This is a genomic window from Kiloniellales bacterium, from assembly GCA_030066685.1.
GTDB lineage: Bacteria > Pseudomonadota > Alphaproteobacteria > Kiloniellales > JAKSBE01 > JAKSBE01.
This window is the reverse complement of sequence record JASJBF010000028.1, coordinates 54538-101447: the sequence shown is the minus strand read 5'-3', so window position 1 is coordinate 101447 and position 46910 is coordinate 54538. Positions and strand designations below refer to the sequence as shown.

48 protein-coding genes (1 of these 48 running past the window's edge) are annotated in these 46910 nt (G+C 68.2%); 19 read left to right on the top strand and 29 right to left on the bottom strand.

Annotated features, from left to right (window positions below):
• From QNJ30_16520 to QNJ30_16435, 18 genes are all read right to left on the bottom strand, one after another.
• Positions 1 to 377 (bottom strand): transporter substrate-binding domain-containing protein (locus tag QNJ30_16520; protein MDJ0945074.1); only part of this gene is annotated, 377 nt, incomplete at its 3' end.
• A gap of 79 nt (positions 378 to 456) precedes the next feature.
• Positions 457 to 1236: an ATP-binding cassette domain-containing protein gene (locus QNJ30_16515; GenBank protein ID MDJ0945073.1), complete on the bottom strand. Its 780-nt coding sequence runs from the start codon at positions 1234 to 1236 to the stop codon at positions 457 to 459.
• Positions 1237 to 1384: 148 nt separating this feature from the next.
• Positions 1385 to 1891 (bottom strand): cytochrome c-type biogenesis protein CcmH, encoded by a 507-nt coding sequence (locus QNJ30_16510; GenBank protein ID MDJ0945072.1) that lies wholly within the window; start codon positions 1889 to 1891, stop codon positions 1385 to 1387.
• Positions 1888 to 2430 carry a DsbE family thiol:disulfide interchange protein gene (locus tag QNJ30_16505; protein ID MDJ0945071.1) on the bottom strand — a complete coding sequence of 181 codons (543 nt, stop codon included), beginning with the start codon at positions 2428 to 2430 and terminating at the stop codon, positions 1888 to 1890. Before QNJ30_16505 ends, QNJ30_16510 begins: the two co-directional genes overlap by 4 nt.
• A gap of 11 nt (positions 2431 to 2441) precedes the next feature.
• On the bottom strand, positions 2442 to 4424 hold the full coding sequence (locus QNJ30_16500; protein MDJ0945070.1) for a heme lyase CcmF/NrfE family subunit: 1983 nt from the start codon (positions 4422 to 4424) through the stop codon (positions 2442 to 2444).
• Positions 4421 to 4879, bottom strand: a complete 459-nt coding sequence (gene ccmE, locus QNJ30_16495) for a cytochrome c maturation protein CcmE (protein MDJ0945069.1) — start codon at positions 4877 to 4879, stop codon at positions 4421 to 4423. The genes QNJ30_16500 and ccmE overlap by 4 nt, the downstream gene beginning before the upstream one ends.
• Positions 4876 to 5136, bottom strand: coding sequence for a heme exporter protein CcmD (ccmD, locus tag QNJ30_16490; protein ID MDJ0945068.1), 261 nt, complete (start codon positions 5134 to 5136; stop codon positions 4876 to 4878). The genes ccmE and ccmD overlap by 4 nt, the downstream gene beginning before the upstream one ends.
• 140 nt (positions 5137 to 5276) lie before the next feature.
• Positions 5277 to 5999 (bottom strand): heme ABC transporter permease, encoded by a 723-nt coding sequence (locus QNJ30_16485; protein ID MDJ0945067.1) that lies wholly within the window; start codon positions 5997 to 5999, stop codon positions 5277 to 5279.
• Between the two features lie 80 nt (positions 6000 to 6079).
• Positions 6080 to 6745, bottom strand: coding sequence for a heme exporter protein CcmB (ccmB, locus tag QNJ30_16480; GenBank protein MDJ0945066.1), 666 nt, complete (start codon positions 6743 to 6745; stop codon positions 6080 to 6082).
• Positions 6742 to 7389 carry a heme ABC exporter ATP-binding protein CcmA gene (gene ccmA, locus QNJ30_16475; GenBank protein ID MDJ0945065.1) on the bottom strand — a complete coding sequence of 216 codons (648 nt, stop codon included), beginning with the start codon at positions 7387 to 7389 and terminating at the stop codon, positions 6742 to 6744. Before ccmA ends, ccmB begins: the two co-directional genes overlap by 4 nt.
• 440 nt (positions 7390 to 7829) lie before the next feature.
• Positions 7830 to 9074: an AMP-binding protein gene (locus QNJ30_16470; GenBank protein ID MDJ0945064.1), complete on the bottom strand. Its 1245-nt coding sequence runs from the start codon at positions 9072 to 9074 to the stop codon at positions 7830 to 7832.
• A 61-nt stretch (positions 9075 to 9135) separates the two neighbouring features.
• Positions 9136 to 10329 carry an ABC transporter substrate-binding protein gene (locus QNJ30_16465; protein MDJ0945063.1) on the bottom strand — a complete coding sequence of 398 codons (1194 nt, stop codon included), beginning with the start codon at positions 10327 to 10329 and terminating at the stop codon, positions 9136 to 9138.
• A 179-nt stretch (positions 10330 to 10508) separates the two neighbouring features.
• On the bottom strand, positions 10509 to 11363 hold the full coding sequence (locus QNJ30_16460) for an ABC transporter ATP-binding protein (GenBank protein ID MDJ0945062.1): 855 nt from the start codon (positions 11361 to 11363) through the stop codon (positions 10509 to 10511).
• 80 nt (positions 11364 to 11443) lie between these two features.
• Positions 11444 to 12754: an ABC transporter substrate-binding protein gene (locus tag QNJ30_16455; protein MDJ0945061.1), complete on the bottom strand. Its 1311-nt coding sequence runs from the start codon at positions 12752 to 12754 to the stop codon at positions 11444 to 11446.
• A 113-nt stretch (positions 12755 to 12867) separates the two neighbouring features.
• Positions 12868 to 13947, bottom strand: coding sequence for a branched-chain amino acid ABC transporter permease (locus QNJ30_16450; protein ID MDJ0945060.1), 1080 nt, complete (start codon positions 13945 to 13947; stop codon positions 12868 to 12870).
• Between the two features lie 268 nt (positions 13948 to 14215).
• On the bottom strand, positions 14216 to 15235 hold the full coding sequence (locus tag QNJ30_16445; GenBank protein MDJ0945059.1) for a branched-chain amino acid ABC transporter permease: 1020 nt from the start codon (positions 15233 to 15235) through the stop codon (positions 14216 to 14218).
• A gap of 23 nt (positions 15236 to 15258) precedes the next feature.
• A complete protein-coding gene (locus QNJ30_16440; protein ID MDJ0945058.1) occupies positions 15259 to 16089 on the bottom strand; it encodes an ABC transporter ATP-binding protein in 831 nt (276 codons plus the stop codon).
• Positions 16090 to 16111: 22 nt separating this feature from the next.
• Positions 16112 to 18088: an AMP-binding protein gene (locus tag QNJ30_16435; GenBank protein MDJ0945057.1), complete on the bottom strand. Its 1977-nt coding sequence runs from the start codon at positions 18086 to 18088 to the stop codon at positions 16112 to 16114.
• Positions 18089 to 18469: 381 nt separating this feature from the next.
• Between QNJ30_16435 and QNJ30_16430 the strand changes: the two genes are divergently transcribed.
• Positions 18470 to 19498, top strand: coding sequence for a hypothetical protein (locus tag QNJ30_16430; GenBank protein ID MDJ0945056.1), 1029 nt, complete (start codon positions 18470 to 18472; stop codon positions 19496 to 19498).
• A 241-nt stretch (positions 19499 to 19739) separates the two neighbouring features.
• A complete protein-coding gene (acnA, locus tag QNJ30_16425; GenBank protein ID MDJ0945055.1) occupies positions 19740 to 22433 on the top strand; it encodes an aconitate hydratase AcnA in 2694 nt (897 codons plus the stop codon).
• A 110-nt stretch (positions 22434 to 22543) separates the two neighbouring features.
• Here the strand turns inward: acnA and QNJ30_16420 are convergent, their stop codons facing one another.
• Positions 22544 to 23137 carry a histidine phosphatase family protein gene (locus QNJ30_16420; GenBank protein ID MDJ0945054.1) on the bottom strand — a complete coding sequence of 198 codons (594 nt, stop codon included), beginning with the start codon at positions 23135 to 23137 and terminating at the stop codon, positions 22544 to 22546.
• Between the two features lie 99 nt (positions 23138 to 23236).
• On the opposite strand from QNJ30_16420, the gene QNJ30_16415 reads away from it, so the two are divergent.
• The gene (locus tag QNJ30_16415) at positions 23237 to 24034 is read left to right on the top strand and encodes a DUF1223 domain-containing protein (GenBank protein MDJ0945053.1); all 798 of its coding nucleotides are present in this window, start codon (positions 23237 to 23239) and stop codon (positions 24032 to 24034) included.
• Between the two features lie 28 nt (positions 24035 to 24062).
• Here QNJ30_16415 and htpG read toward each other — a convergent pair whose 3' ends face one another.
• On the bottom strand, positions 24063 to 25979 hold the full coding sequence (gene htpG, locus QNJ30_16410; protein ID MDJ0945052.1) for a molecular chaperone HtpG: 1917 nt from the start codon (positions 25977 to 25979) through the stop codon (positions 24063 to 24065).
• 151 nt (positions 25980 to 26130) lie between these two features.
• Here htpG and QNJ30_16405 point away from each other — a divergent pair, with 151 nt between their 5' ends.
• Positions 26131 to 26913, top strand: coding sequence for a protein-L-isoaspartate(D-aspartate) O-methyltransferase (locus tag QNJ30_16405; protein ID MDJ0945051.1), 783 nt, complete (start codon positions 26131 to 26133; stop codon positions 26911 to 26913).
• A 210-nt stretch (positions 26914 to 27123) separates the two neighbouring features.
• Here QNJ30_16405 and QNJ30_16400 read toward each other — a convergent pair whose 3' ends face one another.
• Positions 27124 to 27291, bottom strand: coding sequence for a metallothionein (locus tag QNJ30_16400; GenBank protein MDJ0945050.1), 168 nt, complete (start codon positions 27289 to 27291; stop codon positions 27124 to 27126).
• Positions 27291 to 27614, bottom strand: coding sequence for a metalloregulator ArsR/SmtB family transcription factor (locus tag QNJ30_16395; protein MDJ0945049.1), 324 nt, complete (start codon positions 27612 to 27614; stop codon positions 27291 to 27293). Before QNJ30_16395 ends, QNJ30_16400 begins: the two co-directional genes overlap by 1 nt.
• Positions 27615 to 28026: 412 nt before the next feature.
• Between QNJ30_16395 and QNJ30_16390 the strand changes: the two genes are divergently transcribed.
• Together QNJ30_16390 and QNJ30_16385 are read left to right on the top strand one after the other, a co-directional pair.
• Complete coding sequence (locus tag QNJ30_16390; protein MDJ0945048.1) at positions 28027 to 28320, top strand: hypothetical protein; 294 nt, start codon at positions 28027 to 28029, stop codon at positions 28318 to 28320.
• A gap of 109 nt (positions 28321 to 28429) precedes the next feature.
• A complete protein-coding gene (locus QNJ30_16385) occupies positions 28430 to 29074 on the top strand; it encodes a DUF1826 domain-containing protein (GenBank protein ID MDJ0945047.1) in 645 nt (214 codons plus the stop codon).
• A gap of 32 nt (positions 29075 to 29106) precedes the next feature.
• Here QNJ30_16385 and QNJ30_16380 read toward each other — a convergent pair whose 3' ends face one another.
• From QNJ30_16380 to folE, 3 genes are all read right to left on the bottom strand, one after another.
• Complete coding sequence (locus tag QNJ30_16380; GenBank protein ID MDJ0945046.1) at positions 29107 to 29865, bottom strand: DUF1826 domain-containing protein; 759 nt, start codon at positions 29863 to 29865, stop codon at positions 29107 to 29109.
• A 116-nt stretch (positions 29866 to 29981) separates the two neighbouring features.
• Positions 29982 to 30485, bottom strand: a complete 504-nt coding sequence (hisI, locus tag QNJ30_16375) for a phosphoribosyl-AMP cyclohydrolase (GenBank protein ID MDJ0945045.1) — start codon at positions 30483 to 30485, stop codon at positions 29982 to 29984.
• Positions 30475 to 31128, bottom strand: coding sequence for a GTP cyclohydrolase I FolE (folE, locus tag QNJ30_16370; GenBank protein ID MDJ0945044.1), 654 nt, complete (start codon positions 31126 to 31128; stop codon positions 30475 to 30477). Before folE ends, hisI begins: the two co-directional genes overlap by 11 nt.
• Positions 31129 to 31353: 225 nt before the next feature.
• On the opposite strand from folE, the gene QNJ30_16365 reads away from it, so the two are divergent.
• The 6 genes from QNJ30_16365 to QNJ30_16340 all read left to right on the top strand — a co-directional run bounded on the left by QNJ30_16365 (position 31354) and on the right by QNJ30_16340 (position 35991).
• Positions 31354 to 31743 carry a Fur family transcriptional regulator gene (locus QNJ30_16365; GenBank protein ID MDJ0945043.1) on the top strand — a complete coding sequence of 130 codons (390 nt, stop codon included), beginning with the start codon at positions 31354 to 31356 and terminating at the stop codon, positions 31741 to 31743.
• Positions 31744 to 31929: 186 nt separating this feature from the next.
• A complete protein-coding gene (locus tag QNJ30_16360; GenBank protein MDJ0945042.1) occupies positions 31930 to 32067 on the top strand; it encodes a hypothetical protein in 138 nt (45 codons plus the stop codon).
• Entirely contained in the window at positions 32064 to 32807 is a 744-nt protein-coding gene (locus QNJ30_16355; GenBank protein MDJ0945041.1) for an ABC transporter ATP-binding protein, read from the top strand. Before QNJ30_16360 ends, QNJ30_16355 begins: the two co-directional genes overlap by 4 nt.
• Positions 32807 to 33673, top strand: a complete 867-nt coding sequence (locus QNJ30_16350) for a metal ABC transporter permease (protein ID MDJ0945040.1) — start codon at positions 32807 to 32809, stop codon at positions 33671 to 33673. Before QNJ30_16355 ends, QNJ30_16350 begins: the two co-directional genes overlap by 1 nt.
• A gap of 12 nt (positions 33674 to 33685) precedes the next feature.
• A complete protein-coding gene (locus QNJ30_16345) occupies positions 33686 to 34756 on the top strand; it encodes a zinc ABC transporter substrate-binding protein (protein ID MDJ0945039.1) in 1071 nt (356 codons plus the stop codon).
• A 17-nt stretch (positions 34757 to 34773) separates the two neighbouring features.
• A complete protein-coding gene (locus QNJ30_16340; protein ID MDJ0945038.1) occupies positions 34774 to 35991 on the top strand; it encodes a GTP-binding protein in 1218 nt (405 codons plus the stop codon).
• A 397-nt stretch (positions 35992 to 36388) separates the two neighbouring features.
• Here QNJ30_16340 and QNJ30_16335 read toward each other — a convergent pair whose 3' ends face one another.
• The 3 genes from QNJ30_16335 to QNJ30_16325 form a co-directional block, all read right to left on the bottom strand.
• Positions 36389 to 36820, bottom strand: coding sequence for a tetratricopeptide repeat protein (locus QNJ30_16335; protein ID MDJ0945037.1), 432 nt, complete (start codon positions 36818 to 36820; stop codon positions 36389 to 36391).
• A 103-nt stretch (positions 36821 to 36923) separates the two neighbouring features.
• Positions 36924 to 38564, bottom strand: a complete 1641-nt coding sequence (locus QNJ30_16330; GenBank protein ID MDJ0945036.1) for a tetratricopeptide repeat protein — start codon at positions 38562 to 38564, stop codon at positions 36924 to 36926.
• A 278-nt stretch (positions 38565 to 38842) separates the two neighbouring features.
• Positions 38843 to 39787 carry a DUF2336 domain-containing protein gene (locus QNJ30_16325; protein MDJ0945035.1) on the bottom strand — a complete coding sequence of 315 codons (945 nt, stop codon included), beginning with the start codon at positions 39785 to 39787 and terminating at the stop codon, positions 38843 to 38845.
• 198 nt (positions 39788 to 39985) lie between these two features.
• Here QNJ30_16325 and QNJ30_16320 point away from each other — a divergent pair, with 198 nt between their 5' ends.
• A complete protein-coding gene (locus tag QNJ30_16320; protein ID MDJ0945034.1) occupies positions 39986 to 42496 on the top strand; it encodes a helicase-related protein in 2511 nt (836 codons plus the stop codon).
• On the top strand, positions 42493 to 42894 hold the full coding sequence (locus QNJ30_16315) for an RNA-binding S4 domain-containing protein (GenBank protein MDJ0945033.1): 402 nt from the start codon (positions 42493 to 42495) through the stop codon (positions 42892 to 42894). The genes QNJ30_16320 and QNJ30_16315 overlap by 4 nt, the downstream gene beginning before the upstream one ends.
• 10 nt (positions 42895 to 42904) lie before the next feature.
• On the opposite strand, the gene QNJ30_16310 is transcribed toward QNJ30_16315, so the two are convergent.
• Complete coding sequence (locus QNJ30_16310) at positions 42905 to 43573, bottom strand: DUF938 domain-containing protein (protein ID MDJ0945032.1); 669 nt, start codon at positions 43571 to 43573, stop codon at positions 42905 to 42907.
• 63 nt (positions 43574 to 43636) lie between these two features.
• Between QNJ30_16310 and QNJ30_16305 the strand changes: the two genes are divergently transcribed.
• The 5 genes from QNJ30_16305 to QNJ30_16285 form a co-directional block, all read left to right on the top strand.
• Positions 43637 to 44125, top strand: a complete 489-nt coding sequence (locus QNJ30_16305; protein ID MDJ0945031.1) for a TerB family tellurite resistance protein — start codon at positions 43637 to 43639, stop codon at positions 44123 to 44125.
• 16 nt (positions 44126 to 44141) lie between these two features.
• Positions 44142 to 44480, top strand: coding sequence for a ferredoxin family protein (locus QNJ30_16300; protein ID MDJ0945030.1), 339 nt, complete (start codon positions 44142 to 44144; stop codon positions 44478 to 44480).
• A gap of 325 nt (positions 44481 to 44805) precedes the next feature.
• On the top strand, positions 44806 to 45318 hold the full coding sequence (locus tag QNJ30_16295) for a CarD family transcriptional regulator (GenBank protein MDJ0945029.1): 513 nt from the start codon (positions 44806 to 44808) through the stop codon (positions 45316 to 45318).
• A 278-nt stretch (positions 45319 to 45596) separates the two neighbouring features.
• Positions 45597 to 46202 carry a hypothetical protein gene (locus tag QNJ30_16290; protein MDJ0945028.1) on the top strand — a complete coding sequence of 202 codons (606 nt, stop codon included), beginning with the start codon at positions 45597 to 45599 and terminating at the stop codon, positions 46200 to 46202.
• Positions 46203 to 46414: 212 nt separating this feature from the next.
• Positions 46415 to 46910: the 5' portion of a hypothetical protein gene (locus QNJ30_16285; GenBank protein ID MDJ0945027.1), read on the top strand. The gene runs 311 nt beyond the window's last position; 496 of the gene's 807 nt are visible here — the first part of the coding sequence; its start codon is at positions 46415 to 46417; its stop codon lies beyond the right edge, outside the window.

Here is a 46910-nt window from a genome sequence, read left to right as displayed (position 1 = left end):
TCGAAGCCGGCGTCCTTGGCGGCGACGAACTTGGCCGGGGTATTGTAGTACTTGCCGGTGAAGTCGACCCGCTTCTTGCGCTCTTCGTTGATCGACATGGAGGCGACGATGGCGTCGTACTTCTTCGCTAGAAGCGCCGGGATGATGCCGTCCCAATCCTGCTCGACCAGCTCGCACTCGCGGCCCATCTTCTCGCAGAGGGCATTGGCGATGTCGATGTCGAAGCCCTTCAGCGTGCCGTCAGCTTCCTTCCAGGAGAAGGGCGGGTAGGCACCTTCCACGCCGATCCGCAAGGCATCTTCGGCCTGCGCGACGCTCGCCAGTCCCAGCGCCAGGACGCCAGCCGCGATCGCTGCCTTGAACTTGTTGAAACGCATAGATTTTCTCCCTCTAAAGCTCTTCAAACGAAAACTGCCTCTTGCAGTCTGGTTTCGTATTCGGTGCCCTCGGCACCGGTCAGTCCCGGGTCCGCGCCAGGAACTGACGAAATCGCTCCGACCGTTGCTGGCCGAAGACTTCGGCCGGCGGGCCCTGCTCCTCGACCCGGCCTTCGTGCAGAAAAACCACGTTGTTGGAGACGTCGCGCGCAAAGCCCATCTCGTGGGTGACGACCATCATGGTCCGGCCCTCCTCGGCCAGCTGGCGCATGACCAGCAGGACCTCGCCGACCAGCTCGGGATCGAGGGCCGAGGTCGGCTCGTCGAAGAGCAAGACGTCGGGCTCCATCGCCAGGGCCCGGGCGATGGCGACGCGCTGCTGCTGGCCGCCGGAAAGGTGGGCCGGATAGTAGTCCTTGCGCTCCTGGATGCCGACCTTTTGCAGCAAGGCCTCGGCGCGCTCCCGGGCCTCGGCCCTGGGCACCTTGAGCACGTGGATCGGGGCCTCGACGACGTTCTCCAGGACCGTCATGTGGCTCCAGAGGTTGAAGCTCTGGAAAACCATGGCCAAGCGGGTGCGGATCCGCTCGACCTGCTTGCGGTCGGCGGGCTTCGTCTTGCCGTGGCGGTCGGTGACCATCTCGATGGTCTCGCCGCCCACCGTCACCCGCCCGGAGTCGGGCGTCTCCAGCAGGTTGATGCAGCGCAGGAACGTGCTCTTGCCCGAGCCGCTGGCCCCGATCATGGCGATGACATCGCCGACGTGGGCGGTGACCGAAACGCCTTTCAGGACCTCGACGGGGCCGAAGCTCTTATGGATATCTTCTGCGACGAGCGCCGCCTGTCCGTTGCGCCCCACGCACGATCACTCCCTGCCGTTATGTTCTTGCTTGGTCTTTTGCGGCAAACGGTAGTCGGCTTTTCGTCTTTGTGCAAAAGGAAATGGCGGGCCCGGAAGCTCGTCGCTTTAACCAAGACAAATCGCCGGAAAACTGTAGGTTGCGCTCTCAGGTGCGGCCGTCGTCCTTGAGGATCTCGCTGAGCCGCTTCTGCTCTTCGGCGCTGAGGGCCGACGCCGGAGCGGGCGCGGGCCCGTCGTCGCGCCGACGCTGGCGGAAATAGGCGGCGACCGCCAGGCCGCCGAGCAGCAGGATCGCGGCCGGCCCGAACCAGAGCAAGTAGGTCTGCGGCTTGAAGGGCGGGTTGAGCAGGACGAAGTCGCCGTAGCGCTCGACCAGATAGTCCAGGACCTCCCGGTCGCTGTCGCCGGCGACCAGGCGCTCACGCACCAGGACCCGGAGGTCCTTGGCCAGCTCGGCGTTGGAGGAATCGATCGACTCGTTCTGGCAGACCAGGCAGCGGATGCCCTTGGAAAGCTCGCGGGCCCGGCTCTCCAGCGCCGGATCGTCGAGGATCTCGTCCGGCTCCACCGCCGCGGCGGCCAGGGCGAAGGCCAGGATCGCCAGGGCCGCCAGCAGACCGGGCAAGAGCGGTGGAACGACGAGGCGGGTCATGGCTTGAGATCCTCGATCAGGGGCCGGATGGTTTCCTCGTAGTCTTGGAGCTGCATCGGCCCGATGTGCTGATAGCGGATCCGCCCCTCGCGATCGATCACGTAGGTCTCGGGCACCCCCGAGACGCCCCAGTCGATGCCGGTCCGGGCGTTGAGGTCGGCGCCGATCCGGCTGTAGGGGTTGCCGAGTTCGGCCAGCCAGGCGACCGCGTCGGCCGGCTTGTCCCGGTAGTTGATGGCGACCAGGTTGAGCTCGCCCTGGGCAGCCAGGTCCATCCACAACGGATGCTCGACCCGGCAAGGGATGCACCAGGAGGCGAAGAAGTTGACCAGGGTGACCTGGCCGTTCAGGTCGCCGGTCTTCAGGCCCGGAATCTCCAGGCCAGTGACCGAGGGCAGGTCGAAGTCCGGCGCCGGCTTGTCGACCATCGCCGAGGGCACCCGGCGCGGATCGCGGTCGGGTGCCAGGCCCCAGACGAAGGCACCGACCAGGACCGCGAAAACCGCGATCGGTAGCAGCAGGAGGACCCGCTTGCGCATTCCGGCGGCCCTCAGGACGCCGTGGCGGCGGCCGCGGCGGGGGCGGTCCGCCGGCGCGGCGCGCCGACCCGGAGGCGGCGGTCGCTGAGCGAGATGCAGCCGCCGAGCACCATCAGCAGGGCGCCGGCCCAGAGCCAGGGCACCAGCGGTTCGTGGTAGATCCGCACCGTCCAGCCGCCCTGGCCGTCGGAATCGCCGATCACTGCGTAGAGGTCGGAGACACCGGTGGTGTGGATCGCCGCCTCGGTGGTCGGCATCTGCTGAACCGGATAGAAGCGCTTCTCCGGGGTCAGCTCGGCGACAGACTCGCCGTCGCGGGTGACCGTGAAGCGGCCGACCTCGCTGAAGTAGTTGGGGCCGCGCAGTTCGCGCACCTCCTCGAAGCGATAGCTGTAGCCGGCGACCTCGACGGTCTCGCCCGGGCGCATGACCCGCACTTCCTCCGCCTTCCAGGCCGAGGAGGCAGTCATGCCGGCGACCGCGATCGCCATGCCGAGATGGGCGAAGGTCATGCCGTAGGCCGCCCGCGGCAGGCGCAGGGCCCGCGACAGGCTGGCCGCCGGCGAGGTGCGGAAGAGCTGCACCCGTTCGGCCCATTCGGCCAGGGTCGCGAAGAACAGCCAGGCGGCGAGGACCATGCCCAGGATCGCCAGGACCGGCCCGCCCTGCTGCAGGTACCAAGTCACCAGCCCGGCGACGAAAGTGAGGCCGGCCGCGATCTTGAGCCGGCCCAGGGCGCCGGCCAGGTCGGCCCGCTTCCAGGGCAGCAGCGGCCCGACGCCCATGGCCGCGATCAGCGGCAGGCCGAAGATCGCCGCGAAGAGGTTGAAGTAGGGCGCGCCGACCGAGATCTTGTAGTCGAAGGCCTCGGCGAAGAGCGGCGCCAGGGTGCCCAGGAAGACCGTGCCGGTGGACACCGCCAGCAGCAGGTTGTTGAGGACCAGGCCGCCCTCGCGGCTGATCGGCGCGAAGAGTCCGCCGGCCTTGAGCGCCGGCGCCCGCAGGGCAAAGAGCACCAGCGAGCCGCCGATGGCGATGCAGAGCAGCATCAGGATGAAGAGCCCGCGCTCGGGATCGGTGGCGAAGGCGTGGACCGAGGTCAACAGGCCCGAGCGGACGATGAAGGTGCCGATCAGCGACAGGGAGAAGGTCAGGATCGCCAGCAGGATGGTCCAGATCTTCAGGGCGTCGCGCTTCTCGACCACGACCGCCGAGTGCAGCAGGGCGGTGCCCATCAGCCAGGGCATGAAGGAGACGTTCTCGACCGGATCCCAGAACCACCAGCCGCCCCAGCCGAGCTCGTAGTAGGCCCACCAGCTGCCCAACGCGATGCCGCCGGTCAGGAAGAGCCAGGCGAGCAGGGTCCAGGGCCGCACCCAGCGGGCCCAGGCGGCGTCGACCCGGCCCTCGATCAGGGCCGCTACGGCGAAGGCGAAGGCGATCGAGAAGCCGACATAGCCGACGTAGAGCATGGGCGGGTGGAAGGCGAGGCCCGGGTCCTGGAGCAGGGGATTGAGGTCCTGGCCGTCCAGCGGCACCGGAAAGATCCGCTCGAAGGGGTTCGAGGTGAAGAGCGAGAAGGCCAAGAAGCCGACCGCGATCCAGGCCTGGATCGAGAGCACCCGGGCGCGCAGGGTCGGCGGCAGGTTGCCCCCGAAGGCCGCGACCGCGGCGCCGAAGAGCGCTAGGATCAGGATCCAGAGCAGCATCGAGCCCTCGTGATTGCCCCAGACCCCGGTGATCTTGTAGAGCATCGGCTTGGCCGAGTGCGAGTTCTGGGCCACGTTGGCCAGGGAGAAGTCGGAGACCACGTAGGCCTGCATCAGGGCCAGGAAGGCGGTCAGCACCAGGAGCAGCTGCAGCTGCGCCGAGGGCCGCGCCACGGCCATCCAGTTGGCCCGGCCCTGGGCCGCCCCGATCATCGGCAGGGTGCCCTGGACGACGGCCACGACCAGGGCCAGGATCAGGGCGAAGTGGCCGATTTCCGCGATCATTGGCTGCTGTCCTCCCCGCTGCCGTGGCGCCACTGGCCCGATTCCTTGAGGGCGTCGGCGACCTCCTTGGGCATGTAGTTCTCGTCGTGCTTGGCCAGGACTTCGCTGGCGGTGAAGAGCCCGTCGGGCCCCAGGGTGCCTTCGGTGACCACGCCCTGACCCTCACGGAAAAGGTCCGGCAGGATCCCGGTGTAGGACACCGAGACGCTGTTGGTCAGGTCGGTGATCCGGAAGGTCGTGGTCACGCCGTCGGCGCTGCGCTCGACCGAGCCCTCCTCGACCAGCCCGCCGAGACGGAAGGCCCGGGCCGGCGGCTGCGGCCGCTCGGCGAGGTCGCTGGGGCTATAGAAGAACACCAGGTTGTCTTCCAGGGCGGTCAGCACCAAGGCCGCGGCGCCGAAGAGCGCCAGCAGGCCGACCGAGATCATCATCAGGCGGCGGCGTTTGGGCCTCATGCCTCGACTCCTCTCTGCTCCGCCGCCGGCCGGTTTGCCTCGCCCTGGGTCTCGGCGTCCTCGCCCTCCGACTTGGGCTTGCGGGCCTCACCCCGCACGCGGCGCGCCCCGGCCGCCTCGAGGCGCGCCAGCTCGCGCTGGTTGGCGCGCAGGCGCCGCAGGGTGGCCACGACCATGATCGCCATGACCAGGAAGGTGAGGCCGAAAGCCGGCCAAACGAAGGCGGCGTAGCCACCCATGTCGAAGAACTCTGCCAAGGTTCCTCCTCGCGTCCCGTCCCGCGCCTAGAGCGGGATGATTTGAAGTCGATTGGACTTCAAATCTGAATCCCGCTCTTCTTCAACAGTTTAGAGCACGATTCAGATATGAGGTTAGTTCAACCTCATATCATCGTGCTCTAGCCGGCCGCCGCGCCCTGCAGGGACAGGGCCCGCACCCGTGCCGCCAGCAGCTCGCTTTTCATCCTGAGCAGCAGCAAGGTCAAGAAGAAGGTCATGTAGCCGGCCCCCATGGCCGCCAACGGCCAGAGCATCGCCGGATCGATCGCCGGCGCGTCCAGCCGGGTCACGCTGGCCGGCTGATGCAGGGTGTTCCACCAGTCGACCGAGAACTTGATGATCGGCACGTTGACGAAGCCGACCAGGGCCAGGATCGCCGCCGCCCGCTGGCCCCGGGCCGCGTCCTCGAAGGCATTCGAAAGCGCCATGTAGCCGAGGTAGAGGAAGAACAAGATCAGCACCGAGGTCAGGCGCGCGTCCCAGACCCACCAGGTGCCCCACATCGGCTTGCCCCAGAGCGAGCCGGTGGCCAGGGCCAGGAAGGTGAAGCCAGCGCCCAGGGGTGCGGCGGCGCGGGCGGCGATGTGCGCCAGGGGATGGCGCCAGATCAGCGCGGTCGCGCTGGCCCCGGCAATCACGGTGTAGACGAAGAGCGCCATCCAGGCGGCCGGGACGTGGACGTACATGATGCGCACGGTCTCGCCCTGCTGGTAGTCGGCCGGCGAGGCGAAAAGGCCGAGATAGAGCCCGGCGCCGAGCAGCCCGACGGTTGCCAGGAGGCTCCAGGGCAGGACGGCGTCGGCGAGCCGGGTGAAGCGGGCGGGGTTGGCGAAGCGATGCATGGCGTTTCCAGGTTCCTCCCTGATTATGGGCCTTTATCTAGGAACAACAACGCTCTGTCTCCAGACGTCATGCCGGGCTTTCACTCCACCGCCTGGCGCAGCGCTGCGGCGGCCGCCCAGGGCGTCAGCGCCAGGGCGGCGAGCAGCATGGCGCCGAGAATCAGCAGGTAGGGGCGCGCGCCCAGCTCTGCCAGCGCGGCGTCGACCGCGGCGACGCCGAAGATCAGCACCGGGATCGTCAGCGGCAGCACCAGGAGCGGGATCAGCACGCCGCCGCGGCGCGCGCCCAGGATCAGCCCGGCGCCCACGGCGCCGATCAGACTCAGCACCGGGGTGCCCAGCAGCATGGCCAGCAGCAGCACCGGCAGGGCCGCCGGATCCAGGTTGTAGAGCAGGGCGATGACCGGTGCCGCGACGATCAGCGGCAGCCCGGTGGTCAGCCAGTGGGCCAGGACCTTGGCCAGGACCACCAGCTCCATGGGCAGGGGGCCCAGGACCAGGAGCTCCAGGCTGCCGTCCTCGTAGTCGACCAGAAAGACCCGCTCCAGGGACAGCAGCATGGCCAGCAGCGCGGTCACCCAGATCACCCCCGGCCCGATGCGCGCCAGCAGGTTGGGCTCGGGGCCGACGCCGAAGGGGAAGATCCCGGCGGTCAGCACGAAGAAGAGCACGATCATCGCGGCGTCGGCCTGCTGGCGCAGGGCCAGGCGCAGGTCGCGGCCGACCAGGACCAGCCAGGGCCTCACCAGACGTACTCCAGCAGCACGGCCTCGCCCGGGTAGTCGCCCAAGGACAGGTTCTGCGCCCCCGACAGCTCCAGCACCTGATGGGTGGCGACGACGACCCGGCCGCCCCCTTGGCGATGGACGGCGATGGCCTCGGCCAGGGCCGTGGCCGAGGCGCGGTCGAGGCCGACCGTGGGCTCGTCCAGAAGCCAGAGCGGCGCCTCGGTCAGCAGCAGGCGGGCCAGGGCCAGGCGCCGCTTCTGTCCGGCCGAGAGCAGGCGGACCGGGACCTCGGCCAGGTCCTCGAGGGCGAAGCGGGCCAGCGCGGCTTCGAGACGCTCCGCCGCGGCGCCGCCGAGCCCGGCCCAGAAGGCGAGGTTCTCGCGCAGGGTCAGGACCGGCTTCACCGCGTCCAGGTGGCCGAGGAAGGCGACGCGCTCGCGGTGCTCCTCGAGCGATTTCCGGACCGGCGCGCCGTCCCAGAGCAGCTCGCCGCCGGCCGGCCGGAGCAGGCCGGCCAGGAGCCTCAGCAGGCTCGACTTGCCGCTGCCGTTGGGGCCGGTCAGCAGCAGCGCGCCGCCGGCCGGCAGCGCGAAGGACAGGCCGGAGAAGACCGCGCGGCCGCCGCGCAGGCAGACGAGGTCGCGTCCCTCGAAGAGACTCATTCGGGGGTCCGTCAGGTGCTGGGGCCTTCGGCGGAATGCGCCGGAGGGCTGGCTGGACTCATGGTCGTGTCACAAGAGAAGCCCTGGAAAGGCCGGGATATAGCAGATCACCGGCGGCGGGCCAAACCCGAGGACTGTGAGCAGAAAAAAAGAAGGCAGCGCCGCTTCTGTATCGGATAGGGATATCTGGGAGTCTTTGGCAACCCGCGGCGCCGCCGTGTCGAGGTGCCGCGGCCTTCGGGGTCGGGGCCGAAGGCCGCGGCGTTCCAGCCATTGCGGCCACGCGAGTGACCGGCTGGAGGCCTCAGACAGAGAGGGGAAGTCTCCGTGAGAATGTACTTAAGCGGCGACTGTGTCTGGAAAGGGCCTCAATTGGGGCAGAATTAAGATTTCGTTCATCTCTGTGGCAGGCGCTGCCCGGAATGCCGCCGAAGCGGCCGTCAGTCGTAGCTGCGCAGGTCGGCGATGACCTTGCCGTCGTTGGGCAGTTCGCCGGGCGCGCAGAGCGTCACCTCGCCCTTCATCTTGCAGACCTCGGCCAGGGTCTTCTCGACCGCGGCAGCCAGGCCTTCGCCGGCAGTCTCGACCTCGCAGCGCAGGGTCATGACGTCGTTCTGGCCGTCCCGCTCGACCTCCAGGCGGGCGCGCAGCAGCTCGGGATGGCGGCGCTGCACCTCGGCCACCTGCTCGGGATGGACGAAGAGGCCCTTGACCTTGGTGGTCTGGTCGGCCCGGCCCATCCAGCCCCGGATCCGGGTGTTGGTCCGGCCGCAGGCGCTCTGCCCCGGCAGCACCGCCGAGAGGTCGCCGGTGCCGAAGCGGACCAGCGGATACTCCGGGGTCAGGGTGGTCACCACGATCTCGCCGACCTCGCCCTCGGCGACCGGCTCGCCGCTGCCAGGGCGGACGATCTCAACGATGATCCCCTCGTCCAGGATCATGCCTTCGCCGACCACCTCGCCGACCGCGCTTTCGTAGGCGACCAGCCCAAGGTCCGCCGTGGCATAGCACTGCAACGCCGCAACGCCGCGTTCCCAAAGCTCCCGGCGCAGGCTGGGCGGCAAGGCGGCGCCGCCGACCAGGGCCTTGGTCAGGCTGCCGGCGTCGGCCTCGAGTTCCACCGCCTTGTCGAGCAGGACCTTCAGGAAGTCTGGCGTGCCGGTGTAGCCGTCCGGCCGCAGCTGTTCGATTGCCTGCACCTGCTGTTCGGTGTTACCGACGCCGGCTGGAATCACCGCGCAGCCCAGGGCCCGGGCGCCGCTGTGCAGGATCCAGCCGCCGGGGCTGAGGTGGTAGCCGAAGGCGTTGTGGACCACGTCGCCCTTGCGGAAGCCGGCGGCATAGAGGGACCGTGCCGCGCGCCAGTAGTCGCTGCGCGCCGCCTCCAGCTCGAAGATCGGCCCCGGCGAGGCGTAGAGCTGGGCCGCGGCGCCTGGCGGCAGGGCGGCCAGGCCGCCCAGGGGCGGCGACTTGCGCTGCAGCTCGATCAGGGTCGACTTCCGGGTCACGGGCAGCTGCGCCAGCGCTTCCCGGCTCTTGACCGCCGCCGGATCGATTCCCTCCAGAATGCGCGCGAAGCCCGGCGCCTTGGCCTTGGCTTGCGCCAGGATCTCGGGCAGGGCCGCCATCAGCGCCGCCTCGCGCAGCTCCGGCTCGCGGGTCTCCAGTCCGTCGAAATGCTCCACCCCTGTTCTCCCTACCGCGCGCCGGCCCTGCAGGGCGCCACGTGTCGCTGACGCCGGGCCGCTACCAGCCGAGCCAATCGGCCTTGCGCGGAACCTTCTGGATGCCCAGCCGTTCCATCGAGATCGCGCCGGCCGCGACCAGCTCCGCGAGATCGCCCTCGGCGCCCCCGGCCCGCCCGACATAGATCGGGATGTCGACGACGCTGCGATGGTCCTCCGCACTCCAGGTCGCCGGCAAGCAGACGCCCTCAAGGCCCAGAGGCACCCAGCCGGGCTGGCGATACATGGCGGCCTTGATGTTGGGGCCCGTGATCCCGCCCTCCCGGTCGGCCATTTCCATGGCCTCCTTCATCACGAAGACCGAGCAGATGCCGCGCAGGTAGTGCACCGTGCGGTGCTTCTTGAGGCGAGGATCGGACATCTTCGAAATCTCGCGCACCAGGTCCATGCCGGACACGGCTTCGCCCCAGGCGCCGGCGCCCATGACCCAGACGACGCCGTCCGCCGCTCCGCCGGCCGCCTGCATCACCGTCTCGTCGTAGCCCCAGACGTTGGCCAGGAACTGGGTCTCGACGCCGACCGCCGCGCAGGCCTTGAGAAGCGCGACGTTGGCGCTGGCGCCGTTGGCCAGGAAGGTGTAGTCGGCGCCGGAAGCCGCGAGCGCCATGCACTGAACCCGGAAATCGTCCGGCTCCTGGGAATAGGAGATGCTCGGCAGGACCACGAAACCCAGTTCGCGCGCGTGCGCCTCGCCGACCTGCCTGGGACCGCCGGCGTTCGCCAGGGGGTCGCCCATGTGCAGATAGCGCGGCGCGCCCGGCGCGCCCTTGGCCGCCCAGTCCTCGGCAGCCCACTGGACCAGCGCGCGCAGCGCGTCCGAGGAGGAGGGCCCGTAGAAAAAGCTGTAGGGCGCCGGTCGTTCGGTCTTGGTCCCCTTGCCGAGGGGATCGGTCAGGGCCGCCGCATAGGAGGCCGCAAAATAGGGAGTCTGGTCGGCGGCCACGGTCTCGACCAGGGCCTCGGCGTCGCCATCGACCCAGCCCAGGACGGCGACGGCGGCGTGCTGCGACTTCCACTTCGCGTAGGCCGCCTTGGCCCGCGCCACTTCGGAGCCGTAGTCGACCGACAGCAAGTCGATGGTCTTGCCGTTGACGCCGCCGTTGCGATTGATGTACTCGACGGCATCGATCTTGGCCTGGCCGTAGGCCTTGCCAGCCAGCGACCTGTGGTCGGAAAAGCTCACGAAATTGCCCACGGCGAGGCTCTCGGCAGCAAGACCGCTTGCCGCTGGTCCCGCGGCCAAGGCAGCGGCCAGCAAGGTCCGAATCCACAGCTTCATAACGACAGGTTACCCGAAGTCCGGCGGCCTGCAATCGATCAAGTTTGGGATCTTTGCCGGCCGTTCCGGGGGCGGCCTCTGCGGTACGGCCGGTCTCAGGCGAGCCAGCGCTTGCGCCGCTTGTAGTGCTTGACGTCGCGGTAGCTCTTGCGGCCGCCGGCGGAGAGCCCGAGGTAGAACTCCTTGACGTCCTCGTTCTCCTGCAAGGCCTCGGCGGTGCCGTCCAGGACGACCCGGCCGTTCTCCAGGATGTAGCCGTACTTGGCGTAGCGCAGCGCGACGTTGGTGTTCTGCTCGGCGAGCAGGATGGTGACGCCCTCCCGCTCGTTGAACAGCTTGACGATCTCGAAAATCTCCTCGACCAGCTGCGGGGCCAGGCCCATCGAGGGCTCGTCGAGCAGGATCATCTTGGGCCGGCTCATCAGGGCCCGGCCGATGGCGGTCATCTGCTGCTCGCCGCCCGAGGTGTAGCCGGCCTGGGAGCCCCGCCGCTCCTTGAGGCGCGGGAAATAGCCGTAGACCATCTCCAGGTCGCGGTCGATCGCGGCCCGGCCGTCGCGCCGGGTATAGGCCCCGGTCAGCAGGTTCTCCTCGACGGTCAGGTGCTCGAAGCAGTGCCGGCCTTCCATGACCTGGACCACGCCGCGCCGGACCAGGTCGTTGGGGGTCAGGCGGTCGACCTTGTCCCCGCCGAGCAGGATCGAGCCCTTCGTGACCTCGCCGCGCTCGGCGCGCAGCAGGTTGGAGATCGCCTTCAGGGTCGTGGTCTTGCCGGCGCCGTTGGCGCCGAGCAGCGCGACGATGCCGCCTTCCGGCACCTCCAGCGAGACGCCCTTGAGGACCAGGATGACGTGGTCGTAGATGACCTCGATGTTGTTGACCGAGAGCAACGGCGATTCGGCCGCCGGCTCCGGGGCGGACTGCAGTGCGGTGGCCGCGGGTTGGGTCATGGCGCGAGGTCTCCGCTCTGGGCGGGCCGAGACGGCGGCCGCGGCCCCCGGTCACGGGGCCGCGGCGCGCCTTCCCTTGCCTAGCTGCAGTTGCGCGGCGTGATGCCCTTCTCCTTGGCGTACTGCGCCGCCGAGGCTTCGTAGGCCGGCCGCAGCGCCGCACGGCGCGGCGAGATGAAGTCGGTGATGGCCGCCCACTTGCCGCCGTCCCACTGCTGCACCACGGCGGCGCCGCCGCCCTCGTGATCGGCGCAGGACAGCTTCACCGGCGAGAGCAGACCGGTCATCCCGGCCTTGTCGATCGTATCCTGGGTGATGTCGAGGTTCTCGAAGCCCCACTGGATCTCCTCGCCGGACAGCGGCTTCTGGCCGAACTTCGTCTGGGCGGTGCGGATCGCCTCGGTGAAGTAGAAGGTGTTCACCAGCGCCCGATTGTAGAGCACCGTGCCGATGTGCTTCGGATCGGCCAGGCCCTTGCCGTCGGCGTGCAGCTTCTTGATGTCCTCGAAGATCGGCGCGTTGGTGCCGACCCCGGTGATGTTCAGCGACTTGTAGCCCTTGGCAGCGTCACCGGCCGGCACGACGTCGGCCTCGGCCCCCGACCACCAGATCCCGATAAAGCGGTCCATGGGATAGCCGACCGCCGCGGCCTCCTTGATCGCGGTCGAGTTCATGACGCCCCAGCCCCACATGAAGACCCAGTCGGGGCGCAGCTGGCGGCCGATCTGCAGCCAGGTCGCCTTCTGCTCCAGGCCCGGATGGGCGACCGGGAAGGCCTGGAACTGGAAGCCTTCCTCCTTGGCCAAGCGCTCCAGGGTGGCGATCGGCTCCTTGCCGTAGGCGCTGTCGTGGTAGACCAGGGCGATCTTCTTGCCCTTCAGGCTGCCGCCTTCCTGCTCGTTCGCGTACTGCACCATGACGTCGGCGCCGGCCCAGTAGGTGATCGGCAGGGTGAAGACGTAGGGAAAGACCCGTCCGTCGGAGGCGTCGGCCCGCCCGTAGCCCATCGAGAGGACCGGGATGTTGTCCGCGGTGGCCCGCTCGATCAGGGCATAGGTGATGCCGGTCGAGTAGGGATTGACCACCGAGGAACCGGTCGCGCCTTTGGCCTTGAGGCGCTCGTAGCACTCGACCCCGCGGTCGTTGTTGTACTGGGTCTCGCACTCCTCCCAGGCCAGCTTGACGCCGTTGATCCCACCGTCGCGCTCGTTGACCAGCTGCAGGTAGTCGTTGAAGCCGTCGGCCAGCGGGATCCCGTTGGGGGCGTAGGGCCCGGTCCGGTAGACCAGCAGCGGCACGAACTGCTCGGCCGCCGAGGCCGGCGGGGTGACCGCCGTGCCGGCGAGCACCAGCGCGCCGACGGCAGCGAAAGCCAGTTTCCTGAGTTGCATCTCGATAAACTCCCTTGTTCCGCGAAAGCTCTTTTCTGTCTGGCGGCTTATTCCATCCAAGCTAGCACTGCCCTCCGACGGCCGCCAATCGGGGGCAGGGTGTCGACCTTCCGTCAGTAGGGGAAGGGCCAAAGGCGCAGCTTCTCCTTGCCGATCTGCCAGAGCCGGGCCAGGCCGTGCGGCTCGACGATCAGGAAGAAGATTATCAAGGCGCCGAAGATCATGAATTCCAGGTGTGAGACCATCTCCACCGACATCTGCAGCCCGATCGCAGCCGGCACGTTGTTCAGCAGGATCGGCAGCAGGACGATGAAGGCGGCGCCCAGGAAGGACCCGAGGATCGAGCCCAGGCCGCCGATGATGACCATGAAGAGGACCTGGAAGGAGCGGTCGATCTGGAAGGCCAGGGCCTCGACCGAGCCGGTGTAGACGAAGGCCCAGAGCGCGCCGGCGATGCCGATGAAGAAGGAACTGATCGCGAAGGCCGAGAGCTTGGCCCAGAGCGGCCGGATGCCGATGATCTCGGCGGCGATGTCCATGTCGCGGATCGCCATCCAGGAGCGGCCGATGGCGCTGCGGGTCAGGTTCTTGGCGACCAGCGCCAGCACCGCCACCAGGCCCAGCAGGAAGAGGTACTTGGTGATCGGCGTCGCCTCGGTGCCGGTCAGGAAGATCCCGGGCAGGACCTCGCGCGGCGGCGCCGAGATCACGCCCGAAGGGCTGTAGTTGGTCCACCAGTCGAACTTGTTGAACATCCAGACCAGGAAGAACTGCGCGGCCAGGGTCGCCACGGCCAGATAGAAGCCCTTGATCCTGAGCGAGGGGATGCCGAAGAACACACCGACCGCGGCCGAGCCGAAGCCCGCCAGCAGGAAGACGATCAGCACGTGCAGCTCGGGGAAGGCGGTCGTCAGCTTGTAGGCGAAGAAGGCGCCGCAGGCCATGAATCCGCCGGTGCCGAGGCTGAGCTGGCCGCAGTAGCCTGTCAGCAGGTTGAGCCCGATGGCGGCCAGGGAGAACACCAGGAAGGGGACGAAGATGGTCTCCAGCCAGTACTCGCCGGCCAGCGCCGGGACCCCGAGGACCGCGACCGCCAGCAGCAGGGCGATGCCGATCTGGTCCTGGCGGATCGGGAAGACCGCCTGGTCGCGGCCGTAGCTGGTCTTGAACTGGCCGGCCTCGCGGTAGAGCATCGCTCAGTACCCACTTTCAGGATTGGGTGCGTCGTCTGATTGCCGAGGCGTCTGTCCGGCCAGGAAGCGGTGCGAAAGCGATGCCCGCGCATTGGTGAGTGCCGCTGACGACGCCGGGCGGGCGCCTCGGCAACCCTGCGGGCGAGCTTTCAAGACTTTCGGACCGCGTTGCGCGGCCCTTGTGATGCCCCGCATCACGGCGGGCCACGCTCCTAACCGAAAGTCTTGAAAGCTCGTCATACGATGCACTCAATCCTGAAAGTGGGTACTAGACCCTCTCGATGATCTTTTCGCCGAACAGGCCCTGGGGCCGGAACAGCAGGAAGACCAGCGCCAGCATGTAGGCGAACCAGTCCTGGATCGCGCCGCCGAAGAGCGGCCCGATGAAGACCTCTGCGAGCTGCTCGCCCGCACCGATGATCAGCCCGCCGATGATCGCCCCGGGGATCGAGGTGAAGCCGCCCAGGATCAGCACCGGCAGGGCCTTGAGCGCGATCAGGGCCAGGGAGAACTGCACCCCGGCCTTGCTGCCCCACATGATGCCGGCGACCAGGGCCACGATGCCGGCGACCGACCAGACGATCGCCCAGATGGTCTTGAGCGGGATGCCGACCGAGAGCGCCGCCTGGTGGTCGTCGGCGACCGCCCGCAGGGCCCGGCCGATCCGGGTGTAGTGGAAGAAGACCGCCAGCCCGACCACCAGCACCGCCCCGACCAGGGCGGCGACCAGGTCGAAGGCGTTGACCAGGATGCCGCCCTCGAAGACGCCTTGAAGGACGAAGAGCGGCTGCTTGGGGATGCCGATGTCGAGCACCTTGACGTCGGAGCCCCAGAGGGTCTGGCCGAAGCCGTCGAGGAAGTAGAAGATCCCGATGGTCGCCATGAAGAGGATGATGTGCGGCTGGTTGACCAGGGGCCGCAGGACCACCCGCTCGACCACCACCGCCAGCAGCACCATGACCCCGGCCGTGACCATGAAGGCCAGGGTCCAATGCAGGCCCATCTCGATGAAGCCGACCATGGTCAGGGCCGCGAAGAGCACCAGCGAGCCCTGGGCGAAGTTGAAGATCCCGGAAGCCTTGAAGATCAGAACGAAACCGAGCGCCACCAGGGCATACATGACGCCCTGCAGCAGGCCCGCGATCAGCACCTCGAGGAAGTAAGACCAGGCGAAGAAGACCGAGGAATTGACCGCGGCCAGGCCCTGCAGGCCGAGGCCGATGACGGCGATGATCAGCGGCAGCGCGAGCAGCCACAGGGTGAGCGGACGGGCCAGGACTGCGTTCATGGCTTTACCTCAGGGCCTCCGGGTCAATGGCTGACGCCAAGATAGGCGTCGATGACGTCCGGGTTGCCGCGCACCTCGTCCGGCGGGCCGTCGGCCAGCTTGCGGCCGTAGTCGAGGACCACGACCCGGTCCGAGATGTCCATCACCACACCCATGTCGTGCTCGATCAAAGCGATGGTGGTGCCGAACTCGTCGTTGACGTCGAGAATGAAGCGGCACATGTCCTCCTTCTCCTCGACGTTCATGCCGGCCATGGGTTCGTCGAGCAGCAGCAGGTCCGGCTCCATGGCCAGTGCCCGACCCAGCTCGACCCGCTTCTGCAGGCCGTAGGGCAGGCGGCCCACCGGGGTCTTGCGGATCGCCTGGATCTCGAGGAAGTCGATGATCCGCTCGACCGCCTCGCGATGGGCGATCTCCTCCCTCTGGGCCGGCCCGTAGTAGAGCGCCTGCCAGAGGAGGTTGCGCTTCATCTTCAGGAGCCGCCCGGTCATCAGGTTGTCCAGGGTGCTCATGCCCTTGAACAGCGCGATGTTCTGGAAGGTCCGGGCGATGCCGAGCTTGGCCGCGACGTGCGGGCGCATGCGCCGGAAGGTCGTGCCCTTGAAGGAGACCTTGCCCTTCTGCGGCTGGTAGAAGCCGTTGATCACGTTGAGCATCGAGGACTTGCCGGCACCGTTGGGGCCGATGATCGCCAGGATCTCATGCTCGCGGATCTCGAAGCTGATGTTCGCGAGCGCGTTGACGCCGCCGAAGGAGAGGCTGATGTCGTCGACGCTCAGCAGGACTTCGCCGAGCCGCTTGGGCGCCGGCGCCTCTTGGCTCTCCGTTTCCAGGGTCGCGGTCGCTGGCTCCATCAGGGGCTCCATCCGGGCGTCATCAGCTGGCCATCTTCATCGCCGGGTAGGTCTTCGCCTCCACGATCCGCAGGTCTGCCGAGAGCCTGCCGGTGCGGCCGTCCTCGAAGGTCACTTGGGTCTCGATGAAGGCGTGATCCGCGCCGCCGTAGAGCGCGTCGATCAGCGGCTCGTAGCGGTCGGCGATGATCCGGCGCCGCACCTTGCGAGTCCGGGTCAGCTCGCCGTCGTCTGGGTCGAGCTCCTTGTGCAGGATCAGGAAGCGTCGGATCTGGGTCCCGGCCAACTGCGGGTCGGCGGCGAGGTCCTGATTGACCTGCTCGACGTGAACCTTGATCGTCTCGTAGACCTGCTCGTTGGCGGCGAGCTCCTGGTAGCTGGCGTAGGGCACGTTGTTGCGTTCCGCCCAGCTGCCGACCGCTTCCAGGTCGATGTTGATGAAGGCGGTCACGTAGTCGCGCTCGTGGCCGAAGGTCACGACCTCCTTCACCTCAGGGAAGAACTTGAGCTTGTTCTCCAGGTACTTGGGCGCGAAGAGGCTGCCGCCGCTGAGCCGGCCGACGTCCTTCGCGCGGTCGATGATCCGCAGGTGCCCCTCCTCGGTGAAGAGGCCGGCGTCGCCGGTGTGGACCCAGCCTTCCGGGGTCTTGGCCTCGGCGGTCGCCTCCGGGTTCTTGAAGTACTCCTGGAACACCCCGGGCGAGCGGAACAGGACTTCGCCGTCCTCCGCCAGCCTGATCTCCACGTCGGGCGCGGGCCGGCCAACGGTGTCGGCCCGGATCTCGCCGTCGGGCTGCAGGGTCACGAAGACGCTGGCCTCGGTCATGCCGTAGAGCTGCTTCAGGTTGATCCCCAGCGAGCGGTAGAAGTCGAAGATGTCCGGGCCGATGGCCTCGCCCGCGGTGTAGGCGACGTGCACCCGGCTGAGGCCCAGGCGGTTCTTTAGGGGGCCGTAGACCAGGACCTCGCCCAGGGCGTAGAGCAGGCGATCGGCCGCGGAGACCGGCTGGCGGTCGAGGATCCGGGTGCCGACCCGCCGCGCCACGGCCATGAAGGCGTGGAACATATTGCGCTTGATCCAGCCGGCATCGGCCATGCGGATCATCACCGTGGTCAGGATGTTCTCGAAGATCCGCGGCGGCGCGAAAAAGAAGGTCGGGCCCAGCTCGTTCAGGTCGTGCATGACCGTAGCGCTGGACTCCGGGCAGCTGACGCAGAACCCGGCGCAGTAGCTCTGGCCGTAGGAAAAGATGTGGTCGCCGACCCAGGCCATGGGCAAATAGGCCAGCATCTCCTCCTTGTCCGACAGGCGGTCGAAGTCGATGGCGTTCTGCGCGGTCCGGATCACGTTCTCGAAGGACAGCACGACGCCCTTGGGCTGGCCGGTGGTGCCGGAGGTGTAGAGGATGATCGAGATGTCCGCGCCCTGGCCCTTGCCGACCTCGCCGGCGAGGAACTCGGGGTTTGCGCGGTCGTGCTCCCGGCCCTGCGCCAGGACGTCGTCGTAGGCCGAGAGGAAGTCCTGCTTGTAGTGGCGCAGGCCCCGGGAATCGTCGTAGACGACGGTCTCCAGGCGGGGACAGCGCTCCCTGATCTCGAGCAGCTTGTCGACCTGCTCCTGGTCCTCGGCGAGGGCGAAGCGGGCCTCGGCGTGGTCCAGGACGTAGGCCATCTCCTCGGCGACCGCGTCCTGGTACATCGGCACAGGGACGCCGCCCAGGCACTGGGCCGCGACCATGGTCCAGTAGAGCCGAGGCCGGTTGTCGCCGATGATCGCAATCTTGTCGCCGCGCCGGAAGCCCAGGGCCGCCAGCCCGCAGGCCAGCGCCCGGACCTCCCGCTCCACCTCGGACCAGGTCCAGGCCTGCCAGATGCCGAGATCCTTCTCGCGCATCGCCGGCTGGGCGCCCCGGTCGCGGGCGTTCCTCAGCAGCAGCTTCGGAAAGGTGTCCTGGTCCTGGTCGGCCGGGACGCTGGCCTCCGGGCGGGACTCTGCCATCACGCGAGTTCCGCGACGGCAACGGCCACGCGACGCCCGCGAGGGAGCGAGGGTCGCGAACCCGGATCGGACGCAATAAGAGCGGGCGCAGCCAAAGCTGCCATCGTTGACGCCTCCCTGGGCCGGTTCTCGTTGCGTTTCGTTGTCTTTGCCGGCTGGTCTTGTGTAAGGCAATCGCCCTGCCAAGGCAACGGCATTCCCGCGCTGGCTAAGTGGTTATGGGCACGCGCCTCGGCGGCATCCCGGGCAATACTGTCGGGCGCCGAGCGCGGCTTAGGCAGATCCTTAACGAAACCCCGTATCTTCCAGGCTATCACGAGTAACGAAAGGCGCGGCCGCCGGCCTGCGCTCAATATATCGAGGCTTCTGACGGCGGATCCGATGAGACAGACACGCAAACGCGTGGGAAGCCCGGCCTACCTGTACACATTGCTTTACGTTGCGGCCCTCCTGCTGGCGCCAGCCCGGCTTCCCGCCGCCGAGGCCGACGATCGCCTGAAGATCCCCTTCGCGCCGGAAATCGGGGTCGCGCGTCACTTCGAGATCACCCGCAGCCGACAGCGCAGCGACGGCCGGGGACTGGCGCGCATCCTGGAGGTCCGGAGCCGCGCCCGGCTGACCCCGCTGGAGCGGAACCCGGCCGGCTACCTTTACCGCTTCGAGATTACCGAGACCGAGGCGACCGCGCCGGGCTCGACCAAGCCGGGCCTGGACCGCCTGCTGAGCCGCCTCGCCGCGCTGATCACCGGCGTGCCCCTGGTCTACCAGGCCGATTCAAGCGGCGCGCCCCGGCGTCTGGTCAACGCCCGCGAGGTGCGCCAGGCCTTCCGCGGCATGCTGAGCGAGCTGCAGGGCCTGGTGCGGCGCCTGACCCAGGCCGGGGTGATCTCTCCGGTGGAGCGCGCCAACGTGGAAGCCAACGTGCGGGACATCCTCGGCACCCTGGCGAGCCTTCCCGAGGAAGAGCTGGGCCGCAGCGTCCTGAAGGAGGTCGCGCTCCTCTTCGCCGCCGGCGGTCACGGTCTCGCGATCGGCCGCTTCGAAGCCTTCGCGCCGCATCTCGGCCCACGCGCGGCCGGGCGTGTCATGGACGCCGAGGCCCGGCGCGGCGTGACTTCGATCGACGCGGTCAAACGGCAGGCCGTGGTCGAGGTCCGCGTCGTCTACGACCAGGCGCAGATCGGCGCCGCGGTCGCGCGCCTGACGGAGCGGCTGGCCGGGAACGGCGGCGAGCAGCACGAGGGAGCGTCCGACCCGCCGGAGGCAGAGAGCTTCCGGGTCACCGAGTCCGGACGCTACCTGATCGATCTGCGCGACGGCCAGCCGATCGCCCTGCATCACCGGCGGACCACGGCCGTCGGCGCGCAGCGCCTGGTTGAGGTGACCCGGATCGGCCGGATTCGGCCGTGAACCCTGCCGCCTGGCGCGGGGTGGCATCGCGATCCGGCAGGCCGCGGCATCTGGACAGACGCCGCCGTCTGCTCCATCTTGCGGCGCAGCAAAGGGCCCAGGCCGCCGAAGGCTCATGCACGGCGTCTCCAGCGATTGCCTCCCTTTCGGGTCGCGCGACCCGGGGGAAGTCGAGGGCACGCCGACGGCCGGCTTGAAGGCCCGCAGGAGAGATCAACCGGAAGCTGGGAGGACCAGGGCCGTGACCGCCGGGACCGACACCCTGAAGACGCGCCAGACGCTGAGCGTCGGCGGGAAAGACTACGACTACTATAGCCTGAAGGCGGCCGAGGAGGCCGGCCTGGGCGACCTGTCCCGACTGCCCTTCTCCTTGAAGGTCTTGCTGGAGAACCTGCTGCGCTACGAGGACGGCCGCTCGGTCACGGTCGAGGACATCAAGGCCCTGGCCGGCTGGACCCAGGAGCGCCGGGCCAACCGGGAGATCGCCTACCGCCCGGCCCGAGTCCTGATGCAGGACTTCACCGGGGTGCCGGCGGTGGTCGACCTGGCCTCGATGCGCAACGCGATGGAGGAGCTGGGCGGCGACCCGCGGCTGATCAACCCGCTGTCGCCGGTCGACCTGGTGATCGACCACTCGGTCATGGTCGACTACTTCGGCGGCAAGGACTCCTTCGAGAAGAACGTCGAGATGGAGTTCGAGCGCAACGGCGAGCGCTATGCCTTCCTGCGCTGGGGCCAGACCGCCTTCGACAACTTCCGCGTCGTGCCGCCGGGCACCGGCATCTGCCACCAGGTGAACCTGGAGTACCTGGCCCAGGTGGTCTGGACCAAGGATGAGAACGGCAAGACCCTCGCCTATCCCGACACCCTGGTCGGCACCGACAGCCACACCACCATGGTCAACGGCCTGGCGGTCCTGGGCTGGGGCGTCGGCGGCATCGAGGCCGAGGCCGCGATGCTGGGCCAGCCGGTCACCATGCTGATACCCGAGGTGGTCGGCTTCAAGCTGAACGGCGCGCTCAAGGAAGGCGCCACCGCGACCGACCTGGTCCTGACCGTGACCCAGATGCTCCGCGCCAAGGGCGTGGTCGGCAAGTTCGTCGAGTTCTACGGTCCCGGGCTCGACCACCTGAGCCTGGCCGACCAGGCGACCATCTCCAACATGGCGCCGGAGTACGGCGCGACCTGCGGCTTCTTCCCAGTCGACGAGGAGACCCTGCGCTACCTCCGCTTCACCGGCCGCGACGAGGACCGCATCGCGCTGGTCGAGGCCTACGCCAAGGCCCAGGGCATGTGGCGCGATGCCGACACCCCGGACCCGGTCTTCACCGACACGCTGGAGCTCGACCTGGGCACGGTCGAGCCCTCGCTCGCCGGTCCCAAGCGGCCGCAGGACAAGATCCTGCTGTCCAAGGCCGCCCAGGCCTTCACCGAGGACGCCCTCAAGGAGTTCACCGGCACGCCGGGGCGCAGCGTCTCGGTGCCGGTCCGCGACGCCAACTACCAGCTCTCCGACGGCGACGTCGTAATCGCCGCGATCACGAGCTGCACCAACACCTCGAACCCCAGCGTCCTGGTCGCCGCCGGCTTGGTGGCCCAGAAGGCGCGGGCTCGCGGCCTGACGGTCAAGCCCTGGGTCAAGACCTCCTTCGCGCCCGGCTCCCAGGTGGTGACCGACTACCTCGAGGCCTCGGGCCTGCAGACCGACCTCGATGCCCTCGGCTTCGACCTGGTCGGCTACGGCTGCACCACCTGCATCGGCAACTCGGGGCCCCTGCCCGAGCCCATCGCCGAGGCCATCGAGCAGGGCGACCTGGTCTGCAGCGCCGTGCTCTCGGGCAACCGCAACTTCGAAGGCCGGGTCAATCCGCACACCCGGGCCAACTACCTGGCCTCGCCGCCGCTGGTCGTGGCCTATGCCCTGGCCGGCTCGATGAAGCTCGACCTGATGACCGACCCCATCGGGACCGACGGCGAGGGCCACCCGGTCCTGCTGAAGGACATCTGGCCGACGAACCAGGAGATCCGCGAGGTGGTCGACAAGGTCGTCACCCGCGAGATGTTCGAGAGCCGCTACGCCGACGTCTTCGAGGGCCCCGAGCAGTGGCAGGAGATCTCGACCAAGGCCTCCATGACCTACGACTGGGAGGATGCCAGCACCTACGTGCGCTTCCCGCCCTTCTTCGAGGACATCACGCCGGAGCCCGACGCCCTGGCCGACATCGCCGGCGCCCGGGTCCTGGCCAAGCTGCCGGACTCCATCACCACCGACCACATCTCGCCCGCGGGCGCGATCAAGAAGGAGAGCCCGGCCGGCGACTACTTGCTGGAGCACCAGGTCCGGCCGCTGGAGTTCAACTCCTACGGCTCGCGCCGCGGCAACCACGAGGTCATGATGCGCGGCACCTTCGCCAACATTCGCATCCGCAACGAGATGACCCCCGGCATCGAGGGCGGCGTGACCGTGCACCATCCCTCGGGCGAGCAGCTGGCGATCTACGACGCGGCCATGCGCTACAAGGAAGAGGGCGTGCCCCTGGTGGTCATCGGCGGCAAGGAGTACGGCACCGGCTCCTCGCGCGACTGGGCCGCCAAGGGCACCCGCCTGCTCGGGATCAAGGCGGTGATCGTCGAGAGCTTCGAGCGCATCCACCGCTCCAACCTGGTCGGCATGGGCGTGCTGCCCCTGCAGTTCAAGGACGGCCAGAGCCGCGAGACCCTGGAGCTGACCGGCGAGGAGACCGTCGACATCACGGGCATCGAAGGCGGCATCACCCCGCGCATGGACGTCGCCTGCAGGATCCACCGCCCGGACGGCTCGAGCGAGGACATCACCCTGCTCTGCCGCATCGATACCGCCGACGAGGTCGAGTACTACCGCCACGGCGGCATCCTGCACTACGTGCTGCGGAACCTGCGGAGCCAGGCGGCCTAACGCTGATTTTGCAGGTTTCGGAGCTACACCCCCGCCTCGGCCCGCGCGCAGCGCCGCGCGGGTTGGGAGGGGGTGAAACTCCGATTTGTAGAAATGAGCACTATCCTGGCTCAGCCCTCGGCTACAAGGGTCTCGATCCGGCCGCGGTCGAGGCGCCAGAGTTCGTCCTGGCTTTCCGAGAGGTTCATGGTCTCCTCCCGGGTCAGGCCGGCGTAGCGGCCGCGCAGGACCCGCGAGACCATGCCGTGGCAGACGACGATGAGCTCGGCCTCGGCCGGCTGTTCGGCCAGCCAGGCGCCGACCCGGCGGTCGAGGAGGGCGTAGCTCTCGCCTCCGGGCGCCTGCCAGTCCCAGCGGTCGGCCGCGCGCCGGGCCCAGAAACCTGGGTCCTCGGCCTCGATCTCCGCCATGGTCCGCCCCTCCAGGCTGCCGAAGCCGTGCTCCTTCAGGCGCTCGTCGAAGGCGATGGCGCGCGGGTCGAGTCCCAGGCCGCCGGCGACGATCACCGCCGACTGCCAGGCCCGGCCCAGGGGGCTGGCGACCAGGGTGAAGCGGCCGGGATCTTCGATCTCGCGGGCCAGGGTCGCGGCGTTGGCCCGCACCTGGTCGAGGCCGCGCGGGGTGAGTGGCGAATCCGCCTGGCCCTGGATGCGCCGCTCGCCGTTCCAGACCGTCTCGCCATGCCGGATCACGTAGATCGTCACGCCCGCCCTCCTGCCCACGGGTCCGCGGCAATCCGCCACGTTCCGGTCTCACTCTAAGTTGATTTCGAGTTGAGGGCCCAGGCGGATTACCTTCGTGCCATGCAAACTCCCGCCATCTCCCTGCCGCGCCTGGGCCTGGCCCTGGCCGGCGCGGCGCTCCTTGCGGTCGGCCTGGCCGCGGGGCAACCCGAATCCGCCCCCCGGCCCCAAGTCGCCGCCGCCAGCGAGAACCTTGGCGGGCCCGTGGTGGTCGAGCTCTACACCTCCCAGGGCTGCAGCTCCTGCCCGCCGGCGGACGCCTTCCTGGGCGAGCTCGCCATGTGGCCGGGGGTCATCGCGCTGGGCTTCCACGTCGACTACTGGGACTACATCGGCTGGAAGGACCGCTTCGCCAAGCCCGCCTACACCCAGAGGCAGAAGTCCTATCAGCGCAGCTTCGCCAGCCGCTACGTCTACACCCCGCAAATGGTGATCGACGGCCGCGACCATGCCGTCGGCTCCCGCCGCGGCGAGGTCGAGGACAAGATCGCTGAGGCGCGCGGCCGTAAGAAGGTCGTCGAGGTCAGCTTCGAAAGCACCGACGGCGGCCGGGTCGTGATCCCGGCCGGGCCGGCGCCAAGGGCCGGCGCCGACGTCTGGCTCGCGGTCTACGACAAGGAGCACGAGACCGAGATCGGCCGGGGCGAGAACTCGGGCCGGACCCTGAAGGACTTCAACGTGGTCCGGGAGCTGCAGCACCTCGGCTATTGGAGCGGCGAGGCCCTGACCATCCCGCTGGCCCTGGACGCCGCCGCGGCGCGCGGCCGCTCCGGCTGCGCGGTGATCGTCCAGCACCGCGAGACCAAGGAGGTCCTCGGTGCCGGCGTGATGCGGGTTGAGGAGCTGATTGGCGGGTGAGGGCAGGGAACCCGAAGTCGAAGGCCGTCTAGCCCGCCTCGTCGCCGCTTGATTCGCTCTCCCCGGCAGTTGCCGCCGTATCCGGCGCCAGCCCGCGCGCGACCGCGGCCGAGAGACGGCGCGAGAAGGCGGCGGGATCGGGCAGGTTTTCGCCTTCCATGATCAGGGCCTGGTCGAGCAGCAGGTGGCCGACCTCCTCGAGCTCCGCCGCAGCGCCGTTGGCCGCGACCCGTGCCGAGAGCGCGGCGATCAGGGGATGGCGCGGGTTGATCTCGAGGATCCGCTTGAAGCTCTGCGAGATCTGCTGGTGCTGGCGCAGCAGACGCTCCAGGTGCATGTCCATGTCGCCCTCGTCGGCGACCAGGCAGACCGGGCTCTCGGTCAGCCGCTCCGAGGCGCGGACGTCCTTGACCTGATCCTTCAAGGTCAGGCGCAGGAAGGCGATCATCGCCTCCAGGCCCGGCGTCTCGGCCGCCGGCTCCGACGCCGCCTCCGCCTTCTTCTCTTCGCCCGCAACCTTGTCCAGGTCGAGCGCGCCCTGAGTCGCCGAGCGGAAGGGCTTGTCCTTGTAGCTCTGCAGCGCCGGGACCCAGAACTCGTCGACCGGGTCGGTCAGCAGCAGCACTTCGACCCCGCGCGCGCGGAAGCCCTCGAGCTGCGGCGAGCGGGCCAGGGCCTCGAGGTCGTCGCCGGTGATGAAGTAGATCGCGTCCTGGCCCTCCTTCATCCGGGACAGGTAGTCGTCCAGGCTGCTCAGCCCCTCCTGGTGGGTCGAGCGGACCCGCAGCAGGGGCAGCAGCTCGTCGCGCCGGCCGCCGTCCTCGTAGAGGCCCTCCTTCAGGACCGCGCCGAAGGCGGACCAGAACCTCTCGTAGTCCTCGGCGTCGGCCTCGGACCGCTTCTTTAGGTCAGCCAGGACCCGCTTGACGATGGCGCCGCGGATCTTCGCCAGCAGCGGGTTGTTCTGCAGCATCTCGCGGCTGATGTTCAGCGGCAGGTCCTCGGAGTCGACCACGCCCCTGAGGAAGCGCAGGTAGGGCGGGATGAGCTCTTCGCAGTCGTCGGTGATGAAGACTCGCTTCACGTAGAGCTTCACGCCGTGCTTGCGCTCCGGCTGGAAGAGGTCGAAGGGCGGCTGCGAAGGAATGAACAGCAGGCCGGTGTACTCGACCACGCCCTCGGCCTTGAAGTGGGCCCTGAGCCAGGGCTCGTCGAAGGCGTGGGCGACGTGGTGGTAGAACTCCACGTACTGCTCCTCGGTGATCTCCGACTTGGGCCGGCGCCAGAGCGCCGAGGCGGTGTTGAGGTTCTCCGCCTCACCGGTCAGGCGGATCGGCACCGCGACGTGATCGGAGTAGGTCTTGACGATGCGGCGCAGGCGCTCCGGCTCCAGGTATTCCTTCTGGTCGGATTTGAGCTGCAGGGTGATCCGGGTGCCCCGGGCCGGCGCGTCGTCGCTCTCGCCGACCGTGAAGTCCCCCTTGCCGTCCGACTGCCAGCGCCAGGCCGCGGTCTCGCCGGCGCGCCGGGTGTCGACGGTGACCGCCTCGGCGACCATGAAGGCCGAATAGAAGCCAACGCCGAACTGGCCGATCTGGTTGATGTCGGCGCTCTTGTCATCGAGCCGCTGCAGGAAGGCGGCGGTGCCGGAGCGGGCGATGGTGCCCAGGTTCTCGACCAGCTCGTCGCGGCTCATGCCCAGGCCGTTGTCCGCGATGACCAGGGCGCCGGCCTCCTTGTCGACGCTGAGGGTGATCGCGAAGTCCGGGTCCTCGGCGGTCAGGCCGGGCTCGGTCAAAGCAAGGTAGCGCAGCCGGTCGCAGGCGTCGGAAGCGTTGGAGACCAGCTCGCGCAGAAAGATCTCGCTGTTGGAATAGAGGGCACCGGCGACGATCTCGAGCAGCCGGCTAACCTCGGCTTGGAAGGCATGTGTCTGTTCCGACATCGTTTTCCCGCTGAAGGGCCCGGCGTTCCGCTGTGGCTTCGCGGCGGAAACCCGGGCAAATCGGTGGACGCAAAGGGATCTGTGGGCTGATATGTATCAAGGTGCCGCACCCTTCAAGCCCTTAAGGGAGGTCATTGGGAGGGTCTGGGTCATGACCGGAAAGCCCCGCGACGACCGGGAGACGGAATCCCGCGAAGGGGAAGCCCGCGAGGCCATGGTCGGCGAGATCGTCGCCGAGGTCGCGGCGACCGCCGCCTTTCTCGGCAAGGACCGGCTCGACCCCCGGGTGCTGGAGGCCCTGCGCAAGGTGCCCCGCCACGCCTTCGTGCCGGCCTGGGAGCGGCCCTTCGCCTACGAGAACCGGCCGCTGCCGATCGGCGAGGGCCAGACCATCTCGCAGCCCTACATCGTCGCGATCATGACCGACCTGGCGCGGATCGGCCCCGGCGACCGGGTCCTGGAGGTCGGCACCGGCTGCGGCTACCAGGCCGCGGTGCTCGCCGAGCTGGCCGCCGAGGTCGACTCCATCGAGCGGGTCCCGGCCCTGGCCGCGGCGGCGGCCGAGCGCCTGGCCGACCTGGGTTACCGCAATGTCCGGGTCCGCGCTGGCGACGGCACCCGGGGCTGGCCCGAAGCGGACGACGATGGGGCGCCGCGCCGCTACGACGCCATCCTGGTCACCGCCGCGGCCCAAGGCGGCGTGCCCGCAGCCCTGACTCGCCAGCTGGCGCCGGGCGGCCGTCTGGTGATCCCGGTCGAGCGGCATCCGCGCAGCAACGCCCTGCAGGAATTCGACCTGCGCGCCCTCTGGTTCGGCCCCCAGCAGGACCTCCTGGTCGTCACCAAGGACGCGGAAGGCAAGGTGGCCGAGCACACGATCCTGCCGGTCGCCTTCGTCCCACTGATCCCGGAGGGGAAGTCCGCGAAGGCCTAACGCCAGAGGCTAGGCTGTATACTCAGGAATTTGAATCGGAAAAGCTGCCGCGGAGAATGTCCGGCCAGCATCCAGCTTCAGACCTTCTCAAGCTGCTTGCGACATTGAGATAAACAGCCAGGAACGGCCATACTCCAGCTTCGAAGTCTCTCGGGGACGGCGGCGGAGCCCACCCCATCCTATCCGGGGCTCCGCCAGCTCATTTGTTGGTTAGCCGTGGCAGACGCAGCCCGTGTGTTCGCAGCCAGCGCCCTTGGGGTGCCCCTCGGCGCAGGCGTCGCTGCAGTAGTTGCGCTCGCCCTTCTTCACGGCGCTATTGACGTCGACAATGCAAACGCAATCGGCACAGGCGCACTTTTGCTGTGTCACGGTCACCATTAGTCTTCTCCTTCCTGCGGCTCGTCGGAGCCGTGATGTTCGTGGACGAAAAGGTGGTCGATCATGATCTTGAGAACGTCGCGCACGCAGGCATCGGCCATCGAGTAGAACACCTGCTTGCCCCGCCGCTCCGCCCGCAGCATGCGCGCGGCCCGCAGCAGCCGAAGGTGGTGACTGACCAGCGAGGCGGAGAGGCCCAGTTCCTCGGCGATGTCGCCGGCGGGGATCTCGCGCTCCATGCAGACCATCACGATCGACAGGCGGGTCGGATCCGCCAGCAGCCCGAAGGTCTCGGCAAGTTGGGCAGTCTGGTCCGGAAACAACTCAACATCCTTTATGACTGAACAATTAAACCATTGTTCAAGTGTTGTCAATCAGAGTTTGGTCAAACACGTCTTCCTACCGCAATTGACTGGGCGCCGAGTACGCTGACTGGGCGCCGAGTACGCATCGGCAGCTTTGGGATACCCGGTCCTAGACATGACGAACTTGGGATCCACCACACGAGCCCGGAATCTGTCCGCACCGCCTCGGCTCAATGCGGACCACTTCGCACAATATTCGACGCTGCTCCGGTGCGCCCATCTTAGACAGGCGGTCGCTCAACAAAGCTGCATAGTCACAAGCAACCATCAATCGTCAGAAGACAGCTTGTTCGCAAGCACGATAATTGCATCTAATTTTGTAATGTTATAACGTGACACATTATGTATCGACAGCGTCGGAATTGAGTCCGTGTCCGATCCATCCATTTACCGTCCCCTCGACTCCCAAGTTGCGACCGTCGACACAGCCTCGGACGATCTGCTGCGGAAGGCTTTCATTGGCGCCTTCCACACCGACCTGCCGCCCGGCTATGCCAAGGTGAAGGGACCGGTCGAGAAGATGTGCGACAGGAAGGACCGTGCCATGCTGGCGCTCGATCCGAATTCCGAGGAGGGCAAGCAGTTCGCCTGCCCCGCGCTGGTCTTTGGCACCGGCCTGATCCGCGTCTGCTCGCGCAGATCCTCCGTGAGACCGATGCCGTGATCGGCGGCACGCTTTGTTTCGACGCGCTCTCGGCCAAGGGCGGTCCCGCGTCGACCTATCTCGACATGCTCCGCCACAATGTCGGCGCGATCCCAGAGGCGCTTGGCTCATGACGGTTCCGCATCTCTCTCGGGAGCCGGTCCTGGGTCCTGCGACCGGGGTCAATTGGTCGGACGATGTGGGGGTCCTGAAGACTCTCGGCATGAAAGGTATTGCGCTCGCGGTCTGGCAGCGCACCCTTTCTGAGCAAATGGGCATCTGGCTCGATCGGCTGGCGCCAGACCGGCTGCCGGTGCTTAAGACCATCGTCGCCATAGAGGAAGTGGAAAAGGCCGTGTGCGCGGCGGCCCTTTCGGCCGGACTCCCGCAAGGCGCTGAGCCAGACCGCTTTGCTGCGGACGTGGCCCATCTCTCCCGACTTCTGACCGCGATGGCCCCGGGAAACATGCTTCGGATCAGGCTGAAGGCACAGGCGGAGGAAGCCCTTCCGCCTTTCGACCGACCGCTCGGTCGCGCGCGGTTGGTCTGCTGCTACCGAGGCCATGGCCTGCAAGTCGGGGCCCGTGAAGATACCGGACCGCCCACCCGGCTCACCTTCGTGCCACGGGGGGACGTGATCCTGTTCCGAGGTCTGCTCTGGCCGGATCGTCAGCCGCCCGGCGTGGTCTATCGACCGGCATCGCCGGAGAAACCAGGCGGAACCAGCTTTATCCTCACCATCGAGCCCGTCGACGATATCGCTGGCCATGGCTGACAACGGTCTCTGTCTCTGTACGATCGGAAAATTCACTGCCGGTCCAAACCTCTGGACCAAGGCTCTGGAGATGCGGCCGATGGCTTGTTGAGGCAGAGCAGCAATCGTCTGCGGCCCGTGCCCGCGATCGGCGGAGAACGGTGGACGATTCCGCTTCCGGGCCCGGCGCAGCTTCCCTTGAAGATCGCCACGTGGTGGGCCCTCAGGTGTTCGATCGGCCCTTTGAAACGCTTCTGCGTGCGGAGCGCCGCCTCGGCGTGGCGCGGCCGGACCCACTCGGTCGCCGGACCATAGTAGGTCGTCAGGAGGCGTGCTGCGACACAGTCCCGATGGAATCTCCAGCAGGCATCGCCACCGACGCTCTCCAGCCGCACGTCCACGAGATCGGTCCGGGCGACTCGCGCGAACGCAGAGACGAGATTGTCGACGTCCCGGACCAGGAGGGCGCGCATCTTTCCTTTGGGCAAGCCACAGTCGTTCAACAGCGGTTCCATCGCCCGTACAAGGTCCTCGGGTCGAACAAGAAGGCGTATGTTTGGCAGAAGCGTAACATCGAGCCGCTCCAGCCAGGTTTGTAGGGACAGGGGAAGCGAGCGCCGCCAGATCACGAGCTCCACGTCGGGCCTGGTGATGGCGCCAAGGCCTTCCGCCGCCTCGCATGTCTCGATTCCCGCGCCCTCCGCAAAGGAAGTGCTGATGGCCTGCGGACTTGGCCATGTCCTGGCGTCACGCGGGGTGGTCTGGTCGGCGCTCGAGGGCCAGGTTTCTTCACCGGAATCCCACGGCCTCATGGCGGATACCTTCGGCGTAGTTTTGCCGGAACAGGTATCAGTCTCCCAGTCCAAAACACCCTTGGCGGACCTGGGCGGATCCAGTGCCTCTGTTCGCTTGGGCAAATCGCCGTCCTTCAAAGCTGGGTTGGGTTCGGCGCGTCGCCGTAGACGTCCTTCGGGTCGAAGGTCCTTTGTGTCTCAGCGAACACGAGGCGCGTGGGCGCTTCTGGTGGGCCGCGGAGTTCCACCGACCGATAGAAGCAGGAACGGTAGCCGACATGGCAGCTGGCGCCCGACCCCGCGACGCGGACGCGCAGCCAGACGGCGTCCTGATCGTCGTCGATGCGCATTTCGACAACCTCCTGGACGAGGCCGCTGGTCGCGCCTTTGCGCCAGAGGCACTGGCGGCTCCGGCTCCAGTAGTGTGCCTCGCCGGTCGCGATCGTTCGCCGCAGCGCGTCCCGGTTCATGTATCCGAGCATCAGAACGTCGCCGACGTCGGCGTCGGTCGTCACGCAGGGGATCAGCCCGTCGGCATCGAACTTGGGTGCCAGGGCAAGGCCCTCTTCGACTTGCTCGACCGTCGTGCGGGCGACAAAGGGGGCCGAAACCGTCGAGTCGGCGTGCTCAGGTCTCATGCGGGGCGTTCCTCTGGCTGCCGATCATCGACAGAAATTCTCGACGCGTCGTCGGGTCGTCGCGAAAGCAGCCGAGCATGCGGCTGGTGACCGCGCTGACCCCCGGCTTGCGGATGCCGCGTGTGGTCATGCACTGGTGCGCCGCCTCGATGACGACGCCGACGCCACGCGGCTTGAGCAAGTCCTGGATCGTGTCCGCGATCTGTGACGTCAGCGCTTCCTGGATCTGCAGCCGCTTGGCGAAGACCTCGACGAGGCGCGCGAGCTTGGAGAAACCGACGACCCGCCCCGTCGGCAGATAGCCGATGTGCGCTCTTCCGAGGATGGGGACGATGTGATGCTCGCAGTGGGATTCGAGGCGGATATCGCGCAGGACGATCATCTCGTCATAGGCGGCGGTCTCCTCGAAGGTGGTGGCCAACAAGGCCACCGGGTCTTCGTCGTATCCGGCGAAGAATTCCTCATAGGCACGCACGACGCGCTCGGGTGTTTCCTTCAGCCCCTCCCGGTCCGGATCGTCTCCGGCCCATTCGATCAGCGTGCGAACGGCGGCCTCCGCCTCAGACCGGCTCGGCCGATGGCGCGCGCCCGATTTGATGCGTGATGAGGTCGAGGGCGGGGTCTCAAAAACCGCAGTGTCCATATCCTAGCCTTTCGTCAGTTTCGGGCCGCCCCCGGTGGCAATCTCTCTTGCGTTGTAGAACGCTACGTTATAACGTTACAATTATTTAACGCAAGATCAGACTGCGCGATGACAGAACCGCCGATCCGACCCCGACCCTGCACCGATCCGAATTGCCGCGGCGAGCATTCACCGCGTGAACGTGTTGCGCTGGCTGTATCGATCTGCGAGGCGCGCGGCGTAAGGATGACAGAGCTCCGCCGGCATATCCTCGAACTGCTCTGGGCGAATGCCCGGCCGACGGGTGCCTACGAGCTGATCGAAGCGCTCAAGCTCGAGGATTCGCGTCCGGTCGGACCGCCCACCGTTTACCGGGTGCTTGGGTTCCTCATGGCGCAGGGCCTCGTCTCCAAGATCGAAAGCCTGAACGCCTACGTCCCCTGTGCCCATCCGGAGCGCGGACAGGATTGCCTTTTCTTCATCTGCAGCAGCTGCGGGGCATCGGTTGAGCTCGAGGATCCCCGGATCGGAGGACTGCTTGCCGAGGATGCGGCCGCCCTCGGGTTTGCCGTGAAACGACGCATGGTTGAGGTCGAGGGGATGTGCGCGCGGTGCGCTGAAGCGAGCTCAGGCTGAACGGGAACGAGGAGCCCCACCCATGGAGAGCCGGTATCTGGATGGACCGTCACGGCGTTCGCCGATCTCGGTGCTGGCCGGGTTCTTTGGAAGCGGCAAAGCAGGGTTCGGTACGGCGCGGGCACAGAGCAAAAACCCCAGCTCTCCCGACCCAGGGGCCGATACCATTCGGCCGGGAGCGCTGGCATGAGGGCGCGGCGCAGCCCTTCTTCGCTCTTGCTGCTGCTGCTCGGCGCCGGGCCCCGGCTGGCCGGCGCGGCACTGATCGTTGCAGCGCTCTGGGCCAGCTTCTTCTGGGCGACGTCCACGCCGGGGCGCCTGTGACCCACGCCCTCAAGTTTCAGGACCTGACCCTCGGCTACGACCGGCTTCCGGCCGTGCATCGCCTCTGCGGCGAGATCGCCGAGGGCAGCCTGACGGCCATCGTCGGACCCAACGGGGCTGGCAAATCCACGCTCTTGAAGGGGGTGGTCGGCACGCTCCCGCCGCTCGGCGGAGGGATCGCCTTCGGCGCGCTGACGCGGGATGACGTCGCCTACCTGCCGCAGCAATCCGACGTTGACCGGTCCTTTCCGATCACGGTCGTCGATCTCGTGGCAATGGGGCTCTGGCGAGAGATTGGCGGCTTTGCCGGCCTGCGACCTGGACACCGCGCGCGCGTCGCAGAAGCGATTTCCGCGGTCGGACTCGAAGGGTTCGAGACGCGGCCGATCGGATCGCTGTCGGGCGGGCAGGTCCAGCGCACGCTCTTCGCCCGGCTTCTGCTGCAGGACGCACGGCTCGTCCTGCTGGACGAACCCTTCACCGCGGTCGACGCCAGAACCGTGGCCGACCTGATCGGCGTGGTGCGGCGCTGGCACGGGGAGGGACGCACGGTGCTGACCGTGCTGCACGATTTCGACACGGTGCGCGCCCACTTCCCGGAGACGCTGATGCTGGCGCGCGAACTCGTCGCCCATGGGCCCACGGCGCAGGTGCTGACGGCCGAGAACCAGTTCCGCGCCCGCCGGATGTGCGAGGCCTGTGGCGGCCCTCCGCATACCTGTGGCCGGGGTGCCGCGTGATGTGGGAGGTCCTTGTCCAGCCCTTCGCCGATTTCGGTTTCATGCGGCGCGCGCTCATGGGCTGCATCGCCATCTCGGTCGGCGCGACCCCCGTGGGGGTCTTCCTGATGCTGCGCCGGATGAGCCTCACAGGCGACGCGATGGCTCACGCGATCCTGCCGGGCGCGGCCGTGGGGTATCTGATCTCCGGCCTCTCGCTGGGCGCCATGACCATCGGCGGGCTGGTCGCCGGCATGGCCGTGGCGCTGCTGTCGGGCTTCGTCACGCGCGTCACCGCGCTTCGCGAGGACGCGAGCCTGGCCGCCTTCTACCTGATCTCGCTGGCCGTCGGCGTGCTGATCGTCTCCACCCGAGGCAGCAATGTCGACCTCATGCACGTGCTCTTCGGCACCGTGCTCGCGCTCGACGACGATGCGCTGATCCTCTTGTGCTCTATCGCCAGCCTCTCGGTGCTGACCCTTGCGCTGCTGTTCCGGCCGCTGGTTCTCGAATGCGCAGACCCACAGTTCCTGCGCTCGGTAAGCGGCCTGAGCGCCGTGACGCATTTCACCTTCCTTGCGCTTGTCGTGCTGAACCTCGTGGGCGGCTTCCATGCGCTCGGAACGCTGATGGCAGTCGGCATCATGATCCTGCCTGCCGCCGCCGCGCGGTTCTGGGCCGCCAGCATCGGGGGGCTGGTCGTGTCCGCGGTCGCCTTCGCAATGGTCTCGAGCCTCATCGGCCTGTTGCTCTCCTACCATTTCAGCCTGCCGTCCGGGCCGGCGATCATCCTTGTGGCGGGTTTCGCCTACGGCCTGTCGCTGCTGCTCGGGCCGGTGGGCGGCCTTGCCGCGCGGGCCTTCCTCCGCCGCCACCTCCAAGCCTGAGAGGATCTTTCCATGCCTAACCGTAGAACCCTCCTGACGTCCGCCATTGCGCTTGCCGTTCTGTCGCTGGCCGCTCCGGCGGCGGCGCAGTCCGACGGTCCGATTCCCGTGGTCGCGACCTTCTCGATCCTCGGCGACATGGTGGAGCGCATCGGCGGCGAGCAGGTCGTCGTTACAACGCTCGTCGGTCCTAACGGCGACACCCATGTCTACCAGCCGACCCCGGCCGCCGCGCGAGCCGTGAGCGAGGCGGAGATCCTCGTCGTCAACGGGCTGGAGTTCGAAGGCTGGCTGGACAGGCTGATCGACGCTTCCGATTTCCGCGGTCTCCGCGTCGTGGCGACCGATGGGGTCGAGCTGATCGCCTATGAGGACGACCACGATCGGGAAGAGCACGCCGCCGAAGAGGGCCGCGATCACGATCACGAGCAGCACGCCGCAGAAGAGAGTCGCGATCACGACCACGACCACGAGCAGCACGCCGCCGAAGAGGGTCGCAATCACGACCACGGGGAGCACGAAGAAGCTGGCGCTCATGATCACCATGACCACGGCGCCTTCGACCCGCATGCCTGGCAAAGCCTCACAAACGCGGTGATTTATGTCGACAACATCACCGCCGCGCTCGCCAAGGCCGACCCGGAGAATGCCGGGACCTTCTACCAGAACCGCAAGGCCTATGTGGCGGAGATCAAGGCGCTCGACGCTGAGATCCGCGAGATCGTGGCAAGCCTGCCGACCGGCCGTCGTACCGTCGTTACCTCGCACGACGCGTTTCAATATTTCGGCCGCGACTACGGGCTGACCTTCCTGGCGCCTCAGGGGCTGAGCACCGAGTCCGAGGCCTCGGCGCAAGATGTCGCCCGCCTGATTGAGCAGATGCGAGACGAGAGCATCTCGGCCGTCTTCGTCGAGAACATCACCGACTCCCGCCTTTTAGAGCAGATCGCGAACGAGACCGGGGCCACCATCGGCGGCACGCTCTACCCCGGTGCGCTCTCAGGGCCGGGCGGCCCGGCGCCCAGCTATCTCGACATGATGCGCCATAACGCGACGACCCTCGCGCAAGCGCTGAGTTCGTAAGGGAGGCGGATGAAGCCATGAATGCTCAAGATACCCGTCTTCCCGTCACCGTCCTTTCCGGTTTCCTCGGCGCCGGCAAGACGACGCTCCTGAACCGCGTGCTGAACAACCGCGAGGGCCGTCGCGTCGCGGTGATCGTCAACGACATGTCCGAGGTGAACATCGACGCCGATCTCGTCCGCGCGGACACCGAGCTCAGCCGCACCGACGAGACCCTGGTGGAGATGTCGAACGGCTGCATCTGCTGCACGCTGCGCGACGATCTGCTAGCGGAGGTGCGCCGCCTCGCAGTTGAGGGGCGCTTCGACTATCTGCTGATCGAGTCGACGGGCATCTCCGAGCCGCTTCCCGTAGCGGCGACCTTCGAGTTCCGCGACGAGGCGGGCGAGAGCCTCTCCGACGTCGCCCGGCTCGACACCATGGTCACGGTCGTCGACGCCGTGAACCTGCTCAAGGACTATTCGAGCCACGACTTCCTGCGCGACCGCGGCGAGGCGCTGGGCGACGACGACGAGCGCGCGCTCGTCCATCTGCTCACCGACCAGATCGAGTTCGCCGACGTGGTGATCCTGAACAAGGTGGACGACGCGCAGCCGCATCAGGTCGACGCCGCACGCAAGATCATCCGCAGCCTGAACGCCGATGCCCGCATCATCGAGACGAATTTTTCGGACGCGCCCGCCGACGCCATCCTGAATACGAGGCTCTTCGACTTCCAGAAGGCCCACGAGCACCCGTTGTGGGCCAAGGAGCTATATGGCTTCGTCGATCATGTGCCCGAGACCGAGGAATACGGGGTCACGTCCTTCGTCTACCGGGCGCGGCGCCCCTTCGAGCCGGAAAAGATCCTGGCCGTGCTGAACAGCGAGATGCCCGGCGTGATCCGCGCCAAGGGGCATTTCTGGATCGCCACGCGGCCCGACTGGCTGGCCGAGTTCTCACTTGCCGGCGCACTCTCCTCGGTGAAGCCCATCGGCACCTGGTGGGCGACCGTGCCCAAGGAACGCTGGCCCGACCACGAGACCGCACGCGCCTACCTGGCCGCCCACTGGCAGGAACCCTGGGGGGACCGGCGGCAAGAGCTCGTGTTCATCGGCACTGACATCGACTGGCCGCAGCTGAAGGCCCGGCTTGACGCGGCGCTTCTGCCGGAACATATCGCCCAAGGCCCCGCGACCCTTCCTGACTTGCCCGATCCGTTTCCGATCTGGCGGCGCGCGGAGACGGCGGCATGACCTTTGTGCGTGAGGTTCTCAAGGGCGTGGTCATCGGGCAGGAAAAGGGCTGTGATGCTGTCGGCGGCCCAATGCCCCTGCACAGTTAAATCGATGCAGAAAGCGGATGTCGGTCTCGGTGGTTTCCTGCCCTCGCAACCATTCAAGCCCCTGATTCTCAATGAAGAGTCAAGGGCTCTTTGGTTCTCGATTGCTGAACAGACCGACCAGGTAAGCACCGGATGAGCACCTTCGGGCAACCAGCGCCCATGGCCCTCATGTGCTGGATATTGCTGAGCCTAAGTCTGTCGTGGGTCATTCCGGCTCTTCATGGCGCGCGCCAGGCAAGGTCCGAATTCCCCGCAAACCCGGAAACTCATCCGGGCGGCTTCGCCGGCCCAGATTCTGAGTTCACGCGCTAGGCCGGCGGCCGCAGCCTGGTCTGGATGAAGTCCCAGTACTTGGGGTCCTCGTCGTCGAAGATCTCGGGCCCGCCGCCCATGTAGGCGCGGGCCAGCTCGTCGGCCGAGCGGTCGAGCTGGCCAAGTTCGAACTGCGCCTGCCCCAGGCGCAGGTGGACGAAAGGATTGCCCAGGCCGTCCGGCGCGGCGACCGCCTGCTGCAGCGCCTCCCGGGCCTCGTCGTAGGCGCCGAGATGGAAGCTGCAGTCGCCGATGGCGGTGTAGATCCAGGTCGCCGCCTCCCAGTCGGTCTTCGGCTCGGGCACCAGGGCCAGTGCGTCCTCGTAGCAGGCGATGGCGCCTTCGAGGTTGTCGTCGTCCAGCAGCACGTCGCCCGCCGCGCAGTGGGCGGTGATCTGCCGATAGGTCGTGTCGTCGAGTTGCTGCATGGTCTCCGTCCGGAAAGGGGTCGCCTTGTGTCGGCGCGCCGTCGCGGCACCCCCGTCCCTACGGCAAAGACCTTGGTTTCCCCTTAACGCGGCCGGTATCGACTCAGGCCGCTGCCTGCCGGCGGCAGAAGCAGGAGGCCCGGATCGGCACCTCGGCCCGGGCCAGCGCCTTGTCGAGCTGCAGCTTGACCAGCGCCGCCTCGACCGTCTCGCCGCGCCGTGTCAGGCACTCGTGCAGGCCGTGCAGGCTCCAGACGTTGCCTGGATGCTGGCAGGCCCGGCTGAGGGTCGAATCCAGGCCGAGGTCGGCCCGGTAGACCGCCTCCGCCTCCTCGTGGCGCTCCTGCTCCAGGAGCAGCGCGCCCAGAGCGTGGCGGGCCGGCTGCATCCAGCCCCAGGGCTCGTCGTAGGGCAGGCCGTCGTCCAGCGCGACGGCGCGGCGCAGGTGCGCAAAGGCGACCTCGTGGTCGCCCTTATGATAGGCGAGCTCGCCCAGCAGCATCTGCTCCGCCACCTGCAGGATGTCGCGGCAGGTGTTGTTGAAGAGCATCCGGCTCTCCGGCACCCGGTCCCGGGCGGCGAAGAACCGCTCCCGCTCGGCCTCCGCGCCGGCGATGTCGCCGGTGTTGGCGAGCGCCACCGTACGCGCGTAGCGCAGCATGGCCGTGGTGACGCAGTAGAGCGCCGCGTCGGCGGGCAGGTCCTGGGCAAGGATGTCCTGCCAGCGGCCGAAGCGGATCAGCACGTGCTGCTTCATCGGGACGAAGGCCTCGAACCAGTCCGCCAGGGGCCGCAGCATGGCCTCGGGCAGGGTCTCGATCAGCTCCTCGGCCGCCTCCAGGGCCGGCCGCGGCTGGCCGAGGAACATCGCCCCGTAGATCTTGAAGTGATAGTTGTGGCAGCGGTAGACGGAGTAGAAGTTCTCGGCGCCGGCCCGCTGCAGGAACTTGCGGTCCGCGATGATCGCGGTGTGGTTCCTGGAGACGACGTTCATGTAGTCGCCGCAGAGCACGTCGATGTGGGTGCCCATGTGCAGCAGGTGGCCCGCGTCGGGCACCAGGGTGCTCAGGCGGTCGCCGTGGCGCAGGGCGCGCTCGGGATGCGGCGACATCTCCATCAGGTGGATGTACATGTGCAGCAGGCCGGGGTGCTCCCAGGCGCCGTCGAGGCGGTCGAAGGCGGTCTCCAGGACCTCGATCGCCTCCAGGGTGTCGGCGCCCTCGGCCGGCGCCCCGGAGGGCAGGTCCCAGAGCTGCCAAGGCGTGCGGTTCATGATCGCTTCCGCGAAGAGGCAGCAGACGTCGATGTCGTCCGGGTGGTCCCGGTGCACCGCGCGCATCGCGTCGGCGTAGGCGTCGTTCCAGGGCCCGAAGTCCTCGACCCCCGCGTCCTCGGGATAGCGCGCGGGCAGGGCCTCGATCAGCGCCCGCTCCGCCGGCGTGGCCCGGTCCAGGAGCTCGCTCGCCCGCGCGATCGCGTCGCGCGCCTGGGCCAGGGCATCGGGCTTCTCCTCCGCCTCGAAGGTCTCCCAGGGCTTGTTGTAGTTGGGGCCGATCGCATAGGCGATGCCCCAGAGCGCCATGGCGCAGTCCGGGTCGGCCTGCAGCGCCTTCCGGAAGCAGACGATCGCTTCTTCGTGGTTATAGGCATAGGTCCAGATCAGGCCCCGATCGAACCAGAGCTGGGCCTCCGGCGAGGAGGTGGTCACCGCCCGCGCATAGCGTCCGAGATCGTAGTAGTCCATGATCGCTCCCCCCTGACCCGCAGCCTTGCGGTGGCTTCGGCGAAGCTGCGCCGCGGGTCTTCTCGCAGCGGTCAGTTTAGCGGAGATAGGTCTCAACCGGTGCAGTCCTTTCTCCGCCGCAGTCGGTGGGATCGGCCACGGATACCTGGAAGGGGCTTGCATGGGACCGGCGGCCGTAGCCGGGGACAAGGTCGAGGCGGACCCCGATAGATCGTCCCAGCCTTCCGAAAGAAAGGCACTGCCTTCGCTCGAGGGAGTCGGTTCGAGCGGAGATCGGTCTATCCGATTCGACCTTTCCGCAGGGCAGTGCGGAGCAGCGATTCGAGCCCGAGATCGCCATCGTCGTTCAGCAGAGCGCGGGCGTTCTCGACCGGGATGCCGGCGAGCCGCGCCATGGCCATCTCGAAGAAGCGGAGATCACCCACCGACAGGGCGCGGAAGGCGATCGAGGTGCTCAGTCGGCCCTGGAGGTCGAGGTCCGCCACCTGGGCCTCGAGCTCGGCATCGGTCAGGTTCTCCGACTGCAGCAAGGCGACCGTGGCCCGGTCGCGGGCCTTGCGCAGGAAGCTGGAGACGGCACCCAAGGACAAGGCATGCTTCTGGGCCAATTGGCCGACGATCTGCCGGGTCACGATGTCCATCAGCTGTTCCGAAATGACGGTCGGCAAATGCGGACGTTGCGCGAGGGACGTACGCATCGTCTCGGAATGGCCGTACTCCTTGAGCACCCGGTCGAGCAGCCTGGAGTCGAGCTCGGCGCCCTCGTTGGCAACGAGGCAATTGACCGCCTCCTCGTAGCCACTGTCGATGACGGCTTCGGCCAGGAAGGCGGAGACCGGGTTGCGGCTCGCGATGGCGACCTGATGCTCCGGGCCGCCGCTTCTTAGCACTGCGACCAGGTCGTCATCGGTCAACACCTTGGAATAGCGCAGCACCGGCAAAGCGACGGACTCGACGTCCTGCGCCAAGATCAGCGCCACGTCGCGCGGCAGGTCCGGGCAGTCCTTGAGCTGAGCCGCGAGCGCCTCGCGGACCCGGACCTCAGCGTCCCTGACGAGGCCGCGCAGGATGTCCTCGGCGATGCGGCGCTCCTCGACCCCAAGGGCTGCGCCCTTGAAGCCGACGGCGACCTTTGTCGCGATCTCGACCCGGCTCTCGGGTCTCTGGTCCGTCTGGAGTCGCTCGACGTCGCGCTGATTGAGAAGTTCCGGAAGGACAGACATGGGTCGGACCCCAAGCTGCGAAGCTTAGAAGGGCGACCGGCGCGGGCCGAGTCGCTCTAGGCCGAAAGATAGCACCTATTTTGCTTATCAATCGGTTAAGGCCGGCCGCGGGCGCCGCCCCGCAGCTTCGTCCGTGATGGTCCAGCGCCGCGCCCTCCCCGCTTGCAATGCCGGGGCTTTGCGGCCAAGTCTTGGGGGATGAATGCGCGCTCCCGGGGCCGGATCACCGCGGTCCTCGGCCCCACCAACACCGGCAAGACGCACCTGGCGATCGAGCGCATGCTCGGCCACGCCACGGGCATCATCGGCTTTCCGCTGCGCCTGCTGGCGCGGGAGAACTACGACCGCGCGCTGAAGGCCAAGGGCCGGGGCCAGGTCGCCCTGGTCACCGGCGAGGAAAAGATCGTCCCGCCGGGCGCCCGCTACTTCTTCTGCACCGTGGAGTCCATGCCGGTCGACCGGCCGGTGGACTTCCTGGCCATCGACGAGATCCAGCTCGCCGCCGACCCGGAGCGCGGCCACGTCTTCACCGACCGGCTGCTCCACGCGCGCGGCCTGCAGGAGACCATGTTCCTGGGCGCCGGCACCATCGCCCGCTTGATTCGGACCCTGGTCCCCGAGGCCGAGCACGTCTCGCGGCCGCGCCTCTCGACCCTCAGCTACGCCGGGCCGCGCAAGGTGACCCGCCTGCCGCCGCGCTCGGCCGCGGTCGCCTTCTCGGCCGCCGGGGTCTACGAGCTGGCCGAGCTGATCCGCCGCCAGCGCGGCGGCACGGCCGTGGTCCTGGGCGCGCTCAGCCCGCGCACCCGCAACGCCCAGGTCGGCATGTTCGAGGCCGGCGAGGTCGACTACCTGGTCGCCACCGACGCCATCGGCATGGGCCTGAACCTGAGCCTGGACCACGTCGCCTTCACCAAGCTGGTCAAGTTCGACGGCCGCCATCCGCGCCGCCTGAGCCCGCCCGAGGTCGCCCAGATCGCCGGCCGCGCCGGCCGCCACATGAGCAACGGCACCTTCGGCACCACCGCCGAGCTGGGCCCGATGGACCCGGAGCTGGTCGAGGCGGTCGAGAGCCACCGCTTCGACCCGATCACCGGGCTCTACTGGCGCAACGGCGAGCTGGACTTCCGCTCCCCGGCGCAGCTGCTGCGCAGCCTGGACCGCCGCCCGCCCGATCCCTGCCTGCTGCGGGTCCGCGAGCCGGACGACCAGAGGGCCCTGGCTGCACTGCTGAACGACCCCCAGATCCGCGAGCGGGCCGGCAACCCCGAGGCGCTGCGTCTGCTGTGGGAGGTCTGCCAGATCCCCGACTTCCGCAAGATCCTCTCGGACCAGCACGCCCGCCTGCTCGGCCAGGTCTTCTGCCACCTGCGCGACGGCGAGGGCCGCCTGCCCGACGACTGGGTGGCGCGCCAGATCGCCCGCATCGACCGGGACGACGGCGACATCGACACCCTGGTGGCGCGCATCGCCCACGTTCGCACCTGGACCTACATCAGCCACCGGGCCGACTGGCTGGAGGCCGGCGCCGAGTGGCAGGAGCGCACCCGCGCCCTGGAGGACAAGCTCTCCGACGCCCTGCACGCCCGCCTGACCCAGCGCTTCGTCGACCGCCGCGCCGCCGCCCTGGTGCGCCGCCTGGCCGAGGGCGGCGAGCTGATCGGCGCCCTGCGCAGCAACGGCGAGGTGGTGGTCGAGGGCGAGTACGTCGGCCGGCTGGCCGGCTTCCGCTTCGAGCTCGACCCCGAGGTCGCCGGCGAGGACGCCAAGCCCCTGCTGGCAGCGGCCCGGCGGATCTTGGCCGGCGCGGTCCCGGCCAGGCTGCGCGACCTGGAGGCCTCGCCCGACGGCGTCTTCACCCTGGCCAGGGACGGCCAGATCCTGTGGCAAGGCGCCGCCGTCGCCCGTCTGGCGCCGGGGCCGGAGGTCCTGAAGCCGGCGATCCAGCCGCTCGCCAGCGACTTCCTCGACGGCCCGGAGCGCGAGCGCCTGCGCCGCCGCCTGGACGCCTGGCTGCAGGCCCTGCTGCGGCGCAAGCTGGCGCCGCTCTACCGCCTGCGCGGGGCCGGCCTGGCCGGGGCCGCCCGCGGCGTCGCCTTCCAGCTCGCCGAGGCCCTGGGCTGCCTGCCGCGCGGCGCCTTCGGCGGCCAGCTCGAGAGCCTGGGCAAAGCGGACCGCAAGGCCCTGGCCGAGCTCGGCGTGCGCCTGGGCATGACCGGTGTCTATCTCGCCGACCTGCTGCGCGGCCGCACGGCGCCGCTGCGCGGCCTGCTGTGGTGCATTCACGCCGGCCGGCCGCTGCCCGCGCTGCCGCCGGCCAAGGCCAGGTCCTTCGCCGTCGGGGGCGGGCTCGACCCCCAGCTCTGCCAGGCCATGGGCTTCCGGCGCCTGGGCCGCGACGGCGGCAAGCTCGCGGTCCGCGCCGATGCCCTGGAACGTCTGGCCCGCGAGGCACGCAAGCTGAGCCGGCAGGGCGCCTTCGCCCCGACCCCGGCGCTCTGCGGGATCATCGAGGCCGGCGAGGCCGAGCTGGGCAGCGTGCTGACCGGCCTCGGCTACAACGAGAAGACCGACGCCCAGGGCAGCCGCTTCGAGCCCCGCAACGGCAAGGCCGGCACCAAGGGCAAGGCGGCGGCGAAGCGGCGCCGCACCAAGGCGCCGGCGCATTCGCCCTTTGCCAAGCTGCGCGACCTGGGGCTGGCCAAGTGAGCGGCCAAACGAGCGGGGCGGCCGAGGCCTCGATCCGGGCGGACAAGTGGCTGTGGTACGCGCGCTTCTTCAAGACCAGGACCCTGGCCAGCAAGGTCTGCGCCTCCGGCCAGCTCCGCCTTTCCGGCAGCCTGGTTGCCAAGGCGCACCAGAAGGTCAAGATCGGCGACGTCCTCACCTTCCCGCAGGGCCGCCACATCCGGGTGGTCAAGGTCCTGGCCCTCGGCAGCCGGCGCGGCCCGGCGCCCGAGGCCCAGGGCCTCTACGAGGACCTCAGGCCGCCGACCGCCGAGACGCGGCTGCCCCGCGACACCCCGGTCGCCCGGCGCGAGGCCGGCAGCGGCCGGCCGACCAAGAAAGAACGCCGCGCCCTGGGGCGCCTCACGGATCGCGACTGAGCGCGGTTCCTCAGACCCGCCGGAACACGACCGAGAGGTTGTTGGCCGGCATCTCGATCGCCTCCGCCGGGCCGAAGCCGGCCGCCGCCGCCAACCGGGCCACCGCCTCCAGGTCGCGGACCCCCCAGGCCGGGTCCTGGGCCCGCAGGCTGCGGTCGAAGGCGGCGTTGCTGGGCGCCGTGTGCCGGCCCTCGCGCCTGAAGGGGCCGTAGAGGTAGAGCGGCCCGCCCGGCGCCAGCAGGCCGCCGGCGCCGGCGACCAAGCCCTCGGCCGCGGCCCAGGGGGCGATGTGGATCATGTTGATGCAGACCACCGCGGCCGCCTCGGTCACGGGCCAGTCCGGGTCGCGGGCGTCGAGCGCCAGAGGCGGCTCCAGGTTCGGGCAGGCGGCCTGCCGGGCATGGGCGGCGATGCTGCGGCGCAGCTCCGGATCTGGATCGCTGGGCTGCCAGAGCCGCGGCGCCAGGCGCGGCGCGAAGTAGGCGGCGTGCTCACCGGTACCGCTGGCGACCTCGAGCACCCGGCCCTCGGCCGGCAGCACGCCGCGCAGGACCTCGAGGATCGGCCCGCGGTTCCTTTCGGTCGCCGGCGCGTGGCGCCGCTCGGCCGATCCACCGCCCGCAGGGCTTTCCGTCGTCGCCATGGCGGCCAGCATGACCAAGGGGAAAGCGGGCGGCAAGCCCCTGCAATCCCGCAATTTAGGCAGGGTTGAGCGGGCCGGGCCCGCATGATAGGCAAGCGCATGTTCGCCCGTATCAAGGCCTTGCTTTCGGAGACCAGCTCGGCGCTTCCCGAGGGCGCGGCGGAAGACCTGGGCGCGCTCGAGGTCGCGGCCGCGGCGCTCTTGGTCGAGGCGGCCCTGATGGACGGGAACTTCGACCCGGTCGAGCGCGGCAAGATCGCGCAGCTCCTGGCGCGGCGCTTCGAACTCGGGCCGGCCAAGGCCGAGACGCTGATCGAGACCGCAGAGGCGAAGGTCCGCGAGACGCCGCAGCTCTACGGCTTCACCCGGGTGGTGAAGGACGAGTTCGCCTATGAGGACCGGGTCGAGTTGATCGAGATGCTGTGGGAGGTCGCCTATGCCGACGGCGAGCTGCACGACTTCGAAGCCAGCCTGATGCGCCGCATCGCCGGCCTGATCTACGTCTCGGACCGCGACAGCGGCGCCGCCCGAAAACGCGCCTTCGACCGCAGCGCGGCGGGATCCGAGCCCGAAACACCTTCCGAATAAGGGGAGTTAGCGCACTATGACCTATGTCGTCACCGAAGCCTGCATTCGATGCAAATACATGGATTGCGTCGAAGTCTGCCCGGTCGACTGCTTTTACGAAGGCGAGAACATGCTGGTCATCCACCCGGACGAGTGCATCGATTGCGGCGTCTGCGAGCCCGAGTGCCCGCCCGAGGCGATTCTGCCGGATACCGATCCCACGGCCGAGAAGTGGCTGGACCTGAACCGGCAATACAGCGAGTCCTGGCCGAATATTACCCGCAAGGGCGACTCCCCCAGCGATGCCGACACCTTTAAGGACCAGGAAGGTAAGTTCGAGAAGTACTTCAGCACCAACCCTGGGCAGGGCAGCTGAGTGGCGCCTTTTCGGCGGAATCGTGCTGAATCCGACGGCCCGACGGCAGGGCCGGAGCGGGCTCATGCTGCACTGCAGCGTTGTCTTTCAGGTAAAATTCGTGTATAGGTAACCCGCGGTTAAAGTGGAACGCCGAGTGGGCGGCTCTGTCGAGACAATGGGGGTTAGGAGGGGGCGCGCAAGCGCCCTCTTTGCGCGATATCCATTCGCGGAAGAGGTCAACGCGGGCACTCTGTGCGGCTGTGGCGGCGTCCGCCCAAGCCACGGTCCGGCGTGACGGCCCGATTGACCCGACGGGTGTGGGACGCAGTTGGAGATAGACTGAATGACAGCGAAGACCAAGGCGAAGAAAAGCGACTACGCGGCCGGCGATCATGTGGTTTACCCGACCCACGGCGTCGGGCGGGTGCTGGGGGTCGAGACGCAGGAGATCTCCGGGATTACGTTGGATCTGATCGTGATCAAGTTCGAGAAGGACCGCATGACCCTCAGGGTCCCGGTCGAAAAGGCCGAGAACTCGGGACTTCGCAAACTGTCGACGCGCAAGGTCATGGACAGCGCGCTGCAGACCTTGAAGGGCCGGAGCCGCGCCAAGAAGACCATGTGGAGCCGCCGCGCCCAGGAGTACGAGGCCAAGATCAACTCCGGCGACCCGGTCTCGATCGCCGAAGTGGTGCGCGACCTGCATCGCGGCGACGACCAGCCGGACCAGTCCTACAGCGAGCGGCAGATGTACCAGGCCGCCTTGGAGCGCCTGGCCCGGGAGCTCGGCGCCTTGGAGCACATCGACGAGGCCTCGGCCCAGGCCAAGCTGGAGAAGGCGTTGCGCGCCGCCTGACGCCTTCGGGCTTGTTCGTCTCGAACGGCCAGGGCCCCGTCCCTGGCCGTTTGCCGTTTCGGCGCGGCGGCCCCGGCCGCGCGGTCCGATCTGGATCTGGGACGTCTCGACTTGGGAGCAGAAGTCACAGAATTCCGGCGGCCCGGCGGCGACAGAAATGGGTTAAGTAATTAACAGTTCAGCTACCGACGCGGAATACGATCCAGGTGCCAAGGTCCCAAGCAAAACCCCAAGCGAAGTCACCGACGAACAAGGCGATTATGCCCAGGAAGCTCCGATTGCCGCGTCTGATCGACAGGTCACGCCTGTTCTTCGGGTTCCTGGTGGCGGCCCTGCTGCCCGGCACCATGTACGGCCTGATCGAGGCCAGCAAGAGCATCCCCGACCAGGGTTTCCTGCTCGGCATCGCCGACATCGGCAAGTTCGCCCTGCTGTTCCTGTTCTTCACGATCCCGGCAATCCTGATTTTCGGGCTGCCGATCTTCATCGCCTATCGGCGCCTGGCCTGGGAGACGACCCTGGGCTATGTGCTGGCCGGCGCGGCGAGCGCCATGCTCTGGATCGTCGTCTTCGCCTCGATGAAGTCGGGGGAGTTTCCCGCCCTGCACCTTCAGGACCTGCGGCTCCTGGTGCTGAGGGTGGCGATCCCCGGAGCCATGGCTGGCCTGGCCTTCTATCTGACCGTCTACGTCAAGTTCCACCACATCAAGTGGAGCTACGACAACATCGACAAGCGCTGGCTCTGGCTGCTGCTGATCCCGGCTCTGCTGGTCCAGGAGCGCCTGCTCGACTGGGCGAACAGCAAGATCGACGAGAACTCCGGCTCGCTGGTCGAGGTCATGAGCATGGCCTGGGACTGGCTTTCGCACGACCTCTTCTTCTGAGCCGCCGTGCGGCCCGTACAGCCCCCCGCTCAACCCCCCGTTGAGCCCCGCCTGACCCACCCGCACGCGGCCTTGGGCCTACCCCAGACGCGGCTTGTATTTCACCCAGCGGCGGGACATCCTCGGCCCGCGGGGGAGAGCTTGCGCCCGCGGCGCAAGACCGGAGCGCGCCCGGCGGGCGCTGGGAGAACGGCGAGCCACGACGGGGTCCTGTGTCCAGCTTCAAGAGCCAGAAGTTCGCCGTCCTGCGGCGCGCCTCGCGGGTCTGGGCGATCGCTTCGGTGCATGGCGAGGCGGAGCGCCTGAAACGGCTGCAGGCGGCGATCCGGGAACGCTTCCAGCCGGGCGACCGGCTGGTCTACCTGGGCAACATCATGGGCCGGGGGCCGGCGGTCCGTGAGGCGATCGACGCCCTCCTGGCGTTCCGGACCGCGGTCATGGCGCAGCCGGGGCTCTTCGCCTGCGACATCGCCATCCTGCGCGGCCGCCAGGAAGAGATGTGGCAGAAGCTGCTGCAGCTCCAGTTCGCCGCCGATCCTCGCGGAGTCCTGACCTGGATGCTGGACCAGGGCCTGGCCTCGACCCTTGAGGCCTACGGCGGCGATGCCGAGGAAGGCCTGCGCGCGGCGGCCAGCGGCGCGGTCCACCTGACGCGCTGGACCGGCAGGCTGCGCCAGGCGATGAAGGCCAGCCCGGGCCACTTCGAGG

Coding starts and splice junctions, on each gene's coding strand:
- QNJ30_16510 (MDJ0945072.1), bottom strand. CDS start 1,891: ATGACCCGCCTCGTCGTTCCACCGCTCTTGCCCGGTCTGCTGGCGGCC.
- QNJ30_16505 (MDJ0945071.1), bottom strand. CDS start 2,430: ATGCGCAAGCGGGTCCTCCTGCTGCTACCGATCGCGGTTTTCGCGGTC.
- QNJ30_16500 (MDJ0945070.1), bottom strand. CDS start 4,424: ATGATCGCGGAAATCGGCCACTTCGCCCTGATCCTGGCCCTGGTCGTG.
- ccmE (MDJ0945069.1), bottom strand. CDS start 4,879: ATGAGGCCCAAACGCCGCCGCCTGATGATGATCTCGGTCGGCCTGCTG.
- QNJ30_16485 (MDJ0945067.1), bottom strand. CDS start 5,999: ATGCATCGCTTCGCCAACCCCGCCCGCTTCACCCGGCTCGCCGACGCC.
- ccmA (MDJ0945065.1), bottom strand. CDS start 7,389: ATGAGTCTCTTCGAGGGACGCGACCTCGTCTGCCTGCGCGGCGGCCGC.
- QNJ30_16460 (MDJ0945062.1), bottom strand. CDS start 11,363: ATGACCCAACCCGCGGCCACCGCACTGCAGTCCGCCCCGGAGCCGGCG.
- QNJ30_16455 (MDJ0945061.1), bottom strand. CDS start 12,754: ATGCAACTCAGGAAACTGGCTTTCGCTGCCGTCGGCGCGCTGGTGCTC.
- QNJ30_16450 (MDJ0945060.1), bottom strand. CDS start 13,947: ATGCTCTACCGCGAGGCCGGCCAGTTCAAGACCAGCTACGGCCGCGAC.
- QNJ30_16445 (MDJ0945059.1), bottom strand. CDS start 15,235: ATGAACGCAGTCCTGGCCCGTCCGCTCACCCTGTGGCTGCTCGCGCTG.
- QNJ30_16440 (MDJ0945058.1), bottom strand. CDS start 16,089: ATGGAGCCAGCGACCGCGACCCTGGAAACGGAGAGCCAAGAGGCGCCG.
- QNJ30_16435 (MDJ0945057.1), bottom strand. CDS start 18,088: ATGGCAGAGTCCCGCCCGGAGGCCAGCGTCCCGGCCGACCAGGACCAG.
- QNJ30_16430 (MDJ0945056.1), top strand. CDS start 18,470: ATGAGACAGACACGCAAACGCGTGGGAAGCCCGGCCTACCTGTACACA.
- QNJ30_16415 (MDJ0945053.1), top strand. CDS start 23,237: ATGCAAACTCCCGCCATCTCCCTGCCGCGCCTGGGCCTGGCCCTGGCC.
- htpG (MDJ0945052.1), bottom strand. CDS start 25,979: ATGTCGGAACAGACACATGCCTTCCAAGCCGAGGTTAGCCGGCTGCTC.
- QNJ30_16405 (MDJ0945051.1), top strand. CDS start 26,131: ATGACCGGAAAGCCCCGCGACGACCGGGAGACGGAATCCCGCGAAGGG.
- QNJ30_16400 (MDJ0945050.1), bottom strand. CDS start 27,291: ATGGTGACCGTGACACAGCAAAAGTGCGCCTGTGCCGATTGCGTTTGC.
- QNJ30_16385 (MDJ0945047.1), top strand. CDS start 28,430: ATGACGGTTCCGCATCTCTCTCGGGAGCCGGTCCTGGGTCCTGCGACC.
- QNJ30_16380 (MDJ0945046.1), bottom strand. CDS start 29,865: ATGAGGCCGTGGGATTCCGGTGAAGAAACCTGGCCCTCGAGCGCCGAC.
- hisI (MDJ0945045.1), bottom strand. CDS start 30,485: ATGAGACCTGAGCACGCCGACTCGACGGTTTCGGCCCCCTTTGTCGCC.
- folE (MDJ0945044.1), bottom strand. CDS start 31,128: ATGGACACTGCGGTTTTTGAGACCCCGCCCTCGACCTCATCACGCATC.
- QNJ30_16365 (MDJ0945043.1), top strand. CDS start 31,354: ATGACAGAGCTCCGCCGGCATATCCTCGAACTGCTCTGGGCGAATGCC.
- QNJ30_16360 (MDJ0945042.1), top strand. CDS start 31,930: ATGAGGGCGCGGCGCAGCCCTTCTTCGCTCTTGCTGCTGCTGCTCGGC.
- QNJ30_16350 (MDJ0945040.1), top strand. CDS start 32,807: ATGTGGGAGGTCCTTGTCCAGCCCTTCGCCGATTTCGGTTTCATGCGG.
- QNJ30_16345 (MDJ0945039.1), top strand. CDS start 33,686: ATGCCTAACCGTAGAACCCTCCTGACGTCCGCCATTGCGCTTGCCGTT.
- QNJ30_16340 (MDJ0945038.1), top strand. CDS start 34,774: ATGAATGCTCAAGATACCCGTCTTCCCGTCACCGTCCTTTCCGGTTTC.
- QNJ30_16335 (MDJ0945037.1), bottom strand. CDS start 36,820: ATGCAGCAACTCGACGACACGACCTATCGGCAGATCACCGCCCACTGC.
- QNJ30_16330 (MDJ0945036.1), bottom strand. CDS start 38,564: ATGGACTACTACGATCTCGGACGCTATGCGCGGGCGGTGACCACCTCC.
- QNJ30_16325 (MDJ0945035.1), bottom strand. CDS start 39,787: ATGTCTGTCCTTCCGGAACTTCTCAATCAGCGCGACGTCGAGCGACTC.
- QNJ30_16320 (MDJ0945034.1), top strand. CDS start 39,986: ATGAATGCGCGCTCCCGGGGCCGGATCACCGCGGTCCTCGGCCCCACC.
- QNJ30_16305 (MDJ0945031.1), top strand. CDS start 43,637: ATGTTCGCCCGTATCAAGGCCTTGCTTTCGGAGACCAGCTCGGCGCTT.
- QNJ30_16300 (MDJ0945030.1), top strand. CDS start 44,142: ATGACCTATGTCGTCACCGAAGCCTGCATTCGATGCAAATACATGGAT.
- QNJ30_16295 (MDJ0945029.1), top strand. CDS start 44,806: ATGACAGCGAAGACCAAGGCGAAGAAAAGCGACTACGCGGCCGGCGAT.